This is a genomic window from Paraburkholderia sp. RAU2J (assembly GCF_003634845.1).
Taxonomy (GTDB): domain Bacteria; phylum Pseudomonadota; class Gammaproteobacteria; order Burkholderiales; family Burkholderiaceae; genus Paraburkholderia; species Paraburkholderia fynbosensis.
In genome coordinates this window covers 3,043,267-3,100,937 of sequence record NZ_RBXG01000001.1, presented here as the reverse complement: position 1 = coordinate 3,100,937, position 57,671 = coordinate 3,043,267, and the positions used below count along the sequence as shown (strand labels likewise).

Genomic DNA, 57,671 nt, shown 5'->3' with positions numbered 1-57,671 from the left:
GAAGGCGTGACGGTGATCGAAAGCCAGATCGGCGCACTGCGCAGCGCGCTGGCGCACGTGAGCCGCGTGTCCGAGGAAATCTCGCTGATCGCCCGTCAAACCCATCTGCTGGCGCTGAATGCCGCGATCGAAGCGGCGCGCGCCGGTGAATCCGGCCGCAGCTTCGCCGTGGTGGCCGCCGAGGTGAAGAACCTGTCGGCGAAAACCGCGCAGGCCACCGGCCAGATCGAGACGACGCTCGCGCAACTCACGCAGCAGACCGAGCAGCTGATCAACGAAGGTTCGGTGAACACCGCGCGGGCGCATCGCGTGCGCGAAGGCACGCGCAAGATCGGCGACGTCGTGCATGCGACCGGCGACGCCATCGCGCAGTTGAACAACGAGGCCGGCCAGATCGCGGCATTGACCGGCGAAATCGAAACGCAGTGTGACGGACTCGAAGCGCAGGTGCTGGAAATGGCGAGCGGTGTCGAGGATTCGAGCGAGAACTTCGCGCAGGCGAAGGACCGCCTGGGGAATCTGCTCGGCGTGTCCGAGACGCTAATCGAACTGACCGCCGCGGCCGGCGTCGAAACCACGGACACGCGTTTCATCGAAGCGGTACAGCAGGCCGCCGCGACGGTGAGCAAGCTGTTCGAAGCGGCCGTTGCGCGTGGCGACGTGTCGCTCGACGATCTGTTCGATCAACGCTACGTGCCGGTGACGGGGACCAACCCGCCGCAGTTTCTGACGCGCTTCACCGCTTTCACCGACCGCGTGTTGCCCGCGATTCAGGAACCCTTGCTCGATCTCGATCCACGCGTTGCGTTCTGCGCCGCGGTCGATGCGCGCGGCTATCTGCCGACCCACAACCTGAAGTTCTCATTGCCGCCGCGCGACGACGTCGTGTGGAACATGGCGAACTGCCGCAACCGGCGCATGTTCGACGATCGCACCGGCATCGCGGCCGCGTCGCATACGAAGAAGTTTCTGCTGCAGACTTACCGCCGCGATATGGGCGGCGGCCAGTTCGTGCTGATGAAGGACGCGTCGGCGCCGGTGTTCGTCGGCGGACGCCATTGGGGTGGTGTGCGGATCGGCTACAAGGTTTGAACGCGCGCGGCGCGCCTTCCTGCACGGCGGCATGAAGCTGAAGGTGCGCCGCACTCGCGGCGCACCTTCCTAAGCCGCCATCACCGTGCGCTTGCGCTCGGCGCGCTGCATGAAGTAGTTGGCCACCACCACGCCGACTGTCACGAGCGCGATGAACAGCGTCGCGAGCGCGTTCATTTCCGGGTTCAACCCGAGCCGCACGCGCGAGAACACCACCAGCGGCAGCGTCGTCGAGCCGGGACCCGAGAGAAACGCCGACAGCACCAGATCGTCGATCGACAACGTGAACGACAGCAGCCAGCCGGACACGAGCGCCTGAGAAATCAGCGGCAACGTGATCGAGAAGAACACGCGCAGCGGCGTGGCGCCCAGATCGAGCGCGGCCTCTTCGAGCGACGGGTGCAACTCCTTCACACGTGACTGCACGATGATGGCCACATACGAAATGCACAGCATCACGTGGCCGATCCAGATCGTGAACACGCCGCGCTCGGCCGGCCATCCGAGCCAGCGGGCCATTTCGATGAACAGCAGCAGCAACGAGATGCCCTGAATCACTTCGGGAATCACCAGCGGCGCGTTGATCATGCCGGTATACAGCGTGAAGCCGCGAAACCGCCCCATCCGCGCGAGCACGAAACCGGCCCACGTACCGATGATCACCGACGCGAACGCCGTCAGCAGCGCCACCCGCAGCGACAGCCACGCCGCCGCGATCAGTTCGTCGTCGCGCAGCAGCGCTGCGTACCAGCGCAGCGAAAAACGCGTCCACACCGTGACCAGTTGCGATTCGTTGAACGAATACACCACCAGACTCACGATCGGGATGTACAGGAACAGAAACCCGATCCCGAGAGCAATCAACTGCAACATCCGGTTCGGCTTCATTAGCGCCTCTCCTCCATCGCCTTGGCCTGCGCGCGCTGGAAAAACGCCATCGGCACCAGTAACAGCAACACCATCGCGCAGGTCACCGCGGACGCCATCGGCCAGTCGGCGTTGTCGAAGAACTCATTCCACATCACGCGGCCGATCATCAGCGTGTCCGCGCCGCCCAGCAATTCGGGAATCACGTACTCGCCCACCGCCGGAATGAACACCAGCAGGCAACCGGCGATGATGCCGTTCTTCGACAGCGGCAACGTGATCTCCCAGAACGCCTTCCACGGTTTCGCGCCGAGGTCGTACGCGGCTTCGAGCAAGGTCAGGTCCATCTTCACCAGATGCGCGTACAGCGGCATCACGAGAAACGGCAGATACGAATACACCATGCCGATGTAGACGGCGGTGTTCGTGTGATACAGCTCGATCGGCGAATGAATCAGGCCGATCGACATCAGGAAGTTGTTCAGCAAGCCGTTGTTCTTCAGGATGCCGATCCATGCGTACACGCGAATCAGGAACGAGGTCCAGAACGGCAGCATCACGGCCATCATCAGCAGATTGCGGGTCGCCGGATTCGAGCGCGCGATGTAGTACGCCATCGGATAGCCGATCAGCAGACAAAGGACGGTCGAAATCGCGGCGACCACCAGCGAATTCACATAGGTCGCGAAATAGAGGCTGTCGGTCAGCAGAAACGCGTAATGCGACAGGTCGAGCGTGATGTGAATCGCGCCTTCGGCGAAATTCACCAGCTGCGTGTACGGCGGAATGCCGAGCTGCGAATCGGCGAAGCTGATCTTCACGACCAGCAGGAACGGCACGAGGAAAAACAGCAGCAGCCAGACGAACGGCCCGGCCACCACCGCGCTGCGACCGCTCAGATTGAAGCGCCGCACCGGCCAGTTGACGAAGGCATCGAGCGCGCGCTTCATGACGTCAGCACCACACCGGCCGAGGCGCTCCAGCGCACGTACACTTCGTCGCCCCACGTGGGCGGATCGATCTCGGTGAGCGCGAGGCTCGTCACGTTGGCGATCACCGTCTTGCCGCCGTCGAGCTTCACGTGATACAGCGAATAGCCGCCCATGTACGCGATATTCGTGACGACGCCCTTGCCCCAGTTGTATGCGCCTTCGGGCGGCTTGCGCGTGAGCGCGATGCGCTCGGGCCTCACCGAAATCGTCACCGGCATGCCAAGCGGCCCGGTGATGCCATGGCTCACATACAGGCGGCACGGCAGGTCGGGCGTTTCGATGAACACGTAGTCTGGTTCGTCTTCGACCGTGTGGCCTTCGAACAGATTGGTCGAGCCGATGAACTCCGCCGAAAAACGGCTGTTCGGATACTCGTACACCGCGTGCGGCGTGCCGAGCTGGACGATCTGGCCTTCGCTCATCACGGCGAGCCGGTCGGCCATCGTCATCGCTTCTTCCTGGTCGTGCGTGACCATCATGCAGGTCACGCCGACCTGGTCGAGAATGTTGACCAGTTCGATCTGGGTGCGCTGGCGGATCTGCTTGTCGAGTGCGGACATCGGCTCGTCGAGCAGCAGCAGCTTGGGCCGCTTGACGAGCGAACGCGCCAGCGCCACGCGCTGCTGCTGGCCGCCCGACAGCTGATGCGGCTTGCGCTTCGCGAAGCGGCCCATCTGCACGAGATCGAGCGCGGTCTGCACACGCTCTTTCAGTTCGGCCTTCGGCACGCCTTCCTGCTTCAGACCGAAGGCGACGTTCGCCTCCACCGTCATGTGCGGAAAAAGCGCATACGACTGGAACATCATGTTGACCGGCCGGCGGTACGGCGGCAATTGCGCGAGGTCCTCGCCATCGATCAGGATCTTGCCCGAGGTCACGGTTTCCAGCCCGGCCATCATGCGCAGCAAGGTCGACTTGCCGCAGCCGGAACTGCCGAGCAGCGCGAACAGCTCGCCCTTCTTCACCGACAGGCTGACACCTTTGACGGCGACGGTCTCGCCGAACTTCTTCACGACGTCGACGATCTGGATGAAATGGTCCGCTGCGTCGCCCGTACCGGCGCCCGTGCCGACGCCTGTAACAGCACCTTGGCCCCGCGACGGCGCGGCTGCCCCTGCCACCGCGCCCGACTGGTCACTACTCATCATAATGCTGCTTCACTCCGGCGTTTGACGAACAAAGCCCCCGGTGAACACCGAGGGCTTCTTGATGATGCTTACCCGTTCACTGTTGCCGCGGGTCAGCGGCCGGACTTGAGTTCAGTCCACAGCCGCGTTTGCAACCGCTGGATTTCCTGCGGCAGCGGCTTGAGCAGGAACAGGGTCTTGATGACCTCGGGCGGCGGGTACACCGCCGGGTCGTTCGCCACGTCCTTGTCCACGTACTTGCGCGCTTCGAGGTTGGCGCTCGGATAGTAGACCGAGTTGGTGATCGCGGCGTGCACCTGCGGCGTTTCGATGTAGTTGATCCACTCGAGCGCGGCTTCCTTGTGCTTCGCGTCCTTCGGAATCGCCATCACGTCGAACCAGACCGGCGCGCCGCCCTTCGGAATGAAATACTCGATCTTGTACGGCTTCTTCGCTTCGACCGCACGATGCTTGGCGATCACGACGTCGCCCGACCAGCCGTACGCGAAGCACACGTCGCCGCCGACCAGGTCATTGATATAGCCCGACGAGTTGAACTGTGTGATGTACGGGCGGATTTTCTTGAGCATGGCGAGCGCGGCGCGGTAGTCGTCCGGGTTCGTGCTCATCGGGTCCTTGCCCATATAGTGCAGCGCGGCGGCGAACATCTGGTCCGGCGCATCGAGCACGGACACGCCGCAGGCTTTCAGCTTCGAAATGTTTTCCGGCTTGAACAGGATGTCCCAGCTATCGAGCGGCGTATTCTTGCCGAGAATCTGCTGCACCTTGGTGACGTTGTACCCGAGACCGGTCGTGCCGTACGCCCAGGGCACCGTGTATTTGTTGCCCGGATCGGCGCCCGCGACCAGCGCCATCAGCGACGGGTCGAGGTACTTCAGGTTCGGCAGCTTCGATTTGTCGAGCGGCTCGAAGATGCCCGCGGCGATCTGCTTGCCCGCGTAGTTGCTGGTCGGCACGACGATGTCGTAGCCGGAATGGCCGGTGAGGAGCTTCGCCTGCAGCGTGTCGTCGCTGTCGTAGTTGTCGTATTTGACCTGGACGCCGGTCTGCTTGGTGAAGTTCGGAATGGTGTCCTTGGCGATGTAATCGGACCAGTTGTACACGTTCAGTTGAGTGTCTTTCGCAGCGGCCGTCAACCACGGCGTCGCACACAAGACCAGCGCCACCATTTGCCCCAGTACCCGTCTTTTCATCTCGTTCTCCGATCCGTGGCCCGCTCGCGCCGACCGTCCTCACTCATGCCGCGGCATTGCGCACACGGCGCCCCTGAAAACCACGAAAACTACCATCAATTATTGCGCGGCCAAAAAAAACGCCGCGCTGTCGCGCAAACGGAACAGCGCAGGCCGCAGCGCTGGAAAATGGCCGCAATTTTAGCGGGTTATCGGCGCGTGTCTACCCGAAATAATGCCCCGGGAGGGGCTTTGTCGTTATCCGGCTGCCGGGTCGAAGCGGCCGGGGCGTGGGCGCGGTCCTGGAATGGGGCGGCTGGTGGTCGATGGGTGGCTCATTTTGCTCGCAGACGGTTGCGAATTCCCTTGCTTTCGGCTTTCACCGGACGAGGTACCGCGAACACCCGGCCGGCGTATGCACCGTGCGCCGGCCGACGGTGCACAATAGCAGCTGGAGGACCGGCAACCGGCGCAGCCCCGCTCGCTCACCGGTTCCGCCATGTCTGGCCGGCCCCACGCGCCGCCGACGCCTACGCGTTGGGCACGTGGCTTGCGAGAGCATGCAGTCCCGAACCTCAGGCATCGATGAACACCAATCCCTTCGCGTTACGGCCCAACCGCCGCCGGCGTCTGCCTGGCGATGGTTCGCCGCGTCCGGCGCACTGGCTCTCGTTCGTCGGCGCCGGCGCGCTGATCGCGGTCGGCTATATCGACCCCGGCAACTGGGCGACCGCGCTCGGCGCCGGCGCGGGCTACGGCTACCGGCTGCTCGGCGTGGTGCTGTTGGCGAGCGTGATGGCGATGCTGCTGCAGTGGCTGTCGTCGCGGCTGGGCGTCGTGACCGGGCGTGATCTCGCGCAGGTCTGCCGCGAGCGCACCGGTCGGCGCGGCACCCTCTTCCTGTGGCTGACCAGCGAGATCGCGATCATCGCGTGCGACGTCGCCGAGGTGGTCGGTAGCGCCGTCGCGCTGCAATTGCTGCTCGGGGTGTCGCTGACGGTCGGCGTACTGATGTCGGCGGTGTGTACGTTCGCGCTGCTCGCGCTTCAGCAGAAAGGCGGCCGCAAGCTCGAAGCGGTGATCGCGGCGCTGATCGGCTTCGTCGGCCTGTGCTTCGTGGTACAGCTGGCGCTGGCGCGGCCCGACTGGCACGCGGCGCTCGCCGGCGCCGCGCCGAGCGTCGAACTGCTCAGGAACGCCGGCATGGTGTGGCTCGCGGCGGGCATCGTCGGCGCGACGGTGATGCCGCACAACCTTTACCTGCACTCGGCGCTCGTCAAGCATCACGCGCCGGAAGGCGGCGACGCGCAGATCAAGGTCGCGTTGCAGGTCGTCAACATCGATACGTTCGCGTCGCTGGCGTTTGCTTTCGTGATCAACGCGGCGCTGCTGATCGTGGCCGCCGCGGTGTTCTATACGAGCGGCTATCGCGACGTCACCGATCTCGCTGACGCCCACCGGCTGATCGCGCCGCTCGTCGGCACGCACTGGGCCAGCATTCTGTTCGCGGCGGCGCTGCTCGCCTGCGGCCTGAGCGCGACCGTCACCGGGACGCTCGCGGGTCAGGCGGTGATGGAAGGCTTTCTGCAGATCCGCCTGCCGCGCTGGAAGCGCGCGCTGCTCACCCGCGCACTGGCGATCGGGCCAGCGCTGTTCGCGGTCGCGCTGTTCGGCCAGCACGGCTCCAACCAGTTGCTGGTGGCGAGCCAGGTGGTGCTGAGCCTGCAACTGCCGCTTGCGGTCGTGCCGTTGATCCGCTACACGTCTGACGAGGGCCTGATGCGCGACTGGCGCGTGCGCGGCGTGCCGCTCGCGCTGGCGTGGCTGTCCGCGGCGTTCATCATCGTGCTCAACGGTGCGCTGCTGTGGCAGCTGGCGTTTGGCGGATGACGCGGCGCTTCCACAGCGTCGTGGCAAGAGAAGCGGTCTGTGCGCCTTTGCCTTTGCTTGCGGGCGGTGAGCATCGGGTCGCGGGTGATGACGTGTCCAGGCATGGCCACGCCGGGTTTGCACTGCCTGCCACGGCGAGGCGCATGCCGCGCATCGGTTAACATAGCGGAACTTCGTCTCTTCGCTCCAAGGTTTTCGATGTCTTCGAATCTCCACGATCTTCCCGACAGCCCGTGCATCGGCGTGTGTTCCACGCTCTTCGACGAAGTTTGCAAAGGCTGCGGCCGCACCGCCACCGAAGTGTCGAACTGGGTGTTCCTGAGCGACGAGGAAAAGCGCGCCGTGTGGGTGCGCATCGAGCAGGAAGGCACCGCGATGCGCTTTCAGAACGACAGGCTTTAAAGCCTCGCGCGGTTTTGGGGGCATCTTGTTGGGGCATCTATAGGCCCCGCGGGCTCCGCGCCCGCACAGCGTTGCGCTCATAAAAGACGCCGGGATCGCTCCCGGCGTTTCTTTTGGCGAGCCGCACGCGGCTAGCGCCGCGTCGCCATCAGAACTTCATACCGACACCCAGACCGACGATCACCGGATCGATGCTCAACCTGCCGAGCGACTGACCGCCGAGCGACGCGTCCGTGTGCATCCAGATCTTCTTGATGTCCGCATTCACGAACAGCGTCTTGGTGACCTGCACGTCGATACCGGCTTGCAACGCGGGACCGAAGCTGTGATTGCTGATCGCGATGGGCTGGCCGCCCGCGCTCAGGCCGTTGTTGTAGAACAGCGTGTAGTTCAAACCCGCGCCCAGATACGGACGGATGCGCCCCGCGTGATTGAAGTGATATTGCAGCAGCAGCGTGGGCGGCAGCACGTTCACGCCGCCGAGCCCCCCGAGGCTCGACGTCACCTGATGGCGCGACGTGCCTAGAATCAGCTCGACGCCGAGTTCGTCGCGGATCATGTAGGTCAGATCCAGCTCGGGCACGATCGCATTGTTGACGCCGACGTTGAGCGCCGTCAGCGTCTGGCTCGTGCTCACGTTCGGGATGATGCTGATCGCGCGCAGACGCACCAGCACGTCGCCGGCGTGAATGCCGCTCATCGCGTCGTCGCCGGCGGCCTGCGCCTGCGGTGCCAGCGCGGCCGCGCAAAGCAGACTCGTTGCCGCGGCGGCCTTGATTTTCTTTCTGAGCGAGTACTTCATGTGCTTCCCCGTGTGATGAATGTCGATGTCATGCGGGGATTGTCGAAGCTTCCATCTGGCGCCGCGTTGACGCGTATCAACCCGGCGAGAATGACCGGCGCCCTGCGACAGCCGGTCGCGTCGCGCCGCTCAGCAGCAGTTCGATCAGATCGTGCACGCTGCGAATCGCCGTACCGAACGGCAACGCTTCGCGCCCGCGAAAGAAGAGCCCGTTGGCGACGTCGCCACGCAAGGCCGCAACTAGTCGCGTATCGATGCAGAAGTGGCCGAACTTTTCGATACCGTCGCGCCAGCCGCACACGTTCAGGCATTCGAGCGCGGTGGGACACGCGTGCTTGAGCGCGCCGACCTTGTCGCGGATTTTCGTTTCATGGCGCAGATAGCGCATCAGCCACGGCGTCTTCACGGCGCGCGCGGGCAAGCCCGTCACACTGACGAATTCGACGATGTCCTCGGGAGCCGCTTCGGCCAGCACGCGCTTGAAGTTCGGATGCGCGTCGCCTTCCTCGGTGACGGCGAACGCCGTGCCGAGTTGCACGCCGCTCGCACCCGCGTTCAGCAACTCACGCACCGCCTCGTGACTGTTGATGCCGCCCGCGACGATCAACGGCACGTCCTGCCGCTTGAGGCCGAGCGACGCGAACACGGTCTCGAGTTCTTCGAGCACGCGTAAAAAATCGAAGCGCTGGTCGTGCAGATCGGCGAGGTCGGCGACGCCGAGATGCCCGCCTGCATGGGCCGGATGTTCGATCACGACGGCGTCGGGCAAGCGGCCTTTCTTCATCCACTTCTTCAGCACGAGCGCGACGCCGCGGCTATCCGACAGGATCGGGATCAGCGCGATATCGTGCGCCGCGGTCATATCAGGCAAATCGAGCGGCAGGCCCGCGCCCATCACGATCGCGTCGGCGCCGCTCTCGCAAGCCACGCGCACGTAGTCGGCCTGCGCGCCGACCGCTTTCATCACGTTGACGGCAATCATGCCGCGGCCTTCGCTGAGCGTTCTGGCCGCGCGGATTTCACGCGCGAGCGCGGTGAGGTTCGCGTGTTCGAGCGTCGCCGTATCGGGGGACTGGCGGCAGAGTTCCATCAGGTCGCGATGATGATGGCGCAGATCGATACTGGCGATGGTGCCGAGCGCCCCTTCGCGGGCGACGCTGCCGGCGAGCCGGTGAGCCGAGATGCCGACGCCCATGCCGCCTTGCACGATCGGCAGCAGCGAGCGGCCGCGAACGACCAGTGGCGGGAAGGAGTGAGAGTTGAGCATGAGGGGCCCGATGAAGGATTATCGAAGGATTGATAATCGAGCTTCGGGCGCGGCGGGCTTTGCGTCAGGTCAACGCGATTGCGAATGAACGTGGTGTGCGTAGTATTGGGTTGATGCCGATCACCCGGAGCGAAGACTCAATGCGATACGAGACGATACGCCGCACACCCAATAAAAAAAGCCCGCTTCGAAGAAGCGGGCTTTGCGATGCAACGTAATGCGAGTCGCGCGTGCTTCGATGACGCTTACTGCACGCCTTGGCTCAGCAGGAAGTCTTCGTAGTTGCCACCGAAGTCATTCAACGTGCCATTGGTCTTCACTTCGATGATCCGGTTCGCGAGGCCGCTCACAAATTCGCGGTCGTGCGAAACGAAAATCAGCGTGCCTTCGAACTTGTCGAGCGCGATCTGCAGCGACTCGATCGATTCCATGTCCATGTGGTTGGTCGGCTCGTCCATCAGCAGCACGTTGTGGCGGCCCAGCATCAGCTTGCCCCAGATCATGCGGCCCTTCTCGCCACCCGAGAGCACCTTGACCGACTTGCGGATGTCGTCCGCGTTGAACAGCAGGCGGCCCAGCGTGCCACGCACCATCTGCTCGTCGTCGCCTTCCTGGCGATAGCCGTCAATCCAGTCCATCAGCGTGACGTCGTCCGGAAACTCTTCGTACGTGTCCTGCGGCATGTAGCCGACGCTCGCGTTCTCCGCCCACTTCACGTTGCCGTGATCGAGTTCGAGCTTGCCGAGCAGCGAGCGCAGCAGCGTGGTCTTGCCCGCGCCGTTCTCGCCGATGATCGCGATCCGCTCGCCCGGCTGCACGCTCATGCTGAAGTCGTTGAAGATGGTGCGCTCGTACTTCTTCGAGATCTTCTCGGCCACCACCGCAATGTTGTGCAGCTTCTTCTCGTATTCGAAGCGGATAAACGGGTTCTGCCGCGACGACGGCTTGAATTCCTCGATCTTGATCTTGTCGATCATCTTCAGACGGCTGGTGGCCTGACGCGCCTTCGACTTGTTCGCCGAGAAGCGGCGCACGAAGTCCTGCAGGTCGGCGACGCGTTCCTTCGCCTTCGCGTTGGCGTTCTGCTGACGCTCGCGTGCCTGCGTGCTGGCCAGCATGTAGTCGTCGTAGTTGCCCGGATAGACCTTCAGCGTGCCGAAGTCCATGTCGGCCATGTGCGTGCAGACCTGGTTCAGGAAGTGTCGATCGTGCGAGATGATGATCATCGTCGAGTTGTACTGGTTGAGCACGTCTTCCAGCCAGCGGATCGAGTTGATGTCCAGGTTGTTGGTCGGTTCGTCCAGCAGCAGCACGTCCGGCTTCGAGAACAGCGCCTGCGCAAGCAGCACGCGCAGCTTCCAGCCCGGCGCGACATTGCTCATCGGGCCGTTGTGGTCTTCGATCGCGATGCCGATGCCAAGCAGCAGCTCGCCCGCGCGCGCTTCGGCGGTGTAGCCGTCGAATTCCGCGAACTTCGCTTCGAGCTCGGCGGCGTGCATGTAGTCGTCGTCGGTGGCGTCGGGGTTCGCGTAGATCGCGTCGCGCTCGGTCATCGCGGCCCACATTTCGGCGTGGCCCATCATCACGACGTCGAGCACGCGCACGTCTTCGTACGCGAACTGGTCCTGGCGCAATTTACCGAGGCGAATGTTCGGTTCGAGCATGACGTTGCCCGAGCTCGGCTCCAGGTCGGAACCCAGAATCTTCATGAAGGTGGATTTACCGCAACCGTTCGCACCGATCAGGCCATAGCGGTTGCCACCCCCAAATTTGACCGAAATGTTCTCGAAGAGGGGCTTCGGCCCGAATTGCATGGTGATATTGGCGGTAGACAGCACGGCGCGTCCCTTTGAATGTGATATCGGCGAAAAACCTAATATTTTAGCAGGTTATCGCGAATTCAACCCACGCGCACTTCGTCGCGCACTGCGTCGCGCACTTCGTATTACCCGCCCGAGGTGCCGCGTGGCGTCTGCAAAACGTCGATGAAGGCCGACAGATCGGCCTCGGCAAGCCCCATCGCCGCGCCCAGCCGCAGCAATTGCTGGACTGTCGACGACACCGGCATCGGCGTGCCGGTCTCATAGGCGGTGGCCGCGACCGTGTCGATGTCCTTCTGGAAGGTGCGGAATGCGCCGATGGGCTCGAGACCGGTCTGCGTCATGCGCGGCACGAAGGTCTGCAACAGCACGGAGTCCGCCCAGCCGCCGGCGAGCCCCTCGGTCAGTTTTGCCGCGTCGAGGCCGCTGCGCTGCGCGAGGCTGACCGCCTCGGCGATCGCGGCCAGCGTCGCGGTGACGATGGTCTGATTGCACAACTTCGCAGTTTGGCCCGCGCCGACTTCGCCCATATGCGTGACACGCGACGCGTAAGCGTCGAGCAGCGGCTCGACGGCCGCGACGTCGCTCGCCGTGCCGCCCGCCATGACCGCCAGCGTGCCGGCGTTCGCGCCGGCGACGCCGCCCGACACCGGTGCATCGATCCAGCCGATGCGTGCCCCACTCACGCCCTGCTGCGCCGCCGCGGACGTCGATGCGGACGAAGCGGCCAGCGCCGCCGCGCGCTGCGCGAACGCGCGCGTCGCGGCCGGCGGAATGCTCGAATGATCGACGATCCAGCGCAGCCGGACCAGTTCGGCCGTATCGCCGCTCAACAGCCCCGCTGCGCCGAACACCGTGTCCTCCACCGCCGCCGCGTCGGCGACGCACAGCAGCACCGCTTCGCAGCGCCGAGCCAGCTCACGCGGCGTATCGGCGACGCGCGCGCCCTCCGCGACCAGCGCTTCGGCCTTCGCCCGGGTGCGATTCCACACATGCACGGTATGCCCTGCGCGCAGAAGATGCCGGATCATTGGCGCGCCCATCAGGCCGGGCCCGCAAAAACCAATTTCCACTTTCGAACCTCGTCGGCTATCGGATTGAGTTGCGCGGACATGATAACGGCCGCGCGCCGTCACCGGCTACCGGGCACACGACGTGCGGCACTACCCGCCGATGGGCCGCTCACGTGTGGCGTTTGCCGCCGTATTTGCCGCCGCATTTGCCGCATGTGCCGCGTTTCCCGTTGCCTATACTTTCTGGACACCAACGAAGACCAAGGAGGAAGCTCATGTCAGACCACGTCTACAAACAGATCGAACTGACCGGCTCGTCGACGGTATCGAGCGACGACGCCGTCAAGACCGCGATTGCCAAAGCGTCGAAGACCTTACGCAATCTGCACTGGTTCGAAGTCACTGAAACGCGGGGCCAGATCGAAGACGACAAGGTCACCTACTGGCAGGTGACGATCAAGGTTGGTTTGCGGATCGAATAACGCGATCGCGGCACCGGGCCCGTGGGGCCGGCGCCGCGTTGACAGGCAAGCGGCACATGTCCGGCATGCGCGCAAGACGCGAGCGCCGGGCTAGCGGCCGATCCGCGGCAAAAAGCGCTGCGTCCGTACTGGACGCAGCGACTCAAAGCAGCGGTTGCGGCGACCGCCGTCTCGTCGATCGTAAAACCGTTCATGCATCGCCCGGCATCGGCCGAGCGTGACGCGTTACTTCGGCAGCGAACCGTCCACGCCTTCCACATACCAGTTCAGACGTTGCAGTTCCGGATCGGTCAGGGTCTTGCCGGCCGGCACCTTCACCGCACCCGACTGATCCTTGATCGGGCCGGTGAACACGTCCCACTTGCCGCCCGCCAGTTCATCGCGCCTCGTGGCGACCTGCTTCTGCGCCTCGGCCGGAATCGCCGAGGTGTTCAGATCCTCCAGGTCGACGGCCTTCTGCGGAATGCCCCACCACACCGGATCGTTCTTCCACTTGCCGTCCAGCACCTGCTGGATCGCCGCGTTGTAATACACGCCCCAGTGCGCGACCACCGAACCGAGATGCGCCTGCGGGCCGAACTTCTTCATGTCCGAATCCCAGCCGAACGCATGCACGTGTTTTTCCGACGCGGTGGCGAGCGTCGCGCTCGAATCGGTGTTCTGCAGCAGCACGTCGGCGCCCTGGCCGATCAGCGTTTCAGCCGCCTGCTTTTCCTTGCCCGGATCGAACCAGCTGTTGATCCAGATGACCTTCGTGTGCACCTTCGGATTCACCGAGCGCGCGCCGAGCGTATACGCATTGATGTTGCGCACCACTTCCGGAATCGGCACCGACGCGACGAAGCCGAGCGTGTTGGTCTTCGTCACGTAGCCCGCGGCGACACCGGCCAGGTACGCGCCCTGGTACATGCGCACGTCATAGGTGCCGAAGTTCGGCGCCTTCTTGTAGCCGGTCGCGTGCAGAAACACCGTGTCCGGGAAATCCTTCGCGACCTTCAGCTGGAAGTCCTGAAAGCCGAAGCTCGTGCCGATGATGATCTTGTTGCCCTTGTTCGCCAGATCGCGGAACACTCGCTCCGAGTCCGCCGATTCCGGCACGTTCTCGACGCGCGTGATCTTGATCCTGTTGCCGAACTTGGCTTCTGCTTCGCGCGAGCCCTGGTCGTGCGCGAAGGTCCAGCCGGCATCGCCCGGATTGCCGAGGTAGACGAACGCGACGCCAGGCGCGTCGGCGGCCTGCGCGGTTTGCGCGAGCGGCGCAGCGAGCGCGAGCGAGGCCGCGCCCCACGCGAAAGCGGTCAGCAGATTTCTTCTCTTCATGTTGGGTCCTGTTGTCGTGTTGGTCGAATAATAGGAAACGCAGGGTCGCGGGCGGCCCGATCAGCCCGCCGAGAAAAACGGCTTGCCGAGCGATGCCGGCGCATTCAGACGGATCGTGTTCGGATTGCGCGAGATGAGCACCAGCACGACGACCGTCGCGACATACGGCAGCATCGCGAGGAATTGCGTCGGCACGGGCACGCCGATCGCCTGCGCATAAAACTGCAGGCCGGTCACCGCGCCGAACAGCAGCGCGCCGATCAGCAGACGCCCGGGGCGCCACGTCGCGAACACCACCAGCGCGAGTGCGATCCAGCCGCGGCCCGAGGTCAGGTTCTCCTGCCACAGGTGCAGATTCACGATCGAATAGTAGCCGCCCGCGAGCCCCGCCATGCCGCCGCCGAAGGCCACCGCGCCGTAGCGCACGCCAACCACCGGAAAGCCGACCGAGTGCGCGACCTGCGGCGATTCGCCGACCGAGCGCAGCACCAGACCGGCGCGCGTGCGGTACAGAAACCAGCCGATCACGGCGAACATCAGGAACGCCAGGTAATCGAGCGGCGTAAGGCTGAAGAGCGCGGGCCCGAGCACGGGAATCTTCGAGAGACCGGGAATGGTCCACGTGTCGATGGTCGCGCGCACCGCGGCCGACGTATACGGCTTGCCGACATAGGCCGACAGGCCGATGCCGAAGATCGTCAGGGAGAGGCCGGTGGCGACCTGGTTGGCGAGCATGGTCAGCGTGAGAAACGCGAACAGCAGCGACATCGCGAGACCGGCGCCGATCGCGGCGAGCACCCCGAGCCACGGGTTGCCGGTAACGGTCGTGACCGCGTAGCCGGTCACGGCGCCCATCAGCATCATCCCTTCGACGCCGAGGTTGAGCACGCCCGACTTTTCGGTGACGAGTTCGCCCGCGCCCGCGAACATCAGCGGGATTGCGGCGGTGACGGCGCTCGAGGTGAGCGCGCTGGCTTGTTGAATATCCATGGAAGTCCGGCGAAAAGATCAGTGAGCCTGGTTAGTGAACGGCGGCCAGCGAGCGGCGGCGCACCCGGTAGTTCACGAACAGGTCGGCACCCAGCAGGCAGAACAGCAAGAGCCCCTGGAACACGCCGGAAAGCGCCTGCGGCAATTGCATCGAGGTCTGCACCGCTTCGCCGCCGAGATACAGCAAGGCCATCAGGAGACTCGCGAGCACGATGCCGACCGGATGCAACCGCCCGACGAACACGACGATGATCGCCGTGAAGCCGTAGCCCGGCGACCATGTCGCCTGCAACTGGCCGATCGGGCCGGCGATCTCGCCCATGCCGGCGAGGCCCGCGAGGCCGCCGCTGATCAGGAGCGACGTCCAGATGGTTTTCTTGTCGGAGAAGCCGGCATAGCGCGCGGCAAGCGGCGCGAGGCCGCCGACGTTCATCCTGTAGCCCGCGAAGCTCTTGCGCATGAAGAGCCACACGAGCGGGATCGCGATTAGCGTGACGAACACCGACGCGTTCAGCCGCGTGCCGCGCAGCCATTTCCAGTGCCAGTCGCCGTAGAGCGTTGGATAGAGCGCGTCGCCGCTGAACATTTCTGACAGCGGGAAATTCATGCCCTGCGGATCGCGCCACGGGCCGCTCACCAGATAGATCAGCAGTTGCGTGGCCACGTACGTGAGCATCAGGCTCACGAGAATCTCGTTGGTGTTGAAGCGGCTCTTAAGCAGCGCGGGAATCGCCGCCCACGCCATGCCGCCGAGCACGCCGGCAATCATCATGGTCGGCAGGATCCACCAGCCGGTGGCCTCGTCGAAATAGATCGCGACGCCGCTCGCGGCAATGCCGCCGAGCAGCATCTGCCCTTCCGCGCCGATATTCCAGACGTTGGCGCGATAGCCGATCGCGAGGCCGAGGCCGATCAGGCACAGCGGCGACGCCTTCAGCAGCAGCTCGGACCAGCCGTTCACACTCGACAGCGGTTCGATGAAAAACGCGTGCATCGCCTGCAAGGGATCGCGGCCCACGAGGCTGAAAATCAGAAAGCCGATCGCGAGCGTGAGCAACGCGGCGATCAGCGGCACGGCGAACTGCATCGTGCGCGAGGGCGTCGTGCGTGCTTCGAGTCGATAAGGAAGAATCATGGGTAGCGTGTGATTTGTTGGTTCTGGTGGTGAGGCTCGAACGACGTGGCTCGCCTCTTCTCGCTTCGCGCGCTTTACGCGTGCGCCGCCTGTTCCGCCGACGGCGCCGCGCCCTCGCGCGCGCCGAACAGACCCGCCATCCAGCGGCCGATTTCCTCGGCATTGGTCGCCCCCGTCGCGCGTACCGGCGAGAGCCGGCCGCCGGCGAGCACCGCGAGGCGATCGCAGATGTCGAACAGCTCTTCCAGCTCCTCCGAGATCACCAGAATCGCGACGCCGCGTGCCGCCAGATCGAGCAACTGCTGACGGATGAACGCCGCCGCGCCGACGTCGACGCCCCATGTAGGCTGCGCGACCACCAGCACTTTGGGCGCCTGCAGGATTTCGCGCCCCATGATGTATTTCTGCAGATTGCCGCCGGACAGACTTTGCGCAAGCGCTTCCGGGCCGCCGCAACGCACGTCGAAGGCGTCGATGCAGCGCTTCGCGAACGCTCGCATCGCGCCCGCCTTGATCCAGCCCGAGCTGACCATCTGCTGACGATGCGCGGTGAGCAGCGCGTTCTCCGATAGCGACATGGCCGGCACCGCGCCACGACCCAGGCGCTCTTCCGGCACGAAGCCGAAACCGAGCGCGCGCCGGCCGCCCGCGCCGAGGCGCCCGGCTGCCTTGCCGCAAAGCGTGACCGCGTCGGCGCGCACGCCGCGTTTTTCACCGGACAGCGCCGAGAGCAACTCCGCCTGGCCGTTGCCCGACACGCCCGCGATGCCGAAAATCTCGCCCGCATGCACGCCGAACGACACGTCGTGCAGCGACGTGCCGAACGGGTCGTCGCTCTCCACCGACAACTGCTTCACGTCGAGCAGCACGGCGCCCGGACTGTGCTCGCGCCGCGTGTAATCGGGCAGCGAATGGCCAACCATCAACTGCGCGAGCGACGCATGGGTCTCGCCCTTCGGCTTCACGTGACCCGTCACACGGCCGCCGCGCATCACGGTCGCGCTGTCGCACAGCTCCTGGATTTCGTCGAGCTTGTGGCTGATGTAGAGAATGCTGCAGCCTTCGGCCGCCAGCCGCCGTAACGTCGCGAAGAGCTTTCTCACCGCTTGCGGCGTCAGCACCGAAGTCGGCTCGTCCATGATCAGCAGGCGCGGGTTCTGCAGCAGACAGCGCACGATCTCGACGCGCTGCCGCTCGCCCACCGTCAGGCTGTGCACGTGACGCTGCGGATCGATGTCGAGCCCGTAGTCAGCCGAGACTTCACGGATGCGTTTGGAAAGCGTCTTCAGGTCGAACGGTTCGTCGAGTGCGAGCGCGATGTTTTCGCCGACCGTGAGCGTCTCGAACAGCGAAAAATGCTGGAACACCATGCCGATGCCGAGCTTGCGCGCCGCCGCCGGGTTCGCGATCTCGACCACTTCGCCTTCCCAGCGAATCTCGCCGGCGTCAGGCCGCACCGCCCCGTAGATGATCTTCATCAGCGTGCTTTTGCCGGCGCCGTTTTCGCCGAGCACCGCATGGATCTCGCCCGGGGCGACGATCAATGTGACGTCGTCGTTGGCGCGCACCGCCGGGTACTGTTTGCTGATGCCCTCGAGCATCAGCCGGGGCGCCGCCTGTTCCGGCCTCGCTGCCGGCTGCGCGGCGGCGCCGTCGCTATAAGAAGAGTCGCTCATGTGATTCCGTAGTGCGTCAGTGACGTCCGGTTCCGGCGCGTCCGTCCACCTTGGCGGCGGACGATCCGTCACCACAACCGGTTGACAATACCTAATTCGACCCGCTCAGTCGAGCCGTCAAAATTCCCGCAAACCCGCGCCGCAGCGCGCTCTGCGGGTATGCCACCCTTGACGTCGATTTTCGTTCATATTAAAACGCATATACCCCCACGCCCGTTCGATCAGCCAGAACATATATTTCGGAGAAGTCATGAGCCAGCAACGCGAGGCGATCGATACGTACCTACTGCGCGTCTTGCACACCTTGCTGATGGAGCGCAGCGTCACCCGCGCGGCCGTCAAGCTGAATCAGTCGCAACCTGCGATCAGCGCGGCGCTGCGCCGCCTGCGCGACATCACCGGCGACCCGCTGCTGGTGCGCGGCAAATCCGGCATGGTGCCGACCGAGTACGGCCTGCGCCTGCTCGAACCGGTACAGAACGCGCTGCGCGAAATCGAACGCATCAAGTTCCAGCAGCACAACTTCGATCCGGCGACCTCGATCCGTTGCTACCGGATCGGCTGCCCGGACTACCTGAATGTGCTGTTCGTGCCGACGGTGGTCGAACGTTTTCGCCAGGCCGCGCCCAACGCGACGCTCGAATTTCACTCGCTCGGGCCCGCCTTCGACTACGAACTCGCGCTCGAGGACGGCAAGCTCGACATCGTGGTCGGCAACTGGCCGGAGCCGCCGGAGCAACTGCATCTGTCGAACCTGTTCGTCGATCAGATCGTCTGCCTGATGAGCAGCACGCATCCTTTCGCCAAACGCGGCGGCCTCACGCTCGACCAGTACCTGAACGCCCCGCATCTCGCGCCGACGCCTTATTCGGTGGGCCAGCGCGGCGCGATCGACGTGCATCTCGCGCGCGAGCGCCTGAAGCGTCACGTGGTCGTCACGTTGCCGTACTTCAATCTGGCGCCGTACGTGCTGATCAAATCCGATCTGATCTTCACCACGACGCGCCTCTTTGCCGATTACTACGCGAAGTTCCTGCCGCTGACCGTGGTGCCCGCGCCGCTCGATTTCCCGCCCATGCAGTACTACCAGCTGTGGCACGAACGCGTGCATTACTCCGACGAAGTGCGCTGGCTGCGCAGTCTGGTCGCCGAAGCGACCAGGACGTTGATCGACAAACCCTGACGCCTCGTTTTCAGCTGTTGCGCGGGTGGCGGGCGTGCCGCGCATGACGCTGGCATCCCTGCTCGCTTTCCCGCACTTTCTTCTTCTACGCCGCCGCCTCGTAAAGCGTCTTCGCCAGCCGGTTGTGCTGCTCGATGACCGGCCCGAGGTCGAGCGTCGTCAACTGGCCGTCTTTCACCACCACCTTGCCGCCGATCACGCTATAGCTCACCTGTGAAGGCGCACAGAACACCAGCGCCGCGACCGGGTCGTGCAACGCGCCCGCAAACAGCGGCTGACGCAGGTCGAACGACACGAAGTCCGCCGCCATGCCCGGCGCGAGCGCGCCGATGTCGTCGCGATTGAGCACCTTCGCGCCGCCCAGCGTCGCGATCTCCAAGGCGTCGCGCGCGGTCATCGCGTCCGGCCCGAAACCGACCCGCTGCAACAGCAACGCCTGGCGCACTTCGGCGACCATCTGCGCGCCGTCGTTCGAAGCCGAACCGTCGACGCCCAGCCCCACCGGCACACCCGCGAGACGCATCCGCCTGACCGGCGCAATGCCCGAGGCAAGCCGCATGTTCGAACATGGACAGTGCGCAACCCCGGTGCCCGTGCGCGCGAACAGTTCGATGCCCGCGTCGTCGAGTTGCACACAGTGCGCATGCCACACATCGTGGCCGACCCAACCGAGATCTTCCGCATACTCGGCGGGCGTCATGCCAAACTTCTCGCGGCTGTATGCGACGTCGTTGACGTTCTCCGCGAGGTGCGTATGCAGCGACACGCCATAGTGACGCGCCATCGACGCCGACTCGCGCATCAACTCGCGGCTCACCGAAAACGGCGAGCACGGCGCGACCACCACCCGCAGCATCGCGTAGCGCCCCTCATCGTGATACGTCTCGATCAGCCGCTGCGTATCTTTCAGGATGTCCGCTTCACGCTCGACCACCGAATCCGGCGGCAAACCGCCGTCCTTCTGCCCCACGCTCATGCTGCCGCGCGCCGCATGAAAACGCATGCCGATCCGCCGTGCCGCCGCAATGCTGTCATCGAGCCGGCTGCCGTTCGGATAGATATACAGATGGTCGCTCGACGTCGTGCAACCGGACAGCAGCAGTTCGGCCATCGCCGTCAGCGTCGAGACTTCGATCATCTCCGGCGTGAGATTGGCCCACACCTTGTACAGATTCGTGAGCCAGCCGAACAGCTCGGCGTTCTGCGCGGCGGGCAACGCGCGCGTAAGGCTCTGATACATGTGGTGATGCGTATTCACGAGACCCGGGATGACCAGGTGGCCACGCAGGTCGAGCACTTCGTCGGCGGTGGGCGGCAACTGCGCCGTCGGCCCGACCGCGACGATGCGGTTGTCCTCGATATACAGACCGCCGTCGCGCAGTTCGCGCCTCGCGCCGTCCATCGTGACCAGCACCTCAGCGTGCTTGACCAGCATCGTTTTCTTCGCCTTTCCCGATTGCTGCGCCGCCTGTTCCATCGTCATTCGTTTTCTCCGCTTCAATACTTCCGTGCAAAGCCGCTCGAACGCGATGTGACGGCACGCCAACCGCGCCGCCGCGTCCCGTCGAACGCCGTTGGCCCGGTTACCCGGCGTGTTGCGCCGTCTTCGGGGTGTGCCGCAGCGGGTTCGTCTCCGCCGCGGCGCACAGGTGTAACCTTCGACGGCCAAAATAAGCATGGCAACTCGCGCCAATGCGATACCCAACCTCACGCTATCGATATAGTGGGCCTTTTTTGGCGCCGCTACGATCGAAGCGACGCGCAGCAGTCGAACCAGGCAACTCGCTGCGGCTTTCGACGGGCTGTCCAACATGCGCCAGGTATTATCTTTCCTATCTCGCGCGCGCTGAACGGAACAACCTTTTTACAATGGCTGCCACGGCGCTCGCTTCAATTCGCCGACGGGTATGTAGCCACTGACGTGGAGCCTCGATCCGCCGCAAACGTATCTGGATCGGGCTGCCGCCGAAACCTCGCAAACACACAAGGAAAATTGCGAATGGGAAAGCTCACTACCCATGTGCTCGACACCGCGAACGGCCGTCCCGGCGCGGGCATCAAGGTCGAACTCTTCGCGCTGGCGGGCGACACGCGCCGCGCGCTCAAAACCACCACCACCAATGACGACGGCCGCTGCGACGCGCCGCTGCTGGAGGGCGACGCGCTCGTCGCGGGCGAATACGAGCTCGTGTTCGGCGCGGGCGACTACTTCGCGTCGATCGGCACGAAAGTGCCCGAGCCGCGTTTCGTCGATCGTGTGGTGCTGCGCTTCGGCGTGGCCGACGCCGCTGCGCATTATCACGTGCCGCTGCTGGTGTCGCCGTGGTCGTACAGCACGTATCGAGGCAGCTAGGCGGCGTTGGCGCCGGCCATGTCCGATTGCATTGCGCAGATGCTCGCCGGCACTTTCCTGCTGCCTCGCGAGCACCCGCGAAACGCATTCGAACGCGCGTGGCCTCTCCCGAGCCGACGGACCTGAGACCCATAAAAAAATCGACGCCGTGCGAACTGAGCGCACCGCGTCTTCGACCCCGGGCTCAGCGCGCTGAGCCCGGACGGCCCGAGATCCGTCGGACGGGTCCAGCGAGGCGCCGAACGTCATCGCGCATACAACGAATCAGAAGTGGAGGAGTGTCATGGAAGGCTTTATCACCGACTGGTTGAATCTCGCGATTCGCTGGTTCCACGTCATCGCCGCGATTGCCTGGATCGGCGAGTCGTTCTATTTCGTCGCGCTCGACAACAGCCTCAAACCGCCGCAGGATCCGAACCAGCGCCGGCGCGGCGTGTTCGGCGAACTGTGGCACGTGCACGGCGGCGGCTTCTACAACATGCAGAAGTACACCGTCGCGCCGCCGGAAATGCCCGACGATCTGCACTGGTCGAAGTGGCCGTCGTACACCACGTGGCTGTCGGGCTTCGGCCTCTTCACCGTGCTGTATCTGTTCTCGCCGACCACGTATCTGATCGATAAGAACGTGCTCGACATGGGTCCGGTGGTCGCCGTCGCGTCGGCGATCGGCTTCCTCGCGGCCGGCTGGATCGTGTACGACTCGCTGTGCCGCATTCTCGGCAACCGCGACAAGGCGCTCGGTATCTGCGTCGGCGTGTACGTCGTGATCGCCGCGTGGCTCGCCTGCCATATCTTCGCGGGCCGCGCAGCCTATCTGATCATGGGTGCGATGCTGGCGACGATCATGTCGGCCAACGTGTTCTTCGTGATCATTCCGGGCCAGCGCAAGATGGTCGACGCGATGCTCAAAGGCAACACGCCGAACCCGATCTACGGCAAGCGTGGCAAGCAACGCTCGGTGCACAACACGTATTTCACCTTGCCGGTGGTGTTCGCGATGCTGTCGAACCACTACGCGATGACCTACACGCATCCGTACAACTGGGCCGTGCTGCTGGTCATCATGCTGGCGGGCGCGCTGATCCGCCAGTTCTTCGTGATGCGCCACCGCGGCCAGGTGCTGTGGTACCTGCCGCTCGTCGGCGTCGCGCTGATGTTCTGCGCCCTCTTCTGGACCATGCCGAAGCCGCTCGTGCCGCAAGCGCAGGCCGCGAACGCGCCGGCGGTCAAGGTGGCCGACATCGCGCCGGTGCTGCAACAGCGCTGCGTGGCCTGCCACTCCGCGCATCCGACGATGATGGGCAGCGCGCCGGCCGGCGTGCTGCTGGATACGCCCGATGAAATCTCGCAGAACGCGCAGCGGATCTATCAGCAGGCTGTGACGTTGAAGGCGATGCCGCTCGGCAACGTGACGCACATGACCGACGACGAGCGGATGAAAATCGCGGCCTGGTTCGAAGGAGGCGCGGCCAAGTAAGCGCGGCGGCCGGACGCGAGGTTCGGCTTGCCATCGACGCAGCGGCACGAAGCGGGCTTTTCGCGCGAGCGGCAAGCCCGCTTTTTCGTCCTGAGGGGCGTGGCTGGGCACGGGTCGGGACGCCGCGCCAATATGTAGCCCTTGGGCCACAAAATCGCGCGAAAATTGATAAAATGTAGCCCGTGAGACACAAATTTAAAAAAATGATTTTGTAACCGATGGGCTACAATATGAATACCAATCGCCGAAATTGATGCCTTGGGGCTACATATGACCCATCTCGCCGACGTATCGGACATGCTGAAAGCGCTGCGGCGCGAAAACAACCTGTCGCAAGAAGAACTGGCGCGCCGCGCCGGTGTGGCGCGCACCACCGTCGCGCGCATGGAAACGCTCGCCCGCAACGACATGAGCGTGTCCGTGCTGCTGCGTCTGCTCGAAGCGGCGGGCTACGACCTCAAGTTCGTCGCGCATGGGCACGGGCGCACGCTGGAAGACATCCTCGCTGAGCAACGCAGCCCGGAGCCGAACCCATGAGGCTCGACGTCCAGGTGCTGGGCAGGAACGTCGCCACGTTGTTTCGCGAGCGCGACGACTACGTCCTCAAATACAACGCCGACGCCCGCGCCACCGACTTCGTCAGCCTGACCATGCCGGTGCGCGAAGAAGCCTGGCGCTGGCCGCGCGACCTGCATCCGTTTTTCCGGCAGAACCTGCCTGAAGGTTACCTGCTGAATCTGATCCGCGAGCAGTTCGGTCCCTTGCTCGACGGCACCGACCTGTCGCTGCTCGCGGTGGTCGGCGCGATGGGCATCGGCCGCGTCACCGTGACGCCCGAAGGCGTCGCGCCGGGCACCGAACTGCAGGCGCTCGACGTTCAGGACATCCTGCACGGCGACAACACCGCCGATCATTTCGCGCAGCTCGTGCGCGAATATGCGCGCGCGGCCATCTCCGGCGCCGTACCGAAATTCATCGCGCCGCAGGAACAGGCGGCCGGCGCCGCCGCGCCGCTGGTGCTCGGCAAGCCGACCATCCGAACCAGCCGCCACATCGTCAAGGGCTCGGACGACAGCACGCCGTTCCTCGGCTTCAACGAGTTCTATTCGATGCGCGTGCTGGAACGGCTCGGCGTCGTGCCGGTGGCGCGCACGCAGATGTCGGACGATGGCCGGGCGCTGGTCGTCGAGCGCTTCGACGTCGATGCACAAGGACTGCCCGCGTATGGCGTCGAAGACATGTGCAGCCTGCTGGGTTTGCCGCCGCACGAAAAATACAATTCGACCAGCGAGAAAATGCTCAATGCAGCGCGCGCGTATCTGCTCGATCGCAACAGCATGCGACAGCAGCTCCAGCAGCTCGGCTGGCATCTGCTGACGAACTACGTCGTGCGTAACGCGGACTGCCACACGAAGAACATCGCGCTGTTTTACAGCTCGGTAGACGACGTCGCGTTCACGCCCGTCTACGACATCGTCACGACGCAGGCGTATCCGCGTTTCGCGGCCAATCCGCCGGGCCTGCCGATCGACGGCCGCAAGACCTGGGCGGCCGGCAAGACGCTGGAGCGCTTTTTCAACACGCGCATGGGCATTGCGCCACGGCAGTACGCGCAAATGGTCGAGGCGTTGTGCGATTCGGCGGTCGCCGTCGGTCATGAGGTGATCGAAGCGGCGCGCAATGAACCGCAGTGGCACACGGTCGCGAAGCAGATGCTGCATGCGTGGGACGACGGCATGGCGTCGTTGCGCTCGCCAAAGAAAAGCCTGCAGTTCAAGGGACTCAAACCGGCGCTCGAAGCTGCCGGGTTTTCCGCGCCCGAGCCGGCCGAACGCGCGCGCGAAGTGATCGGGCGCTCGCCGCTGCTGGGTAAGCGCTGAGAGTTCGGGCGTTGTGTCGCGTCGGCGCCTGACGGTCCGTTCCGGCTTCAGGTTCGCGCAATGCAAAGGCAAGCCCGCGGCACACGCCGTGGGCTTTCATCGCTCACCACCTCAAACCGCGACTGCACTCAACGCATCTTCAGTCAACCATAGCGACTCGGCCAGATCCTGCTCATTCAGGTTGAGCCCCTCACCGCCACGATCGACGACGATAAAGTCGCTCACCTCCCCCAACGCGATCAGCGGATGGTGCCACACGCCCTTCGCATAGTTCACGCCCTGCCAGCCGCTCGTGACAAACGCGCGAATCTTCGTCGCGTCCAGCTCACCCGCGGGCGCCACCACGACCAGATACGGCTTGTCGTTTAGCGGCACGAACGCCTGGCTGCCGAGCGGATGACGCTCGAGCATCTTCACTTCGAAGGGCAGCGTGCGCGGCTGTCCGCGAAACAGATTCACGAGCGTGCGGCCGTTCTCGTCCGCGACATCCACTTTCGCGAGATCGTGATAGCGGATCGTCGTGCCGAGGTTGATCGGAATCTGCTTCGCGCCTTCGAGTTCGATCACGTCGCCGAACGCGGCGAATGCTTCCTTCGTCAGCGGTTCGATAGCGAGCGTTTTCATGATGCGAGCGTGCCCCACAGACGCAGACGCGATACGCCGCCGTCCGGAATGATATTGAAGCGAATATGCGTGACCGGCCCGAGCGCCGCGATCTCGCTTTCGAAGAAATGCTGCTTGTCCATCTGCAACTTCTGTTCGCCGAGCAGGACCGGCCAGAACATCGCCTGCGTGATCAGCGAGCTGTCGGTGCCGCCCTTCACGTACGCGGCCTGGATCGAACAGCGGTCCGGATAATTGCCCTTGAAGTGCGCCGTGTCGACTTCGATTTTTCCGATCACGCCCGGCTGCGCCAGTGCGACGATTGCCCAGTCATTGCCCGGCTCGCGACGGCGCCGTGTTTCCCAGCCGTCGCCCATGTTCACACCGCGGCCCGGCATCAGCAGCGTCGACGCCGCGCCGAAGTGCTGATTGTTGGCCGCGACCAGGTATGCACCGTTTTCCATCGCGGCCAGATCGAACTGCTCGGTGCGGCTCGCGCCGGCCCAGTCGACCTGCGGCTGACCGTACACGCGCAGACGCGCGATCCCGCCGTCCGGATAGATGTTCACGCGCAGGTGCGTGTACGCGTTCGCGTCGCTCACGTCGAGATAGTGGTGGCTATTGCCCTGCAACGTGGTGGACGGCACGATCTCGGTCCATTGCGTGGACTGATTCGGCGCGCCGTCGAGCACGCGCGCCGCCTCCACCGATGCCGCCGGCGGAAAGTTGCCCGTGAAGTGGCTGGTGTCGAGGTCGAGCCCTTTGATCACGCCCGGACGCGCGAGCTTCACGACGCACCAGTCATAGCCGCTCACGCGCTTGCGGCGGGTTTCCCAGCCGTCCATCCACTTGCCGTTGTCGTCGTACTTGCCGGGAATGAAGACGGCCGGCTCCGGATTCAGCATGCGCTCCTTCGGGGCGAAGAAATCGTCGCTGGACTCGAGCGCCTGCGCGCCCAGACGCGGGTCCGCCAGGTTCACATAGCGGCGCGTGAATTCCGGTGCGTTGGGGTCGAGAATCGGGAGTGCCATCGTTGTCGTCCTTGAGGTGTGAAGGTGCTGGAAAAACGTTGCGGTTCGAGGGCCGCGATGCGTGCCTCAGGCGTACCTGAGGCCTACGCGTCGATCAGGTCGTCGAGCCGGAAACGTGCGATGCGGTAGATCTGATCGAGGCTCGCGCGCAATTCGTCGGCGTGGCTGTTGTTCACGCGCGCCTCGAAGTTCGCGATGATGCCGTGACGGTCATAGCCGCGCACCGCGAGAATGAACGGGAAGCCGAACTTCTCGCGATACGCGCTATTGAGCGCGAGCAGTTTGTCGAACTCTTCCTGCGTGCATTGCGCGAGGCCCGCACCGCTCTGCTCGCGGGTCGATTCGGCGGTCAGCTCGCCGCGCACCGCGGCCTTGCCGGCAAGCTCCGGGTGAGCGTTGATCAGCGCGAGCCGCTTCTCGTCACCGGCCGTTTCGACGATGCCCGACATCGTGCGATGCAGTTCGTCGATGCTCGCGAACGGCCGTTGCCGCGCGGCGATTTCCGCGACCCACGGCGAGTGCTCGAAAATGCCCGACAGCGCTGCGACGAACGCGTCGGCCGAAATGCTGTTGAGTTGGTCCAGAGTGTATTGCATCGCCTTCATGCGGCCGCCCCGCGCTTGTTTGGCTGGTAAGGATGATGTTCGCGCCAGTGCCGCGCGATATCGACACGCCGCGTCACCCACACACGATCGTGCTGTTCGATATGGTCGAGAAAGCGCTGCAATGCGCGAAAGCGCCCAGGGCGTCCGAGCAGGCGGCAGTGCATGCCGACCGACAGCATCTTCGGCGCTTCGTCGCCCTCTTCGTAGAGCACGTCGAAGGCGTCGCGCAGATAGGTGAAGAAGTGGTCCGCGGTGTTGAAACCTTGCGGGCTCGCGAAGCGCATGTCGTTGGTGTCGAGCGTGTACGGCACGATCAGTTGCGGCACCCGCGCGCCGCCCGTCACGTCGACGTCCATCCAGAACGGCAGGTCGTCGCCGTAGTAATCCGAGTCATACAGGAAGCCGCCGTATTCGGCCACCAGCCGATGCGTGTTCGGGCTGTCGCGCCCGGTGTACCAGCCGAGCGGCCGCTCGCCCGTCACGCGTTCGAGCGCTTGCATGCCGAGGCGCATGTGCTCCGCCTCTTTCTCCGGCGATACGTCCTGATAGTGAATCCAGCGATAGCCGTGGCACGCGATCTCATGGCCGAGTTCGACGAACGCGCGCGCCACGTCGGGATGCCGCTCGATCGCCATGCCGACGCCGAACACCGTGAGCGGCAGCTTGCGCTTTTCGAATTCGCGCAGGATGCGCCAGACGCCCGCGCGCGAGCCATATTCGTAGATCGACTCCATGCTCATGTGACGAGCCGGATACGCGGCCGCGCCGACGATCTCCGAGAGAAACTGCTCCGAGCCGGGGTCGCCGTGCAGCACGCAGTTTTCACCGCCCTCTTCGTAGTTCAGGACGAATTGCACCGCGACACGCGCTCGCCCCGGCCAGTTGGCCTGCACCGGGTGGCGGCCGTAGCCGATCAGATCGCGTGGGTAGTTCGGGTCGAGTGGCATGGTTTGACGGATGCGTGGTGACGGTACGGAAAATTCGCGCGGGCGCTCACACTGCAGGCACGTGGCGCAGCCTGTGCATGAGCATGCGGGCGGTGCTTGAGTCGCTCGCCGCCACCGACCCAACCCTCTGAATCAGCGGCGAAAAAGCACTTCAGGCACCCGCGCCGAGTTGAGCCAGTGTAGCGAAAACACCCGGCTGCGCCCATACACCCGGCCAGATAGTGCGTGTCAGACGGGATGTATGTGCTGGCCCGGCGCGCTAGCGTTTACCCGCAGCGGATCGGCGGTTTCGGCGCCGTGCGGCCGCTGCGGATCCGGATCAGCCGGCGCCGGGCCGAACGAGGCCAGCGCGCCGTCATAGCGCTTGGCCAACGGCCTGGCGTAGTCGCCGCGCTTGGCCGTCGACAGGCGCAGTGCGACCAGCGCCTCCGTCCATTTCACCGCGGCTGTCACGCCTTCGATCACCGGCGCGCCGAGCGCGTCCTCGATCTCCGCGCACAGCTCGGCCATGCCCGCACAACCGAGCACGATCGCGTCCGAGCCGTCCTCGGCAAGTGCACGCCGGCATTCGTCGAGGATGATGCGGCGCGCGGCCGAGCCAGGCTTGTCGAGATCGAGCACGGCGACGTCGGTCGCGCGGACGTTGCGGCAAAAGCGCTTCATGCCGTAGCGCTCGGCGAGATGCCACGCCATGCCGCAGGTGCGCGCGAGCGTCGTCACCACCGAGAAGCCTGGAGCCAGCACGCTCGCCGCGTGCATCGCCGCCTCCGCGATGCCGATCACCGGGCCGCGCGCGAGCTCACGCGCCGCGTATAAGCCGGGGTCGCCGAAGCAGGCGATCACGTAGCCGTCGCAACCCTCGCGCTCGCCCGCGGCGACTTCGGCCAGCAGGCCTGGTGTGGCGAGCGCTTCGTCGTAATAGCCCTCGATCGACGGTGGCCCCATGGTCGGATTCACCGCGATCACTTCGGTGCCGGGCGCGGCGACTTCACGGGCGCAGCGGCCCATGGCGTCGGTCATGCGTTGCGTCGTATTCGGGTTGATCAGTTTGATGCGCATAGGAACTCCTGTTGACGCGCTCCGAACGGAGCCCGCCTGGGGACTGCGGGATTCAACGTGCGAGTACGCGATAGAACAGCGCACCGAGACCCGCGCCGATGAACCACGAGAAATTCGCCATACCGTCGAGCCCCGGCATCATCACGCAGACTACCGCGATCAGCGCGGCCGGCAACAACGCGGCCACCGCCCGGTAGTTGACGCCGTTGCGATACCAGTACGAGCCGGTGGGCCCGACCGTGTACAGATCGTCGAGCACGATCTTCTGACGCTTCACGAGGTAGTAGTCGACGATCAGGACGCCGTATAAAGGGCCGATGAAGCTGCCGAGCACGTCGAGCGTGTAATGGATCACCGCCGGGTTGTTGAACAGATTCCACGGCGTGATGAAGATCGATGCCACCGCTGCGAGCATCCCGCCCGCACGCCAGCTGATGAGGCGCGGCGCGACGTTCGAAAAATCGAAGGCCGGCGAGACGAAGTTGGCCACGATGTTGATGCCGATCGTCGCGATCGTGAAGGTCAACGCGCCGAGGATCACCGCAGTCGGATAATCGATATGGCCGACCGTTTCGACCGGGTCCGTGATCAGCTCGCCGAATACCGGCAGCGTCGCGGCGGTCGTGATCACCGTCACGAGCGAGAAGGCGAGGAAGTTGACCGGCAAGCCCCAGAAGTTGCCGCGCTTCACGCTGCGAAAACTTTTGCCGTAGCGCGAGAAGTCGCCGAAATTCAGCATCGGTCCGGAGAAGTACGAGACCACCAGCGAAGTCGCCGTGATCATGACCGGCACCACCTCCATGCCGTGATATTTGACGCCGCCCAGGTTGATGCCGATGTTGCGCCATCCCGCGCGATACACCATGTAGCCCGCCAGAATGAACATCACCACGTAGACGGCGGGACCGGCGAAGTCGATGAATTTCTTGATCGTCTCCATGCCATGCCAGAACACCAGCGCCTGCAAGACCCACAGCAGCATGAAACCGGCCCAGCCGAGCGTCGACAGGCCCATGAAACCATGGTGATGAACGTCGGCATAAGGCAGCAACGACGGCACGAACTTGAGCACGACGATCACCAGCGCGCTCGAGGCGAGATAGGTCTGAATGCCGTACCACGCGACTGCGATCAGCCCGCGAATCACCGCGGGAATATTCGCCCCGAGCACGCCGAAGGTGGCGCGGCACGCGACCGGGTAAGGCACGCCGTTCGCCTGGCTCGGTTTCGCGATCAGGTTGCACAGCAAGTTGACGATCGTGATGCCGACCAGCAGCGCGATCAGCACTTGCCAGCTCGTCAGGCCGAGCGCGAACAGACTGCCCGCGAACACGTAGCCGCCGACGCTGTGCACGTCCGACATCCAGAACGCGAAGATGTTGTACGCGCCCCAGGTTTGATTGCGCAGCGGCGCGAGATCTTCGTTGTAGAGCCGCTCGCTGTAGCCGGCCGGCATCGACGGATCGGCTTGCGCGCCGTCGTCGACATAAGTGGACATCGAGGGATTGCCGGGCGCTGCACTGAACTGAGCCATGATTCCTCCTTGAGATGGGACCGTCGATAGCGCATCGAAGGACGTTGCACCGGCCATCCCGGTCGCGCCCTCCTCGTCCATATGGAATCGAGAAAGCCTGCGCCATCCGGTGGGCCGTGCCGCGGGCGTCTCCGTACTGAAGTACTTGTGGTTATCGCATCGCCAGCCGCCGCGAATTCCCGGCGATGCGTCGCTGCTCGAAAGTCGGTCGCGTGGCGACGGACGTGCGTGCGCAAGCCGGCAGCGCTCACGCCGAGCCGCCTTGCAACGCCTGATTCGGTTCAGTTCAATTCAGTGCCGCGCGCGCCGCTGATGGACGCGTGCCTGTTCCTGCTGATTCGTGCTCGTGGGTGCCGCCGCTCCTCTTGCTGCGTGCCTCAGCCCGGAGTCGATCCAGCTTTGGACGCCTCTTTCGATGCCGAGCCCAGCACGCCGAACACTTCATGCAAATCCGCCGCGCCACGTGCGGGGCGATCCAGCATTTTCAACTCGACGCTTTGCAGATGGCGCGACATCAACGCCGCCGCCTCTGTCGCATCGCCCGCGTCGAGCGCGGCGAGAATGGCTTCATGGTCTTCGAACGAGCAAGGGCTGCGCCCAAGCGACTCATACAGCGCGGAAATCAGCGTCGAGCGCGCGACCAGTCCATTCAGACAATCGCACAGCACGGCGTTGCCGGTAAGCCCCGCCAGCTCGGTATGAAACTCGCCCGACAGGCGAATCCATGCCGGGAAATCACGTGTTTCGAACGCCTTGCGTTCACGGCCGATCATGCTGCCGATGCCCTTCAATCGCCGCATGCCGTGACCGCTGCAAATCTTTTCGACCACCGCGAGTTCGATGATGCGGCGCATTTCGAACACCTCGTGCACTTCCTGCAGCGACGGACTCGCGACGAACGCCCCGCGATTCGGTTCGAGATCGACGAGGTGGTCGGTCGCCAGTTGCGCGAGCGCCTGACGGATCGGACCGCGCTTCACACCAAATACTTCGCACAACTGTGCTTCTGTCAGCTTGGCGCCGGGTGCGAGCCGATGTTCGAGGATCGCGGCGCGGATGCGCTCTGCAATCGCTTCGGGCTTCGAACTGTTCGCGGCGGCGTCTGTGTCGGGCATATTTGCGTCTCGGTATGGTGGTCATCATAGGATGGACATAAAGATTGTCAACAATTTTTATCTCGAATTTCGACAATCTTCAACGTCAGGCTGAGCGGGCGGTCAAGCGGCACGCGGCGTTGTGAGGCCCGGCTTCAACATGAGTTTAATTAGGTGGCGTGGAGGCTGTCCATTGAGTGCGCATTTTGTCAACAAAACGCGCGCGCCTTCGGTGGACTCGCCCGCATGCGGGCGGCGCAAATGATTGACCGTTAGTTGCATTTTTGAATTAAAAAAGAAAGCGGGCTAGCGTCCGCTTCGCTCCAGATCGATCTAGCCGTCAGTTCAGCCGAGACACGGATAGCCGGACAGGCTCAGTTTGAACCCACGCGCATCGGCGACGAGATGCGCGTCCGCGCCCACCGGCAACGTCAGCATGTTGCGGACATGCCCGAACTGCAGCCCCGTGACGACCGGAATGCCGATCAACGACCTCACCTGCTCGATCATCGCGTTCAGGTCATAGCCATTGTCGTAGTCGTACGCTTTGCTGCCCGAGAAGTCGCCGAACACGAGCGCCTGCTGCTGCGCGAGGATGCCGGCCAGATGCAGTTGATAAATCATCCGCTCGACCCGGAACGGCTGCTCGTTGACGTCCTCGATGAACAGGATGCCGCCCTGCACCGGCGGCATATACGGTGTGCCGATCAATGACGTCAGCACCGCCAGATTGCCGCCCCAGAGCATGCCCGACACGTCGACCGGCTGCGCCTGCGGCGTGTTGCCCGTCACCGTCATGGTCGGCTGCGACACGGCGGACCAGAAGTGCTGCATCGTGAATTCGCTGAGATCCTCCGCGCCGAAATCGCTCATCAGCATCGGGCCGCCGAACGTTTTCAAGCCGGCGCGCGCCAGCAGCGCGAGCTGGATCGCGGTGAAATCGCTATGCCCGACGAGCGCGACAGGTTGACCGGCGAGGCGCCGTTGCAGCCCTTCGTAGTCGAGCCCGTGCAGGATGCGCACCGCGCCGTAACCGCCGCGCACGGCCAGCACCACGTCGGGCAGTTGGCGCGACGGATCGGCGAGCCGGTTCAGATCGGCCGCGCGCTCGCCATCGGTGCCCGCGAAGCGCTGATAGCGGCGCTTCGTCGCCTCTTCGCCGCCGACCTCGTGCCCCTGCGCATGCAGACGACGCAACGCGCGATGCAGCACCTCGGGGTCGTGCGGATAGCCGGACGGCGCGATCAGTTCAATAGTGCGGCGGACGGTCATGGGCAAGACCTGCTGGTGGTGGTTGTTTAGTGCGGCTCGGTGCGGGCCGGTTCGCTGTCTGCTTCGGGATCTGCTTCGCCGCGTGCCGCCGCGCGCGCTGCGCGGCTCGCTCGGCGCCGCTCGGCGAAGAACGACTTGAGCGCCGCGCCGCATTCGGCTTCGAGCACGCCGCCGCTCACCGCGGTGTGATGATTCAGTTGCGGATGCGCGAACGCATCGACGACGCTGCCGCATGCGCCGGTTTTAGGATCGCGCGCGCCGAACACGACGCGGGCGATGCGCGCGTGCATGATCGCGCCGGCGCACATCAGGCACGGCTCGAGCGTCACGTAGAGTTCACAGCCCGGCAGCCGGTAGTTCTCGACAGCTTGCGCGGCGGCGCGCAACGCGACCATTTCCGCATGTGCCGACGGATCGTGCGCGCCGATCGGATGATTGAAACCTCTCGCGATGACTTCGTCGCCGCGCACGAGCACCGCGCCGACCGGCACTTCGCCGGCCGCGCGTGCTTCCTCGGCGGCAGCCTGAGCGAGCATCATGAAGCGGCGATCACGTTCGGAGAAAATGGCTGGCGCGGGCGGATCGACGGGTGTGCCAGCGTCGGGCGCTGGCGTGCCGCTGTCAACCGCCGACGCTACGAAAACGTCGGCCGCGTCGGGACACGCCGATATCGATTCGTTAGACGCGACCGGCTCGCCCGGCGTTTCATGGGATTCGCCGGATGCCGGCTCCGGCCGCGGCCCTGAGGCGGCGTGGTGGACGAGCGCGTCGCTCACCGCGAACCCACGTCAGCCGTATTGAGGTTGCCGGCGCGCTCCGACAGCCGCTCGGCGATTCGCCGGCAATAGTCGCGCGGCAAAACCAGCGGGCCGCCGCGCAGCGATTCGAGTGCCATATCGAGCGCCAGCATGCGCGCCTGGAGACAGCAACGGGTAGCTTGGTCGCTCACGGCATTCAACTCCGTTTGCAGGTCGCGCAACGCGCGCAACTGCTCGACAGCGGGCGGCACGAAGCCCGCGTTCTTCAGGATCCGGTTGGCGACGCGCACCTCTTCCGGGACCCACGCATCGTCGTCCTGGGGCAGCGGCGCACCCGCGCCCGGCAAGTCGTCGAATTCGCCACGCGCGGCGGCGGCAATACGCTGTTCGACAAGCGCATCAAGCAATTTCATCTGCAATCCACTACGTTGCGGCCCAAGCATTCTATCAGGGAGCGCACGACCGTTCTGCCCGTCTGGCGGACAAAACGCGCCGGCTTTCAGATATTGCGTATTTGGCAGACACATAGAGACGGCAACGCTGAAAGACCCGACTGGGTACGCTTCTGGTGGAGGCGACCGGGCGCTGTAAGAGCCGCCTGCGCGCACGACGCTGCTTGCGCTGCCTGCTGCCTCCCGCCTGCTCCTGCCGTTGCCCCGCTCCTTGCTTCAAGGTAACCGAAATCGTGCCATCCGTCGCAATCGAACGACTTATTCGCCACTCGCTTGCGGCGTGCGCCGCCTCGTTGACTGACGCGCGTCCTCACGCCCATGCCGTCGCACATCACGACTGAGCCGCCGTCAACGGCCAACGCGCCAGTGCGACATGGCGCGTGCGTCCAAGCAAACTGTGTATCAACGCAAACTCGCGCACGTTCCAGCACACGGATTCAACGGGACGCTCCGCCGCCCAGGGCATGCCATACGCCAATGTGACGTGCGGCACATAGGACGTGACCACTGAACCGGCGCGCCCCCCAAAACCAGCATGCTCCAACGCTTGCCCCAGCGCGTCATGAAGCGCACGAAGACCGGCGACGCCCCCGCGACCGGTCAACACCAGAGGACCCGGCCGGGGTTTCGACGCAAAGCTCGCGACGGCGTCGAATTCGACCGTGAATGGCGCCATGCGAATCGACGCGGCGGCCCGCATCGCGGCATCGACCTTATCCGGAGGCAGGCCGCCTGCGAAATTCCCGAGATGCAGCAATGTCACGTGCAGACGGTTAGCCGCAAGCGGTTTGCTGCGTACGCGCGTGCCCGCGCAGAGTTCTTGCGCGGACTTCGACATAGTGGCCGCCGTATTGGCGTCGGGGAAGACCGCGAAAAACAGACCGTCCGTTGGCGTCGGCGGCGCCTCGAGTCCGGGCAACCATAGTTGTTCAGGCATTTCGTTCGTCACCGGGTAAAAGCCGGCATAGAGGAATCTTCCTTCGTGTTCAAGTTCGTGCGCGCCTGACCACGACGCATCAGTAACACCCCGTGTTTCCCGGATGGGACCACATGAACTCACGTTCCGCCCCCCGAACAATACTGTACATTCATACAGTATCCGCGGCAATGTGGAACTGCGCAAGAAAGCTCGAAGTGTTGAACGACGCCGCGAAATACGATGCGGCACGTGCAAGCAGTGGCGTCCTGAAAGCCGGCTCGCGTGGCATCGTCGGGTTGGACGTTTGCATCGGCGCGGGCATTTGCACAGTTTTACGCCGCAAGGCCGCTGCATGCCGTCGCTTGAAATACTGCGCGCCAGTATCTGTTGATACGGTCGAGACAACAGGAATTGCAGAGTCAGTTGGGCAGTGCGGAACGTTCCGGCGTCACACGGCCGTTGCGCAAAGCCTTTTGGCTACCTTGCGCGCCGACACCCCGCGAAGGCTTCGCGGCATCTGCGCCGATCGCCGGCACAGATGCCGCAAGGCCCCCGCGCCTGGCAATCAAGGCAGCGCGTAAGCCATCACATAGTCGCCGAGCTTCGTGCCAAACGAGCCATGTCCCCCCGCGGCAATCACGACATACTGTTTGCCATTCGCTTCATAGGTCATCGGCGTGGCTTGGCCGCCTGCGGGCAAGCGGGCCCGCCACAACATGTCGCCGGTATCCGTGTCGAACGCGCGGATGTAGTTGTCGGCGGTGGCGCCGATGAAGAACACGTGGCCCGCCGTCGTCATCGGGCCGCCCAGCATCGGCATCCCCATCTTGAACGGCAGCGGCAGCGGCGTACTGTCGCGCACGGTGCCGATACGCCTCTTCCAGACGATCTGATTCGTCTTCAGATCGATCGCCGACACATAACCCCACGGCGGTTGCTTGCACGGCAAACGGGTCGGCGCGAAGAACGGATTCAACTCGACGCCGAACGGAGTGCCGTACTGAGGCTGAATGCCGATTTCGGTGCCGGTGCCGCCTTTGGCGTTCTTATCCGGTTCGATCGGATTGCCCGGGCCGCGCGGAATCAGCTTCGACACGAACGGCAGTGCGATCGGATTCGCAATCGCGATCTGCCGATCCGTATCCACGGCAAGGCCACCCCACTCGAACATGCCAAGGTTGCCGGGGAACACCAGCGTGCCCCGTTCCGATGGCGGCGTGAACGTACCGTCATAGTCCAGATGGTGGAACATCACGCGGCACACCAGTTGATCGAACATCGTGGCGCCCCACATATCGGCGCCCGTCAATTTCCGGCTCGGCCGGAATGTCAGATCGGAGAACGGCTGCGTCGGCGAAACATGATCGCCTGCTGCGGCGCCTTGCGGGACCGGCCTTTCCGGCGCCGGTACGACGGGCTTGCCGGTGCGGCGGTCGAGCACGAAGATGTTGCCCGTCTTGGCCGGCGCGTAGACGACCGGCACGACATTGCCCGATTGATCGGTGATGTCGGCGAGCGTCGGCTGGGCCGGCAGGTCCATATCCCAGAGATCGTGATGGACGGTCTGATAGAACCACGCCAGTTTGCCGGTGGTCGCATTGAGCGCGAGCAGGCCGCTTGCGAAACGTTCCTGCTCCGGTGTGCGATTGCCGCCCCAGATGTCCGGCGTGGTCACGCCCATCGGCAGATAGACCAGATCGAGCTTCGCGTCGTAGACGGACGGCGCCCACGAATTCGGCGAATTGAGCGAATAACGTTGACCTTCGCCGAGCACCGCGTTCGGCTCTTTCGCGCCCGGATCGAATGCCCACAGCAGCTTGCCCGTGCTGACGTCGAAACCGCGAATCACGCCTGAGGGTTCGCGCGTCGAGTAATTGTCTTCGACGGCACCTGCGATCACGATCACCTTGTCGGTAATGACCGGCGGCGAGGTCGGCTCGTATTGACCCGCTGTCGTCACCGGCTGGCCGGCTTGCAGATCGAGGTCGCCGTTGGTCGCGAAATCCTTGCACAACTGGCCGCTTAGCGCATCGAGCGCATACACGTGACCGTTGTTCACCGGAAGATAAATCCGGCGCGCGCACATCGCGGGCGCCGCCGACGGTGCCGCTGCCTCGCCGTTATCGCCCGCCCCGGCGGCCGTCAGGTCGTGATACGACACCCCGCGACATGTCACGTGCTGGAAGCTCGGATCGGTTTTCAGCTTCGGATCGAAACGCCACTTTTCCTGGCCGGTCGCGGCGTCCAGCGCGAACAGGATCTGGTGCGGCGAGCATAGGTACAGCAGGTTACCTATTTTAATCGGCGTGACTTCATCGGTGATTTCGCCCGGGTCGGTCGAACGCTTCATGTCGCCGGTGCGGAAGGTCCACGCCTCTTGCAGATTCTTGACGTTCTCCGCGTTGATCTGCTTGAGCGGCGAGTAGCGCGTGCCGTGCTGGGTGCGACCGTATGCAGGCCAGTCGGCGTCCGGGATAGAGGCGGCTGTGGCGGTGGCCGCCGCGGGCGCGGACGCGGACGCGGACGCGGACGCGCTGCTCAGCGTGCCGTTGAGTTCCTGCGGATCGTTGAAGACCGCATAAACCAGCACGACGCCGCTGACGATCAATGTAGCGCCGAGAGCCATGGCCGGCGTCCTGGCCGGCGCGTCGAAGCGGCGATAGACGAATGGCAACAGCAGCCAGATGCCGAAGATGACCAGCACGCCCAGACGCGGCGTCAGCGCCCAGAAGTCGGTGCCGACTTCCCACAGCGACCATCCGACGGTGCCCAGCAGCAGCAATGCATAGAGACCCAGCGCAAACGGTTTGCGGCGCTGGACGAGAACGGCCGTGACCAGCATGACGATGCCTGCGATGACGTAGTACGGCGAGCCACCGCTCACCACCAGCCAGACGCCGCCGACGAGCAGATACAGCCCGGACAAGGCAGCGAAGACGACAGTCAGCACGCGTGCTATCGAAGAAGATTCGGATCTTTGCATCCTGATTACCTCTGTAGTTGGGAATGCCGCGTCGGTTGGAGACGAAACGCCTGGCGAGCGAAATGGCCTGAACTCTCTGGAGACCGGATTGACATGCACCTGCCGCCTAGCACGATTCGTACCTCCAAGCGTCGCGAGTTGGACTGCGCTATGCGGCTCGCATGGCTGAGCGGCATCGGGTTGGCAGCAGCGTGTTCATTGACCGGGGAGACCGTCATGACACATTCTCCATTCATTGCATGTCGCGCACGTTGCCTCTTTGCCTGCTGTGCGCCAGCACCATGGTTGTGAACCCGCCCATTGACGATGATAGTCGAGCGATCGCGAGTCATCGAGGGATGTGTGAGTGAACGCGCGTCCCGAGGAAGCGGGCGGCGGCGGTGCGGACATCCTGCCGCTGTCGGCGGCAATGCTTACACCCGGTGCTAACACGAGCGCGGCCGCGATTACGTCGGCGCACCCCAACTGCACGGCTCAGCCGCCAGGACGTCACGCTGACTTCGGGCTCAACCGTCGAGATTTCACTGAACAGCACCGCAACCGGACTAGGCGTGCAGGTCAAAGCCGCCAATCGCGCACAGAACTCCTCGGACCGCAGCTCGCTCGCCGGTCTTTCCAGCGCGTTTCAATCCGCTATCGGTGGACTGACTGAACGAGGTTCCACCAGGCTCGACCTCAGCGGGCTCATGCACTTCGATTCAAGCTGTATTCGTCGATCAGCTTCCACGCCGACGTGCAGGGTGTGAACGGCACACTGACAGCAGATCTGCACACCGACAGTCAGGAACGCTCATTGGGCTTGAACGGTCGCGACGGTTCAATTGCTCTGAACGTCAACGTGGCCGGCCTGAGTTTCGTTGGCAACGCTCAACAGCACGCTGATGCGTGCCAAGCGTTATCTGCAACAGTTTCAGGCCTAAGTGACGCGTGCCCCACTCGCTATACGGCGGTTCTGTCCCTCTCCAACCCGAGCCCAAGAACACTCTGTACGGCTTCGATCCGGGAATTCACATTAAGCTTTTCGAAGATGTTCTTCAGATGCCATTTGACCGTCTCAGGCGCCAGTTGCAACGATCGGCCGATTTCCTTATTCGATAGACCACGTGCAACGAAGTTGAGTACTTCGAGTTCTCTCGCACTCAGCGTATTCGCCGGAGAGGTCACGGCGTTGACCGGCATAGGCGAAGCAGTTCGATTGTGGACTTCGTCGAAAGCTCCCAGCAATCTGTCGACATAGAGCGTTTCCTCAGTGGAGACGTCGCCCGAGACCTGGCGAAACCGCGACAGCAACGCGCGCATGGGTCGCCCTTCATCAACGAAGCTATTGATCATGCCATTGGTCATTCCGATGCGCAGCGCGCGGCCGAGCGCAATCAACGCCTTGTCGAAGGCTTGGGATTTTTCGAGTGCAATGGCAAGCAGCACGCAAACGAGCGCCTCTTGATAATGCAAGCCCACCGCGGCCACGGTATCAAGCGAACGCTCGAGAAAAACGACCGCCTTATCTGCGGCGTTCTCGGCCATCAGAACCCGCGCCTGCAGAATGCAGTAGCTTGTCCAGGCCTCCAACGCGGAACCCTGCCGCCCTTCGCACATCGGCGGCACGCTCGCGCTGAGTTCATCGGCGATCTGTCTTGCCCGCGTCACATTGCCGTCGGCAAGGAACAATCTTACTGTCTCGGCATCGCACGCCAGCTTCAGCCGTAGCCATCGCCGGGTCAGCGCGACCTGTCGACCGTCTTCGAGAATGGCCAGCGCTGAACCCGTCTCACCGTCACGCCACAACAGGCGTGACGCAGAAAACGTGTGGCGCACCAGCGCACCCACTGGCGACGCATCCAAAGCAATCGTCGTGCGGCCGGAGAGTATCTTCCGGGCGCGAGACAGGTCGTTGCATTCGTAGTAGATCGAAGCCAGGCAACCGGCCACCCCGGTCGCAATCCATGACGAGTAGCCCACAGCGCTTTCGGCACACTCGAGTGTCGCCTCAAAAATTCGCCGTGCTTCAACAAGCTCGCCATGAACAAATGCCGCATGGCCGTACATCGCGTCCCGAAGCATATCCGAGCAGTTCGGTCCCGGCCCCGGCTCGATCCGGTCTTTGGCGAAGGTCCATATGCGACGTATCTGGTCAAACTGTCCCCTGTACGCCAAGCCAAAAAATTGCGCAGTCTGCGCGTAACGCTTTACCCATGGCGCCGCGGGCGCCACGGAAGTCTGCGCGACGCTGCCGAATTCGAGCGCGCGTTCGCTGTCGTCGTTAGCACTGGCGATCAATGCGATGACCGCGTTGATCTCGGCCAATGTAGCTTCCTCAATAGCGCCGCTGCCATCGCGCTGGCCGCGATTGAATTCGTCGACGACAGCCCGGATTTCCCCTGACGCGGGCGCCGTTTGAAATGAGAACGCGAGCGCCCACGCTTTCGCGAGACGCAAACGCAGGCGTCCCTTGACGATATCCGGTGGAAGTTTCCCGATCCAGCCAAGCGGCGTGTAGGGGTCACCGCGTTCGAGCATCTCCATTGCACAGTTCTCGGTCCACTGTGCTGCCTGCTCGAGTTCGCCCGCGGCCAAAGCATGTCTGACTGCTTCGGGCCAGAGGCGCGCACCTGCAAACCATTGACACGCCCGACGATGCAGCTCAGGAACTTCGTGCGGCGTCTGACGGACGAGACGCCGTCGCAGCGCATCGGACAGGAGTGCGTGATAGCGATACCAGTCTTGCGTTTCATCCAGCGGCCGGATGAATACATTGTGGCGTTCGAGCCAATCAAGTTTGCACCCGCTTCCACTTCCTCCGCCCATGATGGCATCGCATACCGCTGGGGTCAGCCGCTCGAGAATCGAGGTGTACAGCAAAAACTTTAGAATGGGTGGCGGTAAATGCGCAAGCACCGTGTCGTCGAGGTAGCGATCGATTCCGGACCTCGCCCCGGCAAGATTATCGGCAAGCTTGGCCGCATCGCCCACCTGACTCAGTGCGAGCGAAGCCAATTGCAATCCCGCCACCCACCCCTCCGTCGCGTCGTTCAACAGCTCGACGCTGGCCCGGTCGAGCGGCACGGCGCTTGTCCGGTTGAAAAACGCTTGCGCATCGTCGATCGAGAAGCGGAGATCGTCCACGTTAATGCGCATCAGTTTTTCCGGCGCTTTGAGCTGGCCGAGCATCAGCGCAGGTTCACCGCGCGCTCCGAGCAAAATATCCATATTCTCGGGCGCGTAGCGCAGCAGACGAGACACGATCGCCAGAACGGGCTTTGCAGTCAGACGGTCGACGTCATCCAGCACGAGGAACACACTCCGGCCACAAGTTGCGATCCCGTTCAGAAGTACCGATATGACCGTTTTGATCGGGGTCATCGCATCGTGATTCAAAAGTTGTTGCGCTTGCCAGGCGATGTCCTCCCCTACGCGCGAAAATGACGCCACCAGATAGGCACCGAACTGCTGCGGATCATCGTCTTCCCCGTCGAGACTGAGCCATGCAACGCAATGCTTCTGCTTCGAGAGCGCTTCACTCCATCCAGCAAGCAATGTCGTCTTGCCGAAACCCGCGGGTGCAGTCACAACGGTTACGCTGTGCGTGCGTCGCTCATTGAGCCGATCGAGCAACGCAGGCCGATGTACGCAACCCGGGGGAAGGCGCGGCGGAATCATTTTGGTCTGGATCAGCGACACGCTCCATTGACTGCCGGTACTAACTGAAGATGCTTCCATGACTATTCTCTCCACCCCCAACGACCGTCCGTCAAGACCCTACAGCCTACGGGCGCGTTTTTTGTATACGTTAAACATTTGCTGTTGCTCTAGCACTGAACGGTGACCGTACTCAACTTAAGAAAACCCTAATGGACACAACAATTCTCACCGCGCCGGATGCCTTCACTGTGGCAGCCTCGGCGAGAATCGCACCTGATCGCTCACCATCTTAATCTCCTGGGATTGCCGTGAGTGCCGGCCGTTCATTGAACCTGCAAAGAGTCGTTCGTGACGCGTCCTCGCACTGAGTGAGCGCGAATAGATGGAGCGGTCGAATGCGGCGGTAAGGCAAGCTTCCTCCAGGTAACTTTCTACATGTTCGCATGCGCGTCTCCTTCGTGAACCTGCTCAAAGTGTGCCGGGCAGGTTTTTCTGGCTCCCGAAAGCTATTCGGATCGAGCATCACCCGGCGGAAGAAGTCCGTTTCAAAAAGGCTTCAATGCGCCATCTGGCCTGCGTCGGCCAGGTGCCCGAGCATTGAGTGAACGCCTCGCGAACGCCGGTCACCGTCTGCCTTTTGAAAGTTTTCGCCCGGGGATCTGCTACACCTCGTCCGGTCTGCCGAGATCCGATCATTCATCAAGCGCAATCGCGTTACTTCATCCAAACACCCGCTAAGTCAGTTCAGCTAAATGCATTGACTAGCCCATGGCCGTACGCTCTCCCTCGCGATAGGGGACAACTGCACCATTTACGCGTCCAGACCAAGATGCGCGGCCAGCGCCCACGACATCGATCCGCCCACGTGTTCCGGGGAGAAGGAGCAGCGTTGCCACAGATGCCCTGTAGCCTTGCCCTCGTGTGTCCGCCGGAACTTCATCCGAAACGACTTCAGGCCGGCGGCGTTAGCCGGGGACTCTGCATGATGCGATCTTCCGGCGCGGAATGCACCGACGTTCCATGTTCGCGTTCGCGAACGTCGCCTCGCCCAGCCTGTATCCGTAGTTACGGATGCTGCTCAGGGGCACGCCGTTTTCCGGATGCAGGGATAGCTTTCGCCGAAGCCGATAAATAGGGGTATCGAGCGTACGGGAGGTGCCGTCATGTTCGGGACGCCAGGCAAGCTTCCCGGAAGGTCGCGGTAGATCACTCGCCCGACATTTGCGAAAATGTTCGCTGCGACGTCAAACTCTCTCGTCGCCAACTCCATTGTTTTGCCGTGAAGTGAGACGCTGCGCCGTGCCGTATCAACAACGTAAGGCCCAACAGCGATGGCATTTCCGATCTTCTGATTGCGACTCGTGCGACGCAATAATGCGCGAACTCTCGCAGGCAGCGCGAGATAACGTAATGCACTATCTCCGCGGTCGATCTTGCTGATTAGTGTTTGCCCGGATTTCTGCATAGCGCTTTTGACCGCAGCGGCTTGTGCTGGACTATCTTCCACCAGCATACTGTTCATATATCTCACCTCTTCTTTCGAACCGGCAGACCGGCGGAACCAGCCCCCGACAGATGCACCACACGGAGGGATGCGAAATCGGGGCGAACTACGACGATAATCAGCTAAATCACACAGACGCGAAAAGAAACTTAGAGAATTTTTATCCCTTAAAATGACCTAGTTCCGCCTCGACACTCTCGTCAGCATCTTTTTTTAAGATAATTGTTGTCGTACGGGAAGATAACCCCCTTGATAGGGGGATACTGATTGTTCAAGGGTGGCACATTCGCTTGATGAGAGTCCTCGACGCAGGGTTCGTCGCATTTGAAGAGAAGGAGCGAATTGAGTTCGCGAGCGCCCCACCGTTCGACAGATCGCATCGACATGTCAGTGATTGACGTCTGATCTGTGCACTTGGATTCGGGGGGTATGGGGGGGTGATGTCGCACGTTGCCACAGTCGGTAGCGAACAGACGCGAAAGAAACCACGCAGGCACGCTTCGTCAGCGAATGGGTCGTGCCATCAGTTCATCGAGTAGCGCAGCGTACGTGGCGACCAGTCGCTCGTTATCCGGCGAATATCGATCGATCAGCGCACGCTGTCGCTGCCGATACCACGATGCCTGCGCATCGTGTGTTTCGATTATCTCGGTGACACGTCGCGCCTATATATAAATTTAAAATGCAGACTGACGTGGCCATTCGAGATTCGCCGTCGAGTTCCTTACCGGCCGATCTCTTTTTCCAGCAATTCAAAATATGGACCGGGGATAGTGACCTCACGGAACCCACATTACCAGGCTCTCCTGAAATACCCTAGGTCCGAAGGTTCCTGACACATTTGATTCATACTCTCGTTAAAAGACAGGCGTCCCACTCCCGCCGCCAAGGTCAACTTCCCGGCAACGGCGAAGTCCGGACGCACAAAAAAAGCGGTCGCGCAACGGCGATCCGACCATTGACATTGCAAATGGCCCGCAATCTTTCTCCTTCTTCAATTAACTTTAGCCACTAAAAAGCACGCTGTTAATGGTTGCGCCAACCCAGACGCCACTCAGGATGCCAACGACGCGCCCTTGCAGCATCGCCCGCACATCTTCATCCTGGATAAACACGCTACGCCGCGACCGGAAGACTGTTTTCAGCAACAACGGCCGAGGCAGGACCAAACAGGCCGAGACGACAGCTTCTATCGCCAGTCGCAGGCCGAGCCCCTGCCCGATGGAAGAAGGCAATACCCAATGATCCATCGCGACGGAAGCGAACCACGCGATACATGCACCGAATAAAAGTCCCGCAACAAATCTGTCGACCGAATACCTCGAATCCATGATCCTTTCGACCTTCTGCGACTCGTTCGCGAGTTCACTGCTCTTGCCCTATCCCTCATCGAGTTGATGATAAAGGGCACGGTGAAAGCAAGGCGTCACGAAAAGTGAATTGAGCGGCTTCGGTAAGCGCACCCAACATGGAGATGCGCCATGTTTCAATCATTCACAAATCACCTCATCATGTCCTATACGATTCACATATCGGACTCTCGCTTGGAGAACGGCGTAATTAGTCGATCCAAAATATGGATTACTGATCAAGATGGAAGGTTCTCGACTCTCACGAAACTGGCATCAGGAAGAACACCTTTTCCGGGGTTGACGCCTGCGCATCACTGACCTGCAATGCGCAGGCCAGTCTGATCGATGAGACTTACCGCACACGCGCCTTAGAGATCTTCATGGAACACATTGCCGCGGATGATCGCCAGCCCTGCACAATCGACGAAGCGGAACTCGGACTGGCCCGACGAGAGTTCTTCTTTGTCTATCAGCCCAAGCTACGGATGCAGGAAAGCCGGTTGTCCGGCTTCGAATCGCTGTTGCGATGGCGGCATCCGTCACGCGGTGTTCTTATGCCGGAATCGTTTATCGGCCTCGTGGAGAATTCCCCTCTAACGGGGAGTTTCACGGACTTCGTCGTCGAGGAAGCGGCACAGACGCTGGCCGACTGGACGGTTCGCGGGTACAACACGCTGTCGTTAGCCATCAATCTTCCCGCGAGAGAAATTGGCCGGCCTGGACTGGCGAACAAACTCTCTGCCCTGCTCGCTGCGCGTTCGGTTGCGGCCTCACGATTGCAAATCGAGCTGACCGAAACCACCGATCCGGGCTCGATTGACACACTCGTCTCAGCCGTGGAATCCATCAGGCAATTCGGTGTCAGCGTTGCGATCGACGATTTCGGCTCAGGGTGCTGGTCGCTTACGATACTGTCCCAACTTGGGGTGGACACGCTGAAGTTAGACCGCAAGTTCATGTCCGGCATTCAGGAGAATGCCAGGTCAAAGATCGTCGTCGAGGCGCTCGTTCAGCTCGGACAAAGACTTGGAAAGCAAGTCGTCATCGAAGGCATCGAAACCGAAGCGCAGTTCGCTTGGGCCAGCACAATTGAGCATATAGATTGTCAGGGCTATTACATCTCTGCCCCGATCAAAGACGAACAAATAGACGAGTTCATTGCGAGACATGGTCTTTCATTAGCGGCGCCACGTGGGCCGGCCCCGGCGAAAACCGGACACGAGGTAACGCTTAAACTTTGAGGTAGTTTTACGCCTATGTTTAAGCCCAGCTCTAACGTGGAACCCATTGAAGTTCTGACCCAGCCCGAACAGCGCCGCCGGCGCTCTGTCGATGAGAAGCTCGCGATAGTGCGCGAGACCTTCGAGCCCGGAGCAACCGTTTCCGGAGTTGCCCGTCGTCATCAGGTGAATGCAAACCAGGTGTTCGCCTGGCGCAAGCTCTATCAGGACGGAAGCCTGTCGGCAGTCAGTGCCGGCGAGCAGGTGGTGCCGGCATCCGACCTGGCCGAAGCGATGAAGCAGATTCGTGAACTCCAGCGACTGCTGGGCAAGAAGACGATGGAAGTGGAAATCCTCCGCGAAGCAGTGGAGTACGGCCGGGCAAAAAAATTGATTGCGCGCTCACCATTGCTGCCGGGGGAAATGGTATGAACGTCTCCCACCCGTGATCAGTGTGCTCAAGAAATGTGGACCCTCATGGGCCGACGGCATCAAAGTGCCCAATGTGGAAGATCATAAAGGTCTTCACAGGCAAACCGGAGGGTCCGTCATGAAGATTACGCCAGTCGGAGTTGACATCGCAAAGGCGGTGTTTCAGGTTCACTACATTGATACTGAAAGCGGAGAGATCGTGAACAGATCGATCAAGCGGGCCGCATTTCTGGAGCATTTCGCAAATCGCGAGCCTTGCATGATCGGCATGGAAGCCTGCGGGGGTGCGCAGCATTGGGCAAGACAACTCACGAAGCTGGGACATCATGTGAAGCTGATGCCTGCAAAGTTCGTGAAGGCGTTCAACGTCCGCAATAAGAACGACGCCGCTGACGCGCAGGCAATCTGGCTGGCCGTGCAGCAGCCTGGCAAGCCTGTGGCAGTCAAGACGGAAGCGCAGCAAGCGGTATTGGCGTTGCACCGCATGCGCCAGCAGTTGGTGAAATTCCGCACGATGCAGATCAACAGTCTGCGCGGCCTGCTGACCGAATATGGTGAAGTCATGGGCAAAGGCCGAACCGCGTTGGACAAAGCGATACCGGCGGTACTAGCCAGGGTCGCGGATCGGCTTCCAGCGGTCCTGATCGACACGTTACGCGAACAATGGAATGGTTTGCGGAAGCTCGACGACCAAGTTCGCGAGATAGAGCGGCGGCTTCGGCAATGGATGAAAGAGGACAAGGCAGTCAAGGCAATTGCCGCGATCCCGGGTGTTGGTGTGCTTACCGCAACAGCTGCAGTCGCAACGATGGGTGATGTAACCGCTTTCCGCTCCGGGCGAGAGTTTGCAGCGTGGATAGGTCTGGTTCCGAAGCAAACCGGATCTGGCGGGAAGGTGACATTACAGGGCATCAGCAAAAGGGGCGATACGTATCTGCGCACGTTGCTGATTCACGGCGCGCGCAGTGTGCTGGCACATGCGAAGGAGCCTAGTCCTTGGGTCGAGCAAATCAGAACACGCCGTCCGCCGAATGTAGTGACCGTGGCGCTCGCCAACAAGACTGCACGCATGATCTGGGCGATTCTTGCTCACGACCGACCGTATCAAAGGGAATATACAAGCCCGAAGCCGGCTTGAACATTACACGAGACATTAAATCTTCTACAGGATGATTCGTCGAAAGGTTGCGCAGGCAATCGAGCATGATGACAAAACAGGTCGGACCGGGACTCGTTAAACCTGAATCGGTCAGAGAGCTTCGAGCTCTTGGGGGAAATGAGGTGCGAGTCAGCGGATATCATCGGGGCCAGCGGTGGAACTGCACCGCAACAAGGCCGGATATAAAGGTGCAACCCATCCTGTCAGTCAACGCGCACGAATTCCTGCACAAACGGGAGACGTTCATATAACGACCGATGAAGACGGTCTGTGAAGTCCTGGGTGTGTCGCGCTCTCATCTTGCGGTGAAATCAAAGCGCGACGCTGAATGGGTCGACAAGCGCAAGACGCCCGCCCGTGACGACATACCGCTCGTTGCGGAGCTCCAGGGGCTGGTTGCTGATTTGCCTACTTACGGCTACCGACGCGCCTGGGCCCTCCTATGCCGAAACCGGGACGCACAGGGGCAGCCCCGGGTTAATGCAAAACGGGTTTATCGGGTCATGCATACTCACGGCCTGCTGCTCGAGCGCCGCCCTCGACATCCCGAATCCAGGCGCCGGCACGATGGCAGGGTCGCGGTGGACCGGAGCAATGCGCGCTGGTGCTCGGACGGCTTCGAATTCCGTTGTGATGACGGCTCGCCGCTGCGCGTCATCTTTGCACTGGACTGCTGCGACCGTGAGGCCATGAGCTGGGCTGCGACCACTGGAGGCTATACCGGAGACATGGTGCGTGATGTCATGCTTCAGGCTGTAGAAAACCGTTTCGATGGTGCGTTGAAGGCCGACAACGAAATCGAATGGCTCAGCGACAACGGTTCCTGCTACATTGCCGAGGAGACGCTGACGTTCTCGAAAAAGGTGGGCCTGAAACCCATCACGACGCCGGTCAGAAGTCCGCAGAGCAACGGGATGGCCGAGAGCTTCGTCAAAACGATGAAGAGAGACTACGTCTCGTGGATGCCCAAGCCGGACGCGAGAACGGCGTTGCACAACCTGGCCATCGCGTTTGACCACTACAACGAATCCCATCCGCACAGCGCCCTGAAATACTGCTCACCACGCGAGTTTCGCCAGCGAGCAAATTCACCAACCTAAGCGTGACCGCATGTCCGGTCATGCAGGGGCAAGTCCACCACGCGAAAATCCGCGCGACAGGATTGCCCGAAGAGGGAAAGCCGGCTTAAAAGACCAAGGATAGGATTACCTCGAATATCGTTGGTCGTGCGACGGCAGAATCACTATTCGCCACAAGAAATCGCAACGCTTCAGGTGTTGAGGTCAAAGGACTATCAGCCGCCAGTTTCGCCATAGTCGAGCAGGACGCGCACCCCCAAAAAAATAGCCTCACCGCGACTAGCGCACCAATCCGACGCTCAGGAAGTCCCACTCCAAAAAACTATCGAGCAATGAATTCGAATTCCGCCGCGACGATGCCGCCTCGCTGCGAGTCAGCTTTGCACTGGACTGCTGCGAACGGAAGGCCGCGTCGAGATTGCGCCAGCCATTCAGACACACTGGGCAGAGAAGATCAAAGCGGACACCGACCGAGACCAACGTATCGACGTCAGGTGCCTCGCCCTGCTCCCCCGTCCCATCGAGATCAGAGAAGCTCGCGGATGAGGCTATCCGCCTGCGGCCACTCGCCATAACCGGCCGCGGGGTTCAGATGTCCCACTTTGCCAAGGTCGACGAAGCGGCTGCCCCAATCCACGGCCATAGCGGCGACGCGATCGAACGCCGCAAGCGGATCGTCGCGGCTGGCTCCAACAATGCTCGGGAACGGCAGCGGTTTGCGCGGAATCGGCAACCACCCGTGATCTTCGAGCACGTCCAGCGTCGGATAGCCTGCGGGCATCGGCGCTTCCAGGTCCGCCGGCGTAGCCAGCAGCGCGCCCTGGATCGGGCGGCTGTGGATCTGCGCCCAGTGCACCGCAATCATCACGCCGGCGCTGTGAGCGACCAGTACGATCGGACCATCGATCTTCGCGATGGCCTCGTCCAGTGCCGCGACGCGCGCCGCGCAACTGAGCTTGTCGTATTCGAGCGGCGGCACTGAAGCCGCTTTGGGAAGGCGGGTCTGCAGCAGTGTTTGCCAGTGTTCGGCCACATGGTCACGCAGGCCGGGCACGATCAGTATCGTAGGTGCCGTATCGGGAGTCACGACGTCGATTCCTTCGGGTTAATACGGCCGGTCGCCAGCAATCCCGGCTCGCTCCATCTTGCGATGGCACGGCGCATAGTCCATCACCGCATAGTGCTGCGTGCTGCGGTTGTCCCAGATCGCAATGCTGTTCGGCTTCCAGCGCCAGCGCACCTGGTACTCGGGGATGTAGGCCTGGCTGATGAGATAGCGCAGCAGATCGCCCGCCCCCGGATTGGCGTCCTGCCCGAAGCGCACGCGTGCCGGCGTGTGGTAGTTCGTGATGTGCGTCGTGAACGCATTGACGAACAGCACTTTCTCACGCGTCTCAGGGTGCGTGCGTACAACCGGATGTTCCGCATCGGGGAATTGCGCCTTCAAGGCGTGCCGCTTGTCGATCGGCATCACAGCACCAAAGCTCGCCTCGATGCTGTGGCGTGCGCGCAGATCGGCGATCTGTTCCTTGACGTGCGTGGGGAGGTTCTCATAGGCGAGCACCATGTTCGCCCACATCGTATCGCCACCAACGGGCGGACATTCCACGCATCGCAGCACGGCACCGAACTGAGGAGCCTCGCGCCAGGTGGCGTCGGAATGCCAGGCGTTTTCGTAGCGGTCGTTAGGCTGGTCGGGCGACTTGTAAATTCGCACGAGGCCCGGATGCTCGGGATCACTGCCCGCCACCGGGTGATCTTCCAGCTCGCCGAAGCGGCGCGCGAACGCGACATGCTCAGCACGGCTGATATCCTGATCGCGGAGGAACAGGACGCGATGCTTGAGCAGGTTCGCGCGAATCTCGGCGAAGAGGCCATCGTCGCGGATCGCGTCGGCAAGCCTGACGCCCACCAGTTCGGCGCCAATGGCATTGTTGAGTTGTTCGACAATCATGTCGCTCTCCTTAAATCACGAACACGGATGAGCCCGTTGTCTTGCGCGATTCGACATCGCGGTGCGCCTGCGCAGCATCCTCGAGCGCATAGCGCTGATTGATCTCGATGCTGATGCGGCCAGCCGCGACGTGGCCGAAGATTTCCGCGGCCAGGTCCGCTTTTTCAGCCGGGTCGGCGATATAGTCGGCAAGCGCGGGACGGGTCAGATACGGCGATCCTTTCATGGCCAGGATCTGCGGATTGAATGCCGCAATCGGTCCCGATGCCGTGCCGACGCAAACGATCAGGCCGCGGCGTTTGACCGAATTCAGCGTGGCATCGAATGTATCCTTGCCGACGCTGTCGAAAACCACATTGACGCCGACGCCGTCGGTCAACTCGCGCACGCGCGCGGCGACGTCTTCGTGGCTGTAGTTGATGGTGTGCGCGCAGCCGTGCGCGCGGGCGACTTCCGCCTTCGCTTCGCTCGACACAGTGCCGATCACCGTGAGCCCCAACAGCTTCGCCCATTGCGAGACGATCAGCCCGACGCCGCCCGCGGCAGCGTGAAGCAGAATGGTGTCGCCGGGTTTGAAGTCATAGATGCGCCGCATCAGATACGCCGAGGTCAAGCCGCGCATGGTCATGGCTGCCGCGGTCGCGCAGCTGATGCCTTCGGGGAGCTTGATCAGCGGCGCGGCCGGACAAAGGCGCTCCGTGCTGTAGGCGCCCAGCGTGTTGATAAAACCCGTGTAGGTGACACGATCACCGGCCGCGACGTTCGTCACGCCCTTGCCCACCGCTTCGACTACGCCTGCTGCTTCCACACCCATGCCGGCAGGCAACGGAACCGGATAGAGTCCGGAGCGAAAATAGGTGTCCGCGAAATTCAGGCCAACCGCCTCATGGCGCAGGCGAACCTCACCCGGGCCCGGTTCACCGACTTCAACGTCTTCGTAACGCAAGACTTCAGGGCCACCGGTCTCATGAAAGCGGACTGCTTTCGCCATGATTCGTTCTCCAGTTTGTTTCTCGATTGAATTAAGGGAATGCGGCTGCTGAAGGACCATGGCGCCCATGGCGCAGAGGTCGATTACCGCACGGTCTCCCGGTGTTGCTATGACTACGCTACGCCGCGCCGCTCGCAAAGCAGTTTGGCTAGCCTCCATCTTCAACCGCCTTCGGCAGAAAATCTGCATTGCCACGCTGGTCGAGTTTTGCCAGCGCATCGGGCACATGTCGACGCAACGGCAGAGGGATCAGTTAAACGAAGATACGGCAATCCGCCGCTACGGATTTCGTTTTTGATGACATTCTTTTGTGATTTGACGACACTGCGCGTTAACACCAATCCCTCGCCAATGGGCCGTGGACCGTCGCCGTGACATATCAACATCGGGCAGCCCCGTCATCCGCAACGCTAGGCAAGATCAGTGACGAGGGGATGCGAATCCATCCAGTCGTAGCTCGAACTGCCGCTTGCCCAGGCCCAGTTGGTTCGACCATCGTTTGCCCTGCTTGCTGGCCGATCGACTGTCGCCAGGTTCGCTTCCGTCCTGCCGTCCTTTGCCTGAGGTGCGAGGTATTGCGTCTGCGTTCCGTTTTGTCCATCGTTAGTCATTGCTGAATTTCCTCTTAAAAGAACTGGCTGCAGCACCGCGCTGCCAACCCGGCCAGCTACCTTGCAAGGAGTGGGCCAACCCGACGCGAGAGATCCAGACCATTGATTTAACGAAACAATGCTCTTTGCGCGCTGCGACGCTAGCTGCAAAAGTGAAATTTGAATTTCACTTTTGGCTCGCCAGAGTGATGCGCCGATATCCATCGGATTCCTACCTTTCTCGACAAAGCCGCATCGCAACTGTCGTCGGTGACCCCTTCACGCATCCCAGACGCGACTGGCTGCTCCATACAAGGGTTTATCCCCTTTGCCTCGACGATCGTGGCCGACTTTGTCAATAGATGGGCTGATTTAGGTAGTCGATTTGCGTTGAGTCTGGACTACGATCGGTTCAACAGTTTCCCCCTGCCGGAGTCTTTAGTACTCCCCGCCCGTACCTGCGTCGCCGTAAGCAGCTTTCCGGATTGGCACTCGCCCCTCTCGCCCTGGGAGGGCATCGACGCGAACGCTGTCGCCAGCGCCTCGCATCCGTGAGACGACACGATTGCGATCCGTTGGCCACGCCAGATGCGACACGGCGACAGCGTTTCGGAAACAGACAGGGCAAGTGCATTCATTAACGACTAGTAGAGAAAGAGATGAACGAAATCGGTGGTTACGACATTGAAGACCTGGAAGCCGGCATGAGCGCGACCTATGCGAAAACCATCACAGAGGCGGACATCCAGTCCTTCGCGGCCGCATCGGGCGACAACAACGCCGTTCACATCGACGAGGCATTCGCGCGGACCACCCCGTTCAAAGGGTGCATCGCGCATGGGATGCTGAGCGCAGGTGTGATTTCCGCGGCTCTCGCCGGGCACCTGCCGGGGCCCGGCACCTTGTACCTCGGCCAGAATCTGCGTTTCAAGGCACCGGTTCGGCCTGGTGACACGGTGCATGCAACGGTGTCGGTGAAAGAACTGCAGTTGGAGCAGCGCCGGGTCGTGATGTCGACCGTATGCACTGTCGGAGGAAAAGTGGTGATCGACGGCGAAGCGGTCGTCATGGCCACCTCTCGCTCGCGGCGCCTTGCCGAATGCGCGACCCACGCTGCACCGTCTGCCAGTGTCGTTCAATCAGACGAGGCGGTGTAATCATGTCGTTAAACGCACCTACTGAATATCTACAGGGATTACTCGATTCCGGGCCGCTGTTCTGGCGCGCGATGTCGAGCATGAAAACGGATGGTGACCATCACGATCAGAACGCCACGCACGTCGAACCGGCGCCACCCGCAACACGGCTCGCTCCCACAGCCCTCCTTGATGCGGTCTCGTCGTACTGGCCACGGATGACATCGGTCTGGACCCGCTCACTGGCCAGCACACTGGGCGCGCAAACCGAGCCCGTGATCGCCCCCAAGCGCAGCGACCGCCGCTTTCTCGCCGAAGACTGGCGCAACAATGCGTGGTACAGCCTGCTCAAGCAGGCCTACCTGCTCAACGCGCGGCTTCTTGAGGAAGTGGTCGACGCGGCTGTACTAAGCGAAAAGGACAAACAGAAGCTCGTGTTCTTCTCGCGGCAGTTGATCGACTCGCTCAGCCCGGCCAATTTCGTCGCGACCAATCCCGAGGCGCTCAAGCTCGCGTTCGAATCCAACGGCGACAGCTTGCGCCACGGCTTCACCCAACTGCTCGACGATATGCAGCGCGGCAACATCTCGATCACAGACGAGACCGCTTACGAGGTCGGGCACAATGTGGCGGTGTCGCAAGGCGCAGTCGTGTTCGAGAACGATCTGTTCCAGCTGATTCAGTACGCGCCGCTCACGGACCGGGTCGCCAAACGTCCCGTGGTGATCGTTCCGCCCTGTATCAACAAGTACTACATTCTCGACCTGCAGCCTGAGAATTCCTTCGTGCGCTTTGCCTGCGAACAGGGGATGACGGTGTTCATGGTGTCGTGGCGCAACCCCGATGCCACCATGGCGCAGACGACATGGGACGACTACGTCGAACAGGGTGCGTTGACGGCCATCGATGTGGCGCGCACGATCACCCGCGCCGATCAGGTCAACGCCGTGGGTTGGTGTGTGGGCGGCACCATTCTGTCATCGGCAGCGGCGATCTCGCGCGCTCGCGGCGAGGACAAGCTGGCCAGCCTCACCTTGCTCACCACGATGCTGGATTTCGAAGAGCCTGGCGAGCTGGGCGTATTCATCGACGAAGCCGGCGTCACTCAGCGTGAAGGCGCAATCGGCCGGGGAGGCATCTACTCGGGCAAGGAACTCGGATTCACGTTCCAGACCTTGCGGGCAAACGATCTGATCTGGCCTTACGTGATCGACAACTATCTGAAGGGCAAGTCGCCGATGGCATTCGACCTGCTGTACTGGAACGCCGACAGTACGAATCTGCCCGGCCCCATGTACACCTGGTATTTGCGCAACATGTATCTGGAGAACAACCTGTGCAAGCCGGGACGCTTGACGGTGTGCGGCACGCCAGTCGATCTCGGACACATCGATGCCCCAACCTACGTGCTGGCCACGGAGGAAGACCACATCGTGCCATGGCGATCGGCCTATCGATCCACGCGACTCGTCGGCGGCCCGACCCAGTTCGTTCTCGGCGCGAGCGGCCACATAGCCGGGGTCGTCAATCCTGCATCGAAGAACAAGCGAAGCTTCAAGGCCGGTGGCGATTCGAGCGGCGATCCGCAGGCGTGGCTCACGTCAGCCGAAACACAGCCGGGCAGTTGGTGGACGCACTGGATCGAGTGGCTCAAGCCGCACGCTGGAGAATCGGTGAAGGCGCGCACGAAACTGGGAAGCGCCCTTCATAAGCCGCTCGAAGCGGCGCCGGGACGCTATGCGAAGGTTCGCACGGCATAGCGCTGCATCGGGGCGGGCGCGCGGTCGCGCCCGCCCCGATGTCGGTGAGCTTGCGGATAGCGCCAAACGGCGCCGGACGCTGCCGTACAATGACGAACGTGGTGCACCGACATCAACGAACCTCGTCAACGCCATGCATTCACCCAGCGCCACCGTCCCGATCTCACTCGTCAACGGCTTCCTTGCCGCGGCGGGGGCACGGCCAGGCCTGGTCGGCAAGTATCTGGACGAGGCGGGCATCTCCCCCGCGCTTCTGAGCGAGCCGGGCGCGCGCGTCACGGAGGAACAGTTTTCAACGCTATACCGTGCGCTCGCCATCGAATTCGACGATGAAATGCCTGGCATCTTCGCGCGTCCGATGCGCAGCGGCACGCTGAAGTTTCTCTGTCTGAGCCTGCTCGACGCACCCAATCTGGAAACTGCCATGCATCGGTTCGGGCAGTTCTTTCACATCGTCCTCGACGACTTCAGGTTCGAATCGCGCAGGGACGGCCTGATCGCGTGCGTCGCCCTTCATCCCGATCCGTCATCGAAGGTCAGCATGCTCGGGCAGCAGCTCATGCTAAAGCTCGCGCACGGCGTAGCATCCTGGCTGATCGGTCAGAAGATTCCCCTGCTGCAAGTCGAGTTTGCGTTTTCCTGCCCGCCGCACACGGTGGATCATCTGTATCTGTTCCCCGGCCCGGTCCATTTCGATCGCGAGCAAACGCTGATGCGCTTTAGCGTCGGGTATTTCGACATGCCCATCCGCCAGCGCAAAACGAATCTGCGCAACTTTCTCGCGCGCGCGCCGGAGGACTGGATTTTTGTTTCCTTTAGCGAGCAGCTCACGAGCCACCGCGTCAGACAGTACCTCGCCGCCTGTTTGCCCGATGTGCCGACCATTGAAGAGGCCGCGCGCAGTCTGCACTGCTCGGTGCGCACGCTGTGCCGGCGCCTCGCCGCGGAGGACACTGCATTCCAGACGCTGAAGGACGAACTGCGGCGCGATATCGCGATCCAGCGACTCACGGGTACGCATGACGCCATCGCCGCGATTGCGGGCGATGTCGGCTTTGACGACCCTACTGCGTTTCATCGGGCTTTCCGGCACTGGACCGGCAGCACGCCGGGCGAATACCGCCGCCCCATCCCTGGGCGCCTGCTGGCGCCATCGCACGGCAGCGCCGACACGTTGCCCCGCGCTACGAAGTGAGCGCATAGCGAGCCGCCCGCTTCGCGGGTCGTGGCCGACTTTGTCAATAGATGGGCCGATTTAGGTAATCGATTTACGTGCAAACGGGACTACGATCGGCTCACTGTTACCGCGCCGGCCGATCGAGTCTGCCTCTGCCCGCGCTCCCTCTTCGATTGCACTTCTGGAAATCCATCATGAGCTACACGGCACCCGTCAAAGACATGCTGTTTGTCATCAATGAACTCGCCCATCTCGATCGCGTATCGACGCTTGCAGGCTTCGAGGACGCTACCGCCGACACCGCGCAAGCGGTGCTCGACGAAGCGGCGAAGTTCACCGCAGACGTGATTGCGCCGTTGAATGTCGAAGGCGACAGAAATCCAAGTAGCTTGCGCGACGGCGAAGTGTTCGCCACGCCGGGCTTCAAGGAAGCCTTCCGCCAGTTTGCCGAAGGCGGCTGGCAAGGTGTCATGCATCCCGTCGAGTACGGCGGCCAGGGCTTGCCCAAATTGCTGGCGACGCCTTGCATCGAGATGCTCAACGCCGCCAACCTGTCGCTCGCCCTGTGTCCGCTGTTGACCGACGGCGCGATCGAGGCGCTCCTGACAGCCGGCACCGACGCACAAAAGGAAGCCTTTTTGCCGAAGCTGATCTCCGGCGAATGGACCGGCACGATGAATCTGACCGAACCCCAGGCCGGCTCGGACCTGGCCTTGGTCCGCACGCGCGCCGAGCCGCAGGGCGACGGCACCTATCGCGTGTTCGGCACCAAGATCTTTATCACGTGGGGCGAACACGACATGGCGAAAAACATCGTCCATCTCGTGCTGGCTCGCACACCGGGCGCGCCCGATGGCGTCAAGGGCATCTCGCTTTTTGCCGTACCGAAGTTTCTCGTCAACGAAGACGGCTCGTTGGGCGAGCGCAACGACGTGCATTGCGTGTCGATCGAACACAAGCTCGGCATCAAGGCGAGCCCGACCGCGGTGCTGCAGTTCGGCGATCACGGTGGCGCAATCGGTCAACTGATCGGCGAGGAAAATCGCGGCCTCGAATACATGTTCATCATGATGAATTCGGCCCGCTTCGGTGTGGGCGTGCAGGGTATCGCCGTAGCTGAGCGCGCGTATCAGAAGGCCGTTGCATATGCGAAGGACCGCGTGCAAAGCCGGCCGGTGGATGGCTCCGCGAAGCAGTCCGTCGCGATCATCCAGCACCCGGATGTTCGGCGCACGTTGACGACCATGCGCGCGCTGACCGAGGGCTCGCGCGCCCTCGCCTACGTCGCCGCCGCGCACAGCGATATCGCGCACCGCCACGCGGACCCTGCCGTGCAGGCGGAACACCAGGCCATCTACGAATATCTCGTGCCGATAGTGAAAGGCTGGAGCACGGAAATCTCCATCGAAGTGGCCTGCATGGGCGTGCAGGTTCACGGCGGCATGGGCTTCATCGAAGAG

General features: G+C 62.6%; 48 protein-coding genes and 3 pseudogenes (2 of these 51 only partly in view). 19 read left to right on the top strand and 32 right to left on the bottom strand.

What is annotated here, in order from left to right; all coding sequences use genetic code 11:
• Positions 1–1,092, top strand: partial view of a methyl-accepting chemotaxis protein gene (locus B0G69_RS14190; RefSeq protein ID WP_121317852.1) — the 3' portion only. The gene continues 312 nt to the left of window position 1, outside the view; the window shows 1,092 of its 1,404 coding nt (coding positions 313–1,404); the start codon falls outside the window, past its left edge; its stop codon occupies positions 1,090–1,092.
• A 69-nt stretch (positions 1,093–1,161) separates the two neighbouring features.
• On the opposite strand, the gene B0G69_RS14185 is transcribed toward B0G69_RS14190, so the two are convergent.
• The 4 genes from B0G69_RS14185 to B0G69_RS14170 all read right to left on the bottom strand — a co-directional run bounded on the left by B0G69_RS14185 (position 1,162) and on the right by B0G69_RS14170 (position 5,292).
• Entirely contained in the window at positions 1,162–1,980 is an 819-nt protein-coding gene (locus B0G69_RS14185) for an ABC transporter permease subunit (RefSeq protein WP_121317850.1), read from the bottom strand.
• Complete coding sequence (locus B0G69_RS14180) at positions 1,980–2,909, bottom strand: ABC transporter permease subunit (RefSeq protein ID WP_121317848.1); 930 nt, start codon at positions 2,907–2,909, stop codon at positions 1,980–1,982. Before B0G69_RS14180 ends, B0G69_RS14185 begins: the two co-directional genes overlap by 1 nt.
• Entirely contained in the window at positions 2,906–4,096 is a 1,191-nt protein-coding gene (gene potA / locus B0G69_RS14175; RefSeq protein ID WP_199731269.1) for a polyamine ABC transporter ATP-binding protein, read from the bottom strand. Before potA ends, B0G69_RS14180 begins: the two co-directional genes overlap by 4 nt.
• 95 nt (positions 4,097–4,191) lie before the next feature.
• Positions 4,192–5,292 (bottom strand): polyamine ABC transporter substrate-binding protein, encoded by a 1,101-nt coding sequence (locus B0G69_RS14170; RefSeq protein WP_121317846.1) that lies wholly within the window; start codon positions 5,290–5,292, stop codon positions 4,192–4,194.
• A 564-nt stretch (positions 5,293–5,856) separates the two neighbouring features.
• Between B0G69_RS14170 and B0G69_RS14165 the strand changes: the two genes are divergently transcribed.
• Positions 5,857–7,161, top strand: coding sequence for an Nramp family divalent metal transporter (locus B0G69_RS14165; RefSeq protein ID WP_121317844.1), 1,305 nt, complete (start codon positions 5,857–5,859; stop codon positions 7,159–7,161).
• Positions 7,162–7,359: 198 nt separating this feature from the next.
• Positions 7,360–7,563, top strand: a complete 204-nt coding sequence (locus B0G69_RS14160; protein ID WP_121317842.1) for a DUF1289 domain-containing protein — start codon at positions 7,360–7,362, stop codon at positions 7,561–7,563.
• 148 nt (positions 7,564–7,711) lie between these two features.
• Here B0G69_RS14160 and B0G69_RS14155 read toward each other — a convergent pair whose 3' ends face one another.
• From B0G69_RS14155 to B0G69_RS14140, 4 genes are all read right to left on the bottom strand, one after another.
• Positions 7,712–8,365, bottom strand: coding sequence for an OmpW family outer membrane protein (locus B0G69_RS14155; RefSeq protein ID WP_121317841.1), 654 nt, complete (start codon positions 8,363–8,365; stop codon positions 7,712–7,714).
• A gap of 76 nt (positions 8,366–8,441) precedes the next feature.
• On the bottom strand, positions 8,442–9,632 hold the full coding sequence (locus tag B0G69_RS14150; protein WP_121317839.1) for a nitronate monooxygenase family protein: 1,191 nt from the start codon (positions 9,630–9,632) through the stop codon (positions 8,442–8,444).
• 245 nt (positions 9,633–9,877) lie between these two features.
• Positions 9,878–11,470 carry an ABC-F family ATPase gene (locus B0G69_RS14145; RefSeq protein ID WP_121317837.1) on the bottom strand — a complete coding sequence of 531 codons (1,593 nt, stop codon included), beginning with the start codon at positions 11,468–11,470 and terminating at the stop codon, positions 9,878–9,880.
• Positions 11,471–11,577: 107 nt separating this feature from the next.
• A complete protein-coding gene (locus B0G69_RS14140) occupies positions 11,578–12,525 on the bottom strand; it encodes an NAD(P)-dependent oxidoreductase (RefSeq protein WP_121317835.1) in 948 nt (315 codons plus the stop codon).
• A gap of 215 nt (positions 12,526–12,740) precedes the next feature.
• On the opposite strand from B0G69_RS14140, the gene B0G69_RS14135 reads away from it, so the two are divergent.
• Positions 12,741–12,947 carry a dodecin gene (locus B0G69_RS14135; protein ID WP_121317833.1) on the top strand — a complete coding sequence of 69 codons (207 nt, stop codon included), beginning with the start codon at positions 12,741–12,743 and terminating at the stop codon, positions 12,945–12,947.
• 225 nt (positions 12,948–13,172) lie between these two features.
• Here B0G69_RS14135 and B0G69_RS14130 read toward each other — a convergent pair whose 3' ends face one another.
• The 4 genes from B0G69_RS14130 to B0G69_RS14115 form a co-directional block, all read right to left on the bottom strand.
• Entirely contained in the window at positions 13,173–14,267 is a 1,095-nt protein-coding gene (locus tag B0G69_RS14130) for a BMP family ABC transporter substrate-binding protein (protein ID WP_121317831.1), read from the bottom strand.
• Between the two features lie 60 nt (positions 14,268–14,327).
• Positions 14,328–15,257, bottom strand: a complete 930-nt coding sequence (locus B0G69_RS14125) for an ABC transporter permease (RefSeq protein ID WP_121317829.1) — start codon at positions 15,255–15,257, stop codon at positions 14,328–14,330.
• Between the two features lie 31 nt (positions 15,258–15,288).
• Positions 15,289–16,392 (bottom strand): ABC transporter permease, encoded by a 1,104-nt coding sequence (locus B0G69_RS14120; protein ID WP_121317827.1) that lies wholly within the window; start codon positions 16,390–16,392, stop codon positions 15,289–15,291.
• Between the two features lie 74 nt (positions 16,393–16,466).
• The gene (locus tag B0G69_RS14115; protein WP_121317825.1) at positions 16,467–18,068 is read right to left on the bottom strand and encodes an ABC transporter ATP-binding protein; all 1,602 of its coding nucleotides are present in this window, start codon (positions 18,066–18,068) and stop codon (positions 16,467–16,469) included.
• A gap of 250 nt (positions 18,069–18,318) precedes the next feature.
• Between B0G69_RS14115 and B0G69_RS14110 the strand changes: the two genes are divergently transcribed.
• Complete coding sequence (locus B0G69_RS14110; RefSeq protein ID WP_121317823.1) at positions 18,319–19,251, top strand: LysR substrate-binding domain-containing protein; 933 nt, start codon at positions 18,319–18,321, stop codon at positions 19,249–19,251.
• An 85-nt stretch (positions 19,252–19,336) separates the two neighbouring features.
• Here the strand turns inward: B0G69_RS14110 and B0G69_RS14105 are convergent, their stop codons facing one another.
• Entirely contained in the window at positions 19,337–20,734 is a 1,398-nt protein-coding gene (locus B0G69_RS14105; RefSeq protein WP_121317821.1) for an 8-oxoguanine deaminase, read from the bottom strand.
• Between the two features lie 516 nt (positions 20,735–21,250).
• Here B0G69_RS14105 and uraH point away from each other — a divergent pair.
• The 4 genes from uraH to B0G69_RS14085 all read left to right on the top strand — a co-directional run bounded on the left by uraH (position 21,251) and on the right by B0G69_RS14085 (position 24,961).
• On the top strand, positions 21,251–21,604 hold the full coding sequence (gene uraH / locus B0G69_RS14100) for a hydroxyisourate hydrolase (RefSeq protein WP_121317819.1): 354 nt from the start codon (positions 21,251–21,253) through the stop codon (positions 21,602–21,604).
• Between the two features lie 283 nt (positions 21,605–21,887).
• Positions 21,888–23,081 carry a urate hydroxylase PuuD gene (locus B0G69_RS14095; protein ID WP_121317817.1) on the top strand — a complete coding sequence of 398 codons (1,194 nt, stop codon included), beginning with the start codon at positions 21,888–21,890 and terminating at the stop codon, positions 23,079–23,081.
• A 270-nt stretch (positions 23,082–23,351) separates the two neighbouring features.
• The gene (locus tag B0G69_RS14090) at positions 23,352–23,618 is read left to right on the top strand and encodes a helix-turn-helix transcriptional regulator (RefSeq protein ID WP_121317815.1); all 267 of its coding nucleotides are present in this window, start codon (positions 23,352–23,354) and stop codon (positions 23,616–23,618) included.
• The gene (locus tag B0G69_RS14085; RefSeq protein ID WP_121317813.1) at positions 23,615–24,961 is read left to right on the top strand and encodes a type II toxin-antitoxin system HipA family toxin; all 1,347 of its coding nucleotides are present in this window, start codon (positions 23,615–23,617) and stop codon (positions 24,959–24,961) included. The genes B0G69_RS14090 and B0G69_RS14085 overlap by 4 nt, the downstream gene beginning before the upstream one ends.
• A 111-nt stretch (positions 24,962–25,072) precedes the next feature.
• On the opposite strand, the gene B0G69_RS14080 is transcribed toward B0G69_RS14085, so the two are convergent.
• The 11 genes from B0G69_RS14080 to B0G69_RS14030 form a co-directional block, all read right to left on the bottom strand.
• A complete protein-coding gene (locus B0G69_RS14080; RefSeq protein ID WP_121317811.1) occupies positions 25,073–25,585 on the bottom strand; it encodes an ureidoglycolate lyase in 513 nt (170 codons plus the stop codon).
• The gene (gene alc / locus B0G69_RS14075; RefSeq protein WP_121317809.1) at positions 25,582–26,595 is read right to left on the bottom strand and encodes an allantoicase; all 1,014 of its coding nucleotides are present in this window, start codon (positions 26,593–26,595) and stop codon (positions 25,582–25,584) included. Before alc ends, B0G69_RS14080 begins: the two co-directional genes overlap by 4 nt.
• An 83-nt stretch (positions 26,596–26,678) precedes the next feature.
• Positions 26,679–27,200, bottom strand: a complete 522-nt coding sequence (uraD, locus tag B0G69_RS14070; RefSeq protein WP_121317807.1) for a 2-oxo-4-hydroxy-4-carboxy-5-ureidoimidazoline decarboxylase — start codon at positions 27,198–27,200, stop codon at positions 26,679–26,681.
• On the bottom strand, positions 27,197–28,147 hold the full coding sequence (gene puuE / locus B0G69_RS14065; protein ID WP_121317805.1) for an allantoinase PuuE: 951 nt from the start codon (positions 28,145–28,147) through the stop codon (positions 27,197–27,199). Before puuE ends, uraD begins: the two co-directional genes overlap by 4 nt.
• A gap of 228 nt (positions 28,148–28,375) precedes the next feature.
• Positions 28,376–29,206 carry an aspartate/glutamate racemase family protein gene (locus B0G69_RS14060; RefSeq protein ID WP_121317803.1) on the bottom strand — a complete coding sequence of 277 codons (831 nt, stop codon included), beginning with the start codon at positions 29,204–29,206 and terminating at the stop codon, positions 28,376–28,378.
• 52 nt (positions 29,207–29,258) lie between these two features.
• The gene (locus B0G69_RS14055) at positions 29,259–30,740 is read right to left on the bottom strand and encodes an NCS1 family nucleobase:cation symporter-1 (protein WP_121317801.1); all 1,482 of its coding nucleotides are present in this window, start codon (positions 30,738–30,740) and stop codon (positions 29,259–29,261) included.
• Between the two features lie 377 nt (positions 30,741–31,117).
• On the bottom strand, positions 31,118–31,855 hold the full coding sequence (locus tag B0G69_RS14050) for a GntR family transcriptional regulator (RefSeq protein WP_121317799.1): 738 nt from the start codon (positions 31,853–31,855) through the stop codon (positions 31,118–31,120).
• Between the two features lie 324 nt (positions 31,856–32,179).
• Positions 32,180–33,106 carry a muramoyltetrapeptide carboxypeptidase gene (gene ldcA, locus B0G69_RS14045; RefSeq protein WP_121317797.1) on the bottom strand — a complete coding sequence of 309 codons (927 nt, stop codon included), beginning with the start codon at positions 33,104–33,106 and terminating at the stop codon, positions 32,180–32,182.
• Positions 33,107–33,132: 26 nt separating this feature from the next.
• Complete coding sequence (tadA, locus tag B0G69_RS14040) at positions 33,133–33,882, bottom strand: tRNA adenosine(34) deaminase TadA (protein ID WP_347232472.1); 750 nt, start codon at positions 33,880–33,882, stop codon at positions 33,133–33,135.
• Positions 33,879–34,277, bottom strand: coding sequence for a DnaJ family domain-containing protein (locus B0G69_RS14035; protein WP_121317795.1), 399 nt, complete (start codon positions 34,275–34,277; stop codon positions 33,879–33,881). The genes tadA and B0G69_RS14035 overlap by 4 nt, the downstream gene beginning before the upstream one ends.
• Positions 34,278–34,647: 370 nt before the next feature.
• A complete protein-coding gene (locus B0G69_RS14030) occupies positions 34,648–35,253 on the bottom strand; it encodes a 2'-5' RNA ligase family protein (protein ID WP_121319396.1) in 606 nt (201 codons plus the stop codon).
• 170 nt (positions 35,254–35,423) lie between these two features.
• Between B0G69_RS14030 and B0G69_RS41825 the strand changes: the two are divergent.
• A pseudogene (locus tag B0G69_RS41825) lies at positions 35,424–35,608 on the top strand (biotin synthase); the annotation flags it as partial.
• 192 nt (positions 35,609–35,800) lie between these two features.
• Here the strand turns inward: B0G69_RS41825 and B0G69_RS14025 are convergent.
• The 5 genes from B0G69_RS14025 to B0G69_RS14005 form a co-directional block, all read right to left on the bottom strand.
• The gene (locus B0G69_RS14025; protein ID WP_121317793.1) at positions 35,801–38,218 is read right to left on the bottom strand and encodes a glucose/quinate/shikimate family membrane-bound PQQ-dependent dehydrogenase; all 2,418 of its coding nucleotides are present in this window, start codon (positions 38,216–38,218) and stop codon (positions 35,801–35,803) included.
• Positions 38,219–39,157: 939 nt separating this feature from the next.
• The gene (locus tag B0G69_RS14020; RefSeq protein ID WP_121317791.1) at positions 39,158–41,935 is read right to left on the bottom strand and encodes a LuxR C-terminal-related transcriptional regulator; all 2,778 of its coding nucleotides are present in this window, start codon (positions 41,933–41,935) and stop codon (positions 39,158–39,160) included.
• Between the two features lie 1,000 nt (positions 41,936–42,935).
• Positions 42,936–43,379, bottom strand: a complete 444-nt coding sequence (locus tag B0G69_RS40665; RefSeq protein ID WP_147440730.1) for a response regulator transcription factor — start codon at positions 43,377–43,379, stop codon at positions 42,936–42,938.
• Between the two features lie 485 nt (positions 43,380–43,864).
• On the bottom strand, positions 43,865–44,005 hold the full coding sequence (locus tag B0G69_RS14010) for a hypothetical protein (RefSeq protein WP_241991368.1): 141 nt from the start codon (positions 44,003–44,005) through the stop codon (positions 43,865–43,867).
• Between the two features lie 360 nt (positions 44,006–44,365).
• Entirely contained in the window at positions 44,366–44,692 is a 327-nt protein-coding gene (locus tag B0G69_RS14005; protein WP_121317787.1) for a hypothetical protein, read from the bottom strand.
• A 401-nt stretch (positions 44,693–45,093) separates the two neighbouring features.
• Between B0G69_RS14005 and B0G69_RS14000 the strand changes: the two genes are divergently transcribed.
• The 4 genes and pseudogenes from B0G69_RS14000 to B0G69_RS13985 all read left to right on the top strand — a co-directional run.
• Positions 45,094–45,954, top strand: a complete 861-nt coding sequence (locus tag B0G69_RS14000) for an EAL domain-containing protein (protein WP_121317785.1) — start codon at positions 45,094–45,096, stop codon at positions 45,952–45,954.
• Positions 45,955–45,969: 15 nt separating this feature from the next.
• A pseudogene (locus B0G69_RS13995) lies at positions 45,970–46,355 on the top strand (transposase); the annotation flags it as partial.
• A 128-nt stretch (positions 46,356–46,483) separates the two neighbouring features.
• Positions 46,484–47,503 (top strand): IS110 family transposase, encoded by a 1,020-nt coding sequence (locus B0G69_RS13990; RefSeq protein WP_121317783.1) that lies wholly within the window; start codon positions 46,484–46,486, stop codon positions 47,501–47,503.
• 272 nt (positions 47,504–47,775) lie between these two features.
• Positions 47,776–48,624 (top strand): annotated as a pseudogene (locus B0G69_RS13985) (IS3 family transposase); the annotation flags it as partial.
• Positions 48,625–49,129: 505 nt separating this feature from the next.
• Here the strand turns inward: B0G69_RS13985 and B0G69_RS13980 are convergent.
• From B0G69_RS13980 to B0G69_RS13970, 3 genes are read right to left on the bottom strand one after another with little or no spacing between them, the layout of a single operon-like run.
• On the bottom strand, positions 49,130–49,699 hold the full coding sequence (locus B0G69_RS13980; protein ID WP_121317779.1) for an alpha/beta hydrolase: 570 nt from the start codon (positions 49,697–49,699) through the stop codon (positions 49,130–49,132).
• A gap of 9 nt (positions 49,700–49,708) precedes the next feature.
• Complete coding sequence (locus B0G69_RS13975) at positions 49,709–50,557, bottom strand: TauD/TfdA family dioxygenase (protein ID WP_121317777.1); 849 nt, start codon at positions 50,555–50,557, stop codon at positions 49,709–49,711.
• A 10-nt stretch (positions 50,558–50,567) separates the two neighbouring features.
• Complete coding sequence (locus B0G69_RS13970) at positions 50,568–51,548, bottom strand: quinone oxidoreductase (RefSeq protein ID WP_121317775.1); 981 nt, start codon at positions 51,546–51,548, stop codon at positions 50,568–50,570.
• Between the two features lie 109 nt (positions 51,549–51,657).
• Here B0G69_RS13970 and B0G69_RS13965 point away from each other — a divergent pair, with 109 nt between their 5' ends.
• The 5 genes from B0G69_RS13965 to B0G69_RS13945 all read left to right on the top strand — a co-directional run.
• A complete protein-coding gene (locus B0G69_RS13965) occupies positions 51,658–51,846 on the top strand; it encodes a hypothetical protein (protein ID WP_147440729.1) in 189 nt (62 codons plus the stop codon).
• A 951-nt stretch (positions 51,847–52,797) separates the two neighbouring features.
• A complete protein-coding gene (locus B0G69_RS13960) occupies positions 52,798–53,295 on the top strand; it encodes a MaoC family dehydratase (RefSeq protein WP_121317771.1) in 498 nt (165 codons plus the stop codon).
• 2 nt (positions 53,296–53,297) lie between these two features.
• A complete protein-coding gene (gene phaC, locus B0G69_RS13955; RefSeq protein WP_241991327.1) occupies positions 53,298–55,034 on the top strand; it encodes a class I poly(R)-hydroxyalkanoic acid synthase in 1,737 nt (578 codons plus the stop codon).
• 133 nt (positions 55,035–55,167) lie between these two features.
• Positions 55,168–56,229 (top strand): AraC family transcriptional regulator, encoded by a 1,062-nt coding sequence (locus tag B0G69_RS13950; protein WP_121317770.1) that lies wholly within the window; start codon positions 55,168–55,170, stop codon positions 56,227–56,229.
• A 176-nt stretch (positions 56,230–56,405) separates the two neighbouring features.
• On the top strand, positions 56,406–57,671 hold the 5' portion of the coding sequence (locus B0G69_RS13945; protein ID WP_121317768.1) for an acyl-CoA dehydrogenase. 537 nt of this gene lie beyond the right edge of the window; the window shows 1,266 of its 1,803 coding nt (coding positions 1–1,266); its start codon is at positions 56,406–56,408; its stop codon lies beyond the right edge, outside the window.

Excerpts from the sequence above, each read along its gene's own strand:
- B0G69_RS14050 (WP_121317799.1), bottom strand. The coding sequence starts at position 31,855 with ATGCCCGACACAGACGCCGCCGCGAACAGTTCGAAGCCCGAAGCGATT.
- B0G69_RS14125 (WP_121317829.1), bottom strand. The coding sequence starts at position 15,257 with ATGGATATTCAACAAGCCAGCGCGCTCACCTCGAGCGCCGTCACCGCC.
- B0G69_RS14155 (WP_121317841.1), bottom strand. The coding sequence starts at position 8,365 with ATGAAGTACTCGCTCAGAAAGAAAATCAAGGCCGCCGCGGCAACGAGT.
- B0G69_RS14080 (WP_121317811.1), bottom strand. The coding sequence starts at position 25,585 with ATGAAAACGCTCGCTATCGAACCGCTGACGAAGGAAGCATTCGCCGCG.
- alc (WP_121317809.1), bottom strand. The coding sequence starts at position 26,595 with ATGGCACTCCCGATTCTCGACCCCAACGCACCGGAATTCACGCGCCGC.
- B0G69_RS14090 (WP_121317815.1), top strand. The coding sequence starts at position 23,352 with ATGACCCATCTCGCCGACGTATCGGACATGCTGAAAGCGCTGCGGCGC.
- B0G69_RS14000 (WP_121317785.1), top strand. The coding sequence starts at position 45,094 with ATGGAACACATTGCCGCGGATGATCGCCAGCCCTGCACAATCGACGAA.
- B0G69_RS13960 (WP_121317771.1), top strand. The coding sequence starts at position 52,798 with ATGAACGAAATCGGTGGTTACGACATTGAAGACCTGGAAGCCGGCATG.
- phaC (WP_241991327.1), top strand. The coding sequence starts at position 53,298 with ATGTCGTTAAACGCACCTACTGAATATCTACAGGGATTACTCGATTCC.
- B0G69_RS14030 (WP_121319396.1), bottom strand. The coding sequence starts at position 35,253 with ATGCCTGAACAACTATGGTTGCCCGGACTCGAGGCGCCGCCGACGCCA.
- B0G69_RS14025 (WP_121317793.1), bottom strand. The coding sequence starts at position 38,218 with ATGCAAAGATCCGAATCTTCTTCGATAGCACGCGTGCTGACTGTCGTC.
- B0G69_RS14160 (WP_121317842.1), top strand. The coding sequence starts at position 7,360 with ATGTCTTCGAATCTCCACGATCTTCCCGACAGCCCGTGCATCGGCGTG.
- uraD (WP_121317807.1), bottom strand. The coding sequence starts at position 27,200 with ATGAAGGCGATGCAATACACTCTGGACCAACTCAACAGCATTTCGGCC.
- B0G69_RS14180 (WP_121317848.1), bottom strand. The coding sequence starts at position 2,909 with ATGAAGCGCGCGCTCGATGCCTTCGTCAACTGGCCGGTGCGGCGCTTC.
- B0G69_RS13970 (WP_121317775.1), bottom strand. The coding sequence starts at position 51,548 with ATGGCGAAAGCAGTCCGCTTTCATGAGACCGGTGGCCCTGAAGTCTTG.
- B0G69_RS14165 (WP_121317844.1), top strand. The coding sequence starts at position 5,857 with ATGAACACCAATCCCTTCGCGTTACGGCCCAACCGCCGCCGGCGTCTG.
- B0G69_RS14115 (WP_121317825.1), bottom strand. The coding sequence starts at position 18,068 with ATGAGCGACTCTTCTTATAGCGACGGCGCCGCCGCGCAGCCGGCAGCG.
- potA (WP_199731269.1), bottom strand. The coding sequence starts at position 4,096 with ATGAGTAGTGACCAGTCGGGCGCGGTGGCAGGGGCAGCCGCGCCGTCG.
- puuE (WP_121317805.1), bottom strand. The coding sequence starts at position 28,147 with ATGCCACTCGACCCGAACTACCCACGCGATCTGATCGGCTACGGCCGC.
- B0G69_RS14185 (WP_121317850.1), bottom strand. The coding sequence starts at position 1,980 with ATGAAGCCGAACCGGATGTTGCAGTTGATTGCTCTCGGGATCGGGTTT.
- B0G69_RS14110 (WP_121317823.1), top strand. The coding sequence starts at position 18,319 with ATGAGCCAGCAACGCGAGGCGATCGATACGTACCTACTGCGCGTCTTG.
- B0G69_RS13950 (WP_121317770.1), top strand. The coding sequence starts at position 55,168 with ATGCATTCACCCAGCGCCACCGTCCCGATCTCACTCGTCAACGGCTTC.
- uraH (WP_121317819.1), top strand. The coding sequence starts at position 21,251 with ATGGGAAAGCTCACTACCCATGTGCTCGACACCGCGAACGGCCGTCCC.
- B0G69_RS14150 (WP_121317839.1), bottom strand. The coding sequence starts at position 9,632 with ATGCTCAACTCTCACTCCTTCCCGCCACTGGTCGTTCGCGGCCGCTCG.
- B0G69_RS13990 (WP_121317783.1), top strand. The coding sequence starts at position 46,484 with ATGAAGATTACGCCAGTCGGAGTTGACATCGCAAAGGCGGTGTTTCAG.
- B0G69_RS14085 (WP_121317813.1), top strand. The coding sequence starts at position 23,615 with ATGAGGCTCGACGTCCAGGTGCTGGGCAGGAACGTCGCCACGTTGTTT.
- B0G69_RS14105 (WP_121317821.1), bottom strand. The coding sequence starts at position 20,734 with ATGACGATGGAACAGGCGGCGCAGCAATCGGGAAAGGCGAAGAAAACG.
- B0G69_RS13975 (WP_121317777.1), bottom strand. The coding sequence starts at position 50,557 with ATGATTGTCGAACAACTCAACAATGCCATTGGCGCCGAACTGGTGGGC.
- B0G69_RS14130 (WP_121317831.1), bottom strand. The coding sequence starts at position 14,267 with ATGAAGAGAAGAAATCTGCTGACCGCTTTCGCGTGGGGCGCGGCCTCG.
- B0G69_RS14120 (WP_121317827.1), bottom strand. The coding sequence starts at position 16,392 with ATGATTCTTCCTTATCGACTCGAAGCACGCACGACGCCCTCGCGCACG.
- B0G69_RS13965 (WP_147440729.1), top strand. The coding sequence starts at position 51,658 with ATGACTACGCTACGCCGCGCCGCTCGCAAAGCAGTTTGGCTAGCCTCC.
- B0G69_RS14135 (WP_121317833.1), top strand. The coding sequence starts at position 12,741 with ATGTCAGACCACGTCTACAAACAGATCGAACTGACCGGCTCGTCGACG.
- B0G69_RS14055 (WP_121317801.1), bottom strand. The coding sequence starts at position 30,740 with ATGGCTCAGTTCAGTGCAGCGCCCGGCAATCCCTCGATGTCCACTTAT.
- B0G69_RS40665 (WP_147440730.1), bottom strand. The coding sequence starts at position 43,379 with ATGAACAGTATGCTGGTGGAAGATAGTCCAGCACAAGCCGCTGCGGTC.
- B0G69_RS14005 (WP_121317787.1), bottom strand. The coding sequence starts at position 44,692 with ATGGATTCGAGGTATTCGGTCGACAGATTTGTTGCGGGACTTTTATTC.
- ldcA (WP_121317797.1), bottom strand. The coding sequence starts at position 33,106 with ATGACCGTCCGCCGCACTATTGAACTGATCGCGCCGTCCGGCTATCCG.
- B0G69_RS14020 (WP_121317791.1), bottom strand. The coding sequence starts at position 41,935 with ATGGAAGCATCTTCAGTTAGTACCGGCAGTCAATGGAGCGTGTCGCTG.
- B0G69_RS14170 (WP_121317846.1), bottom strand. The coding sequence starts at position 5,292 with ATGAAAAGACGGGTACTGGGGCAAATGGTGGCGCTGGTCTTGTGTGCG.
- B0G69_RS14095 (WP_121317817.1), top strand. The coding sequence starts at position 21,888 with ATGGAAGGCTTTATCACCGACTGGTTGAATCTCGCGATTCGCTGGTTC.
- B0G69_RS14060 (WP_121317803.1), bottom strand. The coding sequence starts at position 29,206 with ATGCGCATCAAACTGATCAACCCGAATACGACGCAACGCATGACCGAC.
- B0G69_RS14035 (WP_121317795.1), bottom strand. The coding sequence starts at position 34,277 with ATGAAATTGCTTGATGCGCTTGTCGAACAGCGTATTGCCGCCGCCGCG.